Annotated in this window: 42 protein-coding genes (1 of these 42 running past the window's edge); 15 read left to right on the top strand and 27 right to left on the bottom strand. The window is 49.0% G+C overall.

All coding sequences use genetic code 11. The features are described 5' to 3' along the window. The first annotated feature begins 220 nt into the window (after positions 1-220). Together CSR04_RS19040 and CSR04_RS19035 are read left to right on the top strand one after the other, a co-directional pair. Complete coding sequence (locus tag CSR04_RS19040) at positions 221-751, top strand: TIGR02594 family protein (RefSeq protein WP_102797909.1); 531 nt, start codon at positions 221-223, stop codon at positions 749-751. 1 nt (position 752) lies between these two features. Next, the gene (locus CSR04_RS19035) at positions 753-1,232 is read left to right on the top strand and encodes a hypothetical protein (protein WP_102797908.1); all 480 of its coding nucleotides are present in this window, start codon (positions 753-755) and stop codon (positions 1,230-1,232) included. A gap of 312 nt (positions 1,233-1,544) precedes the next feature. Here CSR04_RS19035 and CSR04_RS19030 read toward each other — a convergent pair whose 3' ends face one another. Then, positions 1,545-2,699 carry a winged helix-turn-helix domain-containing protein gene (locus CSR04_RS19030; protein ID WP_245921748.1) on the bottom strand — a complete coding sequence of 385 codons (1,155 nt, stop codon included), beginning with the start codon at positions 2,697-2,699 and terminating at the stop codon, positions 1,545-1,547. Between the two features lie 50 nt (positions 2,700-2,749). Then, the gene (locus CSR04_RS19025; protein WP_102797906.1) at positions 2,750-3,961 is read right to left on the bottom strand and encodes an acyltransferase family protein; all 1,212 of its coding nucleotides are present in this window, start codon (positions 3,959-3,961) and stop codon (positions 2,750-2,752) included. Between the two features lie 133 nt (positions 3,962-4,094). Between CSR04_RS19025 and CSR04_RS19020 the strand changes: the two genes are divergently transcribed. The 3 genes from CSR04_RS19020 to srmB all read left to right on the top strand — a co-directional run bounded on the left by CSR04_RS19020 (position 4,095) and on the right by srmB (position 7,232). Then, positions 4,095-4,940 (top strand): LytR/AlgR family response regulator transcription factor, encoded by an 846-nt coding sequence (locus tag CSR04_RS19020; RefSeq protein ID WP_102797905.1) that lies wholly within the window; start codon positions 4,095-4,097, stop codon positions 4,938-4,940. Beyond that, complete coding sequence (locus CSR04_RS19015) at positions 4,937-5,665, top strand: sulfite exporter TauE/SafE family protein (protein ID WP_102797904.1); 729 nt, start codon at positions 4,937-4,939, stop codon at positions 5,663-5,665. The genes CSR04_RS19020 and CSR04_RS19015 overlap by 4 nt, the downstream gene beginning before the upstream one ends. Positions 5,666-6,020: 355 nt before the next feature. Then, positions 6,021-7,232, top strand: a complete 1,212-nt coding sequence (gene srmB, locus CSR04_RS19010; protein WP_102797903.1) for an ATP-dependent RNA helicase SrmB — start codon at positions 6,021-6,023, stop codon at positions 7,230-7,232. Between the two features lie 33 nt (positions 7,233-7,265). On the opposite strand, the gene CSR04_RS19005 is transcribed toward srmB, so the two are convergent. Next, positions 7,266-8,699 (bottom strand): fibronectin type III domain-containing protein, encoded by a 1,434-nt coding sequence (locus CSR04_RS19005; protein WP_102797902.1) that lies wholly within the window; start codon positions 8,697-8,699, stop codon positions 7,266-7,268. 360 nt (positions 8,700-9,059) lie between these two features. Here CSR04_RS19005 and CSR04_RS19000 point away from each other — a divergent pair, with 360 nt between their 5' ends. After that, positions 9,060-9,497, top strand: a complete 438-nt coding sequence (locus CSR04_RS19000) for a hypothetical protein (RefSeq protein ID WP_146027206.1) — start codon at positions 9,060-9,062, stop codon at positions 9,495-9,497. A gap of 7 nt (positions 9,498-9,504) precedes the next feature. On the opposite strand, the gene CSR04_RS18995 is transcribed toward CSR04_RS19000, so the two are convergent. Next, on the bottom strand, positions 9,505-10,422 hold the full coding sequence (locus tag CSR04_RS18995) for a histone deacetylase family protein (protein ID WP_102797900.1): 918 nt from the start codon (positions 10,420-10,422) through the stop codon (positions 9,505-9,507). An 18-nt stretch (positions 10,423-10,440) separates the two neighbouring features. Then, on the bottom strand, positions 10,441-11,496 hold the full coding sequence (locus CSR04_RS18990; RefSeq protein WP_102797899.1) for an energy transducer TonB: 1,056 nt from the start codon (positions 11,494-11,496) through the stop codon (positions 10,441-10,443). Positions 11,497-11,585: 89 nt separating this feature from the next. On the opposite strand from CSR04_RS18990, the gene rdgB reads away from it, so the two are divergent. Beyond that, positions 11,586-12,188, top strand: coding sequence for an RdgB/HAM1 family non-canonical purine NTP pyrophosphatase (gene rdgB, locus CSR04_RS18985; RefSeq protein WP_102797898.1), 603 nt, complete (start codon positions 11,586-11,588; stop codon positions 12,186-12,188). Continuing rightward, a complete protein-coding gene (gene hemW / locus CSR04_RS18980; RefSeq protein WP_102797897.1) occupies positions 12,181-13,338 on the top strand; it encodes a radical SAM family heme chaperone HemW in 1,158 nt (385 codons plus the stop codon). The genes rdgB and hemW overlap by 8 nt, the downstream gene beginning before the upstream one ends. Before the next feature lie 27 nt (positions 13,339-13,365). On the opposite strand, the gene CSR04_RS18975 is transcribed toward hemW, so the two are convergent. From CSR04_RS18975 to CSR04_RS18935, 9 genes are all read right to left on the bottom strand, one after another. Further along, the gene (locus CSR04_RS18975) at positions 13,366-14,043 is read right to left on the bottom strand and encodes a M15 family metallopeptidase (RefSeq protein WP_102797896.1); all 678 of its coding nucleotides are present in this window, start codon (positions 14,041-14,043) and stop codon (positions 13,366-13,368) included. After that, positions 14,040-15,434: a Na+/H+ antiporter NhaC family protein gene (locus CSR04_RS18970; protein WP_102797895.1), complete on the bottom strand. Its 1,395-nt coding sequence runs from the start codon at positions 15,432-15,434 to the stop codon at positions 14,040-14,042. The genes CSR04_RS18975 and CSR04_RS18970 overlap by 4 nt, the downstream gene beginning before the upstream one ends. Before the next feature lie 175 nt (positions 15,435-15,609). Next, positions 15,610-16,965 carry a PEP-CTERM-box response regulator transcription factor gene (gene prsR / locus CSR04_RS18965; RefSeq protein ID WP_102797894.1) on the bottom strand — a complete coding sequence of 452 codons (1,356 nt, stop codon included), beginning with the start codon at positions 16,963-16,965 and terminating at the stop codon, positions 15,610-15,612. 15 nt (positions 16,966-16,980) lie between these two features. Beyond that, the gene (gene prsK / locus CSR04_RS18960; RefSeq protein ID WP_245921747.1) at positions 16,981-19,035 is read right to left on the bottom strand and encodes an XrtA/PEP-CTERM system histidine kinase PrsK; all 2,055 of its coding nucleotides are present in this window, start codon (positions 19,033-19,035) and stop codon (positions 16,981-16,983) included. Positions 19,036-19,053: 18 nt separating this feature from the next. Further along, positions 19,054-20,208 (bottom strand): nucleotidyltransferase domain-containing protein, encoded by a 1,155-nt coding sequence (locus tag CSR04_RS18955; RefSeq protein ID WP_172449427.1) that lies wholly within the window; start codon positions 20,206-20,208, stop codon positions 19,054-19,056. Continuing rightward, positions 20,150-21,010, bottom strand: a complete 861-nt coding sequence (locus CSR04_RS18950; RefSeq protein ID WP_102797892.1) for an HprK-related kinase A — start codon at positions 21,008-21,010, stop codon at positions 20,150-20,152. The genes CSR04_RS18955 and CSR04_RS18950 overlap by 59 nt, the downstream gene beginning before the upstream one ends. A gap of 9 nt (positions 21,011-21,019) precedes the next feature. After that, positions 21,020-21,223 (bottom strand): hypothetical protein, encoded by a 204-nt coding sequence (locus CSR04_RS18945; RefSeq protein WP_102797891.1) that lies wholly within the window; start codon positions 21,221-21,223, stop codon positions 21,020-21,022. A gap of 81 nt (positions 21,224-21,304) precedes the next feature. Continuing rightward, positions 21,305-22,024 carry a hypothetical protein gene (locus tag CSR04_RS24790; protein WP_146027204.1) on the bottom strand — a complete coding sequence of 240 codons (720 nt, stop codon included), beginning with the start codon at positions 22,022-22,024 and terminating at the stop codon, positions 21,305-21,307. Between the two features lie 132 nt (positions 22,025-22,156). Beyond that, the gene (locus CSR04_RS18935; protein ID WP_245921745.1) at positions 22,157-22,912 is read right to left on the bottom strand and encodes a S1 family peptidase; all 756 of its coding nucleotides are present in this window, start codon (positions 22,910-22,912) and stop codon (positions 22,157-22,159) included. A 306-nt stretch (positions 22,913-23,218) separates the two neighbouring features. On the opposite strand from CSR04_RS18935, the gene CSR04_RS18930 reads away from it, so the two are divergent. The 3 genes from CSR04_RS18930 (at position 23,219) to CSR04_RS18920 (ending at position 26,116) form a co-directional block, all read left to right on the top strand. Then, positions 23,219-24,043 carry a PEP-CTERM/exosortase system-associated acyltransferase gene (locus CSR04_RS18930; protein WP_102797888.1) on the top strand — a complete coding sequence of 275 codons (825 nt, stop codon included), beginning with the start codon at positions 23,219-23,221 and terminating at the stop codon, positions 24,041-24,043. Between the two features lie 230 nt (positions 24,044-24,273). Then, positions 24,274-25,038 (top strand): PEP-CTERM sorting domain-containing protein, encoded by a 765-nt coding sequence (locus CSR04_RS18925; RefSeq protein WP_102797887.1) that lies wholly within the window; start codon positions 24,274-24,276, stop codon positions 25,036-25,038. 304 nt (positions 25,039-25,342) lie between these two features. Then, positions 25,343-26,116: a PEP-CTERM sorting domain-containing protein gene (locus CSR04_RS18920; protein ID WP_102797886.1), complete on the top strand. Its 774-nt coding sequence runs from the start codon at positions 25,343-25,345 to the stop codon at positions 26,114-26,116. Positions 26,117-26,226: 110 nt separating this feature from the next. On the opposite strand, the gene CSR04_RS18915 is transcribed toward CSR04_RS18920, so the two are convergent. From CSR04_RS18915 to CSR04_RS18895, 5 genes are all read right to left on the bottom strand, one after another. Then, positions 26,227-27,852, bottom strand: coding sequence for an FAD-binding oxidoreductase (locus CSR04_RS18915; RefSeq protein WP_102797885.1), 1,626 nt, complete (start codon positions 27,850-27,852; stop codon positions 26,227-26,229). A 169-nt stretch (positions 27,853-28,021) separates the two neighbouring features. Beyond that, complete coding sequence (gene prsT / locus CSR04_RS18910; protein WP_102797884.1) at positions 28,022-30,754, bottom strand: XrtA/PEP-CTERM system TPR-repeat protein PrsT; 2,733 nt, start codon at positions 30,752-30,754, stop codon at positions 28,022-28,024. A 35-nt stretch (positions 30,755-30,789) separates the two neighbouring features. Continuing rightward, positions 30,790-32,037, bottom strand: a complete 1,248-nt coding sequence (wecC, locus tag CSR04_RS18905) for a UDP-N-acetyl-D-mannosamine dehydrogenase (RefSeq protein WP_102797883.1) — start codon at positions 32,035-32,037, stop codon at positions 30,790-30,792. Between the two features lie 6 nt (positions 32,038-32,043). Then, positions 32,044-33,165: a non-hydrolyzing UDP-N-acetylglucosamine 2-epimerase gene (gene wecB, locus CSR04_RS18900; RefSeq protein WP_102797882.1), complete on the bottom strand. Its 1,122-nt coding sequence runs from the start codon at positions 33,163-33,165 to the stop codon at positions 32,044-32,046. Between the two features lie 16 nt (positions 33,166-33,181). Then, a complete protein-coding gene (locus CSR04_RS18895; protein WP_102797881.1) occupies positions 33,182-33,421 on the bottom strand; it encodes an acyl carrier protein in 240 nt (79 codons plus the stop codon). Between the two features lie 142 nt (positions 33,422-33,563). Between CSR04_RS18895 and CSR04_RS18890 the strand changes: the two genes are divergently transcribed. Both CSR04_RS18890 and CSR04_RS18885 read left to right on the top strand, forming a co-directional pair. Then, on the top strand, positions 33,564-35,141 hold the full coding sequence (locus CSR04_RS18890; RefSeq protein WP_102797880.1) for an acyl-CoA ligase (AMP-forming), exosortase A system-associated: 1,578 nt from the start codon (positions 33,564-33,566) through the stop codon (positions 35,139-35,141). Then, a complete protein-coding gene (locus CSR04_RS18885) occupies positions 35,138-36,373 on the top strand; it encodes a pyridoxal-dependent decarboxylase, exosortase A system-associated (RefSeq protein WP_102797879.1) in 1,236 nt (411 codons plus the stop codon). The genes CSR04_RS18890 and CSR04_RS18885 overlap by 4 nt, the downstream gene beginning before the upstream one ends. A 19-nt stretch (positions 36,374-36,392) precedes the next feature. On the opposite strand, the gene CSR04_RS18880 is transcribed toward CSR04_RS18885, so the two are convergent. After that, complete coding sequence (locus CSR04_RS18880) at positions 36,393-38,642, bottom strand: hypothetical protein (protein WP_102797878.1); 2,250 nt, start codon at positions 38,640-38,642, stop codon at positions 36,393-36,395. A gap of 249 nt (positions 38,643-38,891) precedes the next feature. Between CSR04_RS18880 and CSR04_RS18875 the strand changes: the two genes are divergently transcribed. Further along, the gene (locus CSR04_RS18875) at positions 38,892-40,625 is read left to right on the top strand and encodes a heparinase II/III family protein (RefSeq protein ID WP_172449426.1); all 1,734 of its coding nucleotides are present in this window, start codon (positions 38,892-38,894) and stop codon (positions 40,623-40,625) included. Here CSR04_RS18875 and CSR04_RS18870 read toward each other — a convergent pair. The 7 genes from CSR04_RS18870 to CSR04_RS18840 form a co-directional block, all read right to left on the bottom strand. Further along, on the bottom strand, positions 40,607-41,440 hold the full coding sequence (locus tag CSR04_RS18870) for a hydrolase 1, exosortase A system-associated (protein ID WP_102797876.1): 834 nt from the start codon (positions 41,438-41,440) through the stop codon (positions 40,607-40,609). The genes CSR04_RS18875 and CSR04_RS18870 overlap by 19 nt on opposite strands. Further along, the gene (locus tag CSR04_RS18865; protein ID WP_102797875.1) at positions 41,433-42,218 is read right to left on the bottom strand and encodes an alpha/beta hydrolase family protein; all 786 of its coding nucleotides are present in this window, start codon (positions 42,216-42,218) and stop codon (positions 41,433-41,435) included. The genes CSR04_RS18870 and CSR04_RS18865 overlap by 8 nt, the downstream gene beginning before the upstream one ends. 37 nt (positions 42,219-42,255) lie before the next feature. After that, on the bottom strand, positions 42,256-43,176 hold the full coding sequence (locus CSR04_RS18860; RefSeq protein ID WP_172449425.1) for a GNAT family N-acetyltransferase: 921 nt from the start codon (positions 43,174-43,176) through the stop codon (positions 42,256-42,258). A gap of 89 nt (positions 43,177-43,265) precedes the next feature. After that, a complete protein-coding gene (locus CSR04_RS18855) occupies positions 43,266-44,381 on the bottom strand; it encodes a DegT/DnrJ/EryC1/StrS family aminotransferase (protein WP_102797873.1) in 1,116 nt (371 codons plus the stop codon). Further along, positions 44,381-45,307 (bottom strand): polysaccharide deacetylase family protein, encoded by a 927-nt coding sequence (locus CSR04_RS18850; protein WP_102797872.1) that lies wholly within the window; start codon positions 45,305-45,307, stop codon positions 44,381-44,383. The genes CSR04_RS18855 and CSR04_RS18850 overlap by 1 nt, the downstream gene beginning before the upstream one ends. 2 nt (positions 45,308-45,309) lie before the next feature. Continuing rightward, positions 45,310-47,076 (bottom strand): asparagine synthetase B family protein, encoded by a 1,767-nt coding sequence (locus CSR04_RS18845; protein ID WP_245921742.1) that lies wholly within the window; start codon positions 47,074-47,076, stop codon positions 45,310-45,312. A 35-nt stretch (positions 47,077-47,111) separates the two neighbouring features. Beyond that, positions 47,112-48,356, bottom strand: coding sequence for a glycosyltransferase (locus tag CSR04_RS18840; RefSeq protein ID WP_102797920.1), 1,245 nt, complete (start codon positions 48,354-48,356; stop codon positions 47,112-47,114). 183 nt (positions 48,357-48,539) lie between these two features. Here CSR04_RS18840 and CSR04_RS18835 point away from each other — a divergent pair, with 183 nt between their 5' ends. Then, positions 48,540-48,873, top strand: partial view of a tetratricopeptide repeat protein gene (locus CSR04_RS18835; RefSeq protein WP_102797871.1) — the 5' portion only. It continues 335 nt past the right edge of the window; 334 of the gene's 669 nt are visible here — the first part of the coding sequence; it begins with the start codon at positions 48,540-48,542; its stop codon lies beyond the right edge, outside the window.

The raw sequence follows: 48,873 nt of genomic DNA, 5'->3' as shown, positions 1-48,873 counted from the left end.
TCCTGATAGTGTAAAAGCGTGCGTGCTTATTACGTGTATCCCTCTTGGGGGAGGGAGTCCATACATCTCTGTGGTGATAATTTTCGTGTGGTTAGTGGTCCCTTCGATTCGTCAACCACGAAATGCACTAAGATGCAGACGATTTAACAGTCAAATCTGGCTATCTATTCCCCTTTTGCTTAACTAAGTTATACATTGGAATGGCGACAAGGACAGAGCAATGACCGAAAAACAGGCAGCAATACCAGTGATGGCTAATACTGTGCCATGGATGAAAACAGCCTTAGCTGAAATAGGTCAGAAGGAAGTTCCAGGGAAAAAGGCAAACCCGAGAATTCTTGATTACTTTAATGCTTCCAAATTCTGGGGCAAGGACGATTCCGGGGGCGCTAACGCATGGTGTGGTTCTTTCGTTGCCTGGGTGATGAAGGAGAATGGCTATACACCGGTCAGCGAAGCCTATAGAGCCAAATCGTGGACAAATTTTGGCAATGAGATAGCAAAACCTGTGTACGGTGCCATTGGCATTAAAAGCAGAAAAGGCGGAGGACATGTTGCCTTTGTGGTAGGTAAAAGTGCAGATGACAAGGCACTCTTTATGTTGGGCGGTAATCAAAGCAATAGTGTTAACATCGCTCGCTATAAGGCCGATGTATGGGATACCTTTGTCGTTCCCAAAGAGTTCGATGCAAGCCACATCAGTTTGCCCATATATACGGAAATCGCGGTAGCAGCAGGAAGTGAAGCTTAGTATGAAAATAACCCCAATCCTCTATACAACCTTATTATTAAGTCAAACGTCCTGTAGCATGGCTGGTCAGCTTCCCTCCACAACAGCGTTAACGGAGCAGCAACAATTTTTACTCAAAAGTGTGCAACAAACTCCCTTTAGCGCCGTGGTTAACATTACCGATGTCAGTATCCGTCCTGTCGATGATGATCCAGATATGGTTTGGCATATCTTTAGTGCCACTGTAATTAGTCCGGTCAGAGGTAGTTCACCGAATACGCTGCGCTTCGCCATGGTAGTTGAAAAAGAGGAAGAGGCCATTATCCCTGACAAGCCAGTGTTACTGACATTATGCACAGCCAGGAACCTGGCTGTGGATACTGATTTTTATTGGCCCGGCACAGGGGCTATGTTTGAAGCACGTCCTGAATTGGTTGAGCAGGCTATAAAGGCCGCTAAAGGTCTGGCGTCAGAACAAACCGACTTTGCTCAGTGTGATTAGAGGATAAACAACACAGCGTTTTCAATACGTTAATCTAAAACTTCTCTTGCACTTCTCAGTGCCCTCCGTGTCTCTGTGGTGAAATTGATCTGAACAAAGTCATAAAAACCACAGAGGCACAGAGAACACAGAGTGAATCAAGGTGTTATGTCTCTGAGGGCTTTGCTCAGCGTCCTCTGCGTCTCCGCGAGAAGCCTTAATTTATTTGCCGCTGGGACGAAGAGAACCCAGAGTTTTCAAAAGCTTAAACCGGAAGTTCTCCTGCTTTTCTCTGAGATCTCGGCGGCTCTGCGGTGAACTTCATCTCGTATCTTAAGCTTTATTTAACGGTCGCAATAGGCCGCGGCGGTTGATCGCCTTCACCTGATATTTTTTACAGCCGTTAAACTGGGCATAGTCTTTGAGCTTGTTACGCAGGGCCTGAATAAAGGCCTCTTCCATCACAAAGTCCGCTTCCAGATTCAACTGCAGCACCTGCAATACCGCCACTTTGCGTTCGGCTTTTACATCCATACGCCCGACAAATTGCTGGTTCCATAATATCGGCAGACAAAAGTAGCCGTGCTGGCGTTTGTGTTTGGGTACATAGCATTCAATCTGGTAGTCAAAACCAAACAGCGTTTTCAGCCGCTCGCGCTGGATCACGCTATTGTCAAACGGCGACAGCAAATGCAACTGTGCAGCGGGCGCGGCCAGCGCCTTATCCCGCTCGGCACGGTGCATATAGTAGGTGTTGCCATGTAGCTTAACACTGTGCAATTCACCGGCTTCGAGCATCTGCTTCAGGCATTGCTGCAGGGTTTTCTGCACCGCGCCTTTGCGCAAATACCCCATTTGTTTGGCAGTACCAATACCATGGGCGTGCAGATAACGGTTAATCAGATAGCGGGCAAACTCTTCATCGCTGGGCAAGCGGGTATCGACGTTGGCCGGTAGCACCCGTTCGGTCAAATCATAAACCTTCTGGAAGTTGCGCCGCTCGCTGACCATCAGCTCGCCTTCCATAAACAACTGCTCGAGGGCTTTTTTAGCCGGCTTCCAGTTCCACCAGCCGCTTGAGTTGCCGCTATGTTCGAAATCGGCGGCACTGAGCGGCCCTTCAGCGCGAATTCGCGCCAGCACTTCATTGGCCAGTTGCGCGTTTTTTTCAAACCAGTGTTTCTCGCCTTCAGCGATGCGGCGCATGCGCCACAGGCCAAAACGAAAGTCCTGCATCGGTAAAAACGCCGCCGCGTGGGACCAATATTCAAAGATTTGCCGCTTCCTCAGCAATGCGTCCAGCATAGCTGGCTGGTAATCCTGTACCCGGCTCCACAGGCAGTGATGGTGCGCGCGCTCCACCACATTAATGGAGTCGATCTGTACATAGCCCAGTTGCTCAATGGCCTGCAGGGTACCCTGTTCGCCCTGCCAGCTGTGGCTACCCGTCAGGCCCTGACGTTGCAGGGCCAGCTGTTTAAATTGCATGCTATCTGAATCTGTCATACTGCCAGAATATGTGACTTGCCAGCCCTCTTTTAAGCTAAAGGCGCTTGTGGGGCAAGTGCCGTTTTCGCAATGGCAGGGCGGGATGTTAACCCACATAGCCAGCGCAGCAGGGCCACGCGGCGGATGATTTCATAGCCAATATAACAGCCTAAACAGGTTAGCGTTAATATCAGCAGCGCCTCGATACCAGGGGAAAGTTGCCAGGACTTCAGATTGGCGGCCGCCACAATAATCAGGGTTTGATGCAGCATATACCAGGGTAAAATCGCTTTGTCGGTGTAGCGCAGCAGTCTGCTGGGGCGGTTCAGATAATGTCCGGCCAGCCCCACCACCGCCAGGATCCAGGCCCAGTATTCGGTTGCGCCGATAGCTCCGTACAGCAGTTTCACCGCCAGGTTGGTGTCAAACAACGCGGCCAGGGCCGAAAATGCGTCATGTCTGTCCAGCACCAGAAACCCATAACCAGCTACCGCCATACCCAGAAATATATAGCGCCAGGCAATCACCTGCTGCCACCAGCTGCCCTGACGGGCAAACAGGTAGCCGCCGATAAACACCAGCAGATACTTGGCATGGTTATACCAGTCGGTCACGACATCATGGCTGCTGGGATACGCCTTTTTCAGAAAATACCAGGCGCACAACTGTATGCTTATTACTGCCAGCAAGGCCCAGCGGCCATTCAGGCGACGTAACCAGCCACTTTGCCCCATGTGGTTTAGCAGCGGCAGCAGGCCAATCACCAGCAGGCTGTACAACCATAGGTAAGGCAAAAACCACAGGTGGTTCCAGGTCAGCAAGCCAATGGCACTGTGGTGTTCCACCAGCAAGCTAGTCCAGGGGTTAGTATAATCCAGCCAGAAGGCCCAGAAACCCGGCTGGATCAGGTTCTGATCCAGCGCCTCGAAATAGGGCTGCGGAGCCACAACCACAAACATGCCAAATAACAGCGGGATCAGCAATCTGGCACTACGCAGCCTGAGCAGTTGCCCCGGCGGGTAGCGATCTGCTACCAGCGCCAGGGCAATGGCGCTGATAAAAAACAGTAATGACATGCGCCAGGGATTAGTCAGGATCATCAGGTCCTGTAACCAGACAAATTCTGCCTGAAACGGGCTTTTAATATGCCAGCCCCAATCGGCCACGTAATACATACCAAGGTGATAAACAATCAGCAGGCCAAAGGCCAGGGTGCGCAACCAGTCAATATCATAGCGACGTGGTTTTGTTGTTTGAGTCATATGCCGTCCTTAAGGTAAAGTCAGGCACTTATCATGGCCCTGCCCCGTCCTTACTCAATACCGACAAAGGTTGAATTGAATGGGCCTGGGGACAAGCGGTGGAATACTGGGATGAAATTAGGGAGTACTTTCAGTGAGCTGGTTTGCACGGTTTGACCGCCATCCTAGGCGTTATGTGGCCCTAGCGTTAACGGCCTATTTGTTTATCAATAACAGCATTAATGCCACCTCAGACTGGATGGAAACCAACCGCGACGGCAGCCCGGATTTTGCCCTGTGGGAGCCCTTCGCCTGGGAATACACCAGCGCCCTGGCCTTTTTGCTGCTGGCACCGCTGTTATTTGCCTGGTTTGCCCGTATGCCGGTGCGACTCAGCGCGCCCGGTCGCCAGTTGCTGCTGCATCTGGTTGCCACCCTGATATTTGCCATTTTGCATGTGGGGCTGATGGTGGGGCTTCGCGAGCTAATCTACCATTTGGCCGGTGGCAACTATGATTTTGGCCCCTGGCTGCGGGAATTTTTCTATGAATACCGCAAGGACGCCTGGGGCTATCTGTTCTGGTTTCTGATCTATCAACTCTATCACTTTGTTTACAGCCGCCTCAAAGGCGAAGCGCGGCCGGTGGACGAGCGGGAAGACAGCCCCACTCAGGTCCCCGAGCATTTTCTGGTGCGCAAACTGGACAGGGAATTTCTGGTCAGGGTGGCAGATATTGACTATCTGGAGTCGGCGGGCAATTACGTGAATTTGTATAGCCAGGGGCGCATCTATCCGTTGCGCAGTACCTTAAATGAGCTGAGCGAACGTTTGCAAAGCAAAGGCTTCAGCCGCATTCACCGCAGCTATGCGGTCAATCACCAGGCCATTGACAATATCAGTTACCAAAGCAGCGGCGATGGCGAAATTCAATTGAAGTCCGGGCATAAGCTAAACCTGTCGCGCCGCTATAAAGACAACCTGAAACAGGCCTTGTCATGAACCCGGATTATCTGTGGCTGGGGCTGGCTATCTGGCTGGGCTTTACCGTACAGGCCATGATCGGTTTTGGCAGCATGGTGATTGCGGTGTCGATTGGCAGCTTAATGTTTGCTATTCCCGAGCTGTTGCCGGTACTGGTGCCGCTAAATATTTTTGCCACCGGTGCCATGGCCTGGAAGCTGCGCCGTGAACTGGACGCCACCTTACTGCTAAAAGGTGTGCTGCCAATTATGATCCTGGGTCTGGGGCTGGGTATTGTGCTGCTGGCACAATTACCCGGGGTATGGCTGAAACGCGGCTTTGCCCTGTTGGTGCTGTGGTTTGCTGCCCGAGAATGGTACAAGCTTTATCACCAGTTACCGGTTACCCCGCGCCCCGCCTGGTGGCAGCAAAGCTGGACCTTATTAGCCGGGGTTTGCCAGGGGCTGTATGGTTCCGGCGGGCCGCTGCTGGTATATGCCATCAGCAGTCGCCAGCTCGACAAGGGCCAGTTTCGCACCTTGCTGCTGTATGTGTGGTTCTGTCTGAACAGCCTGTACAGCGTGGTGATGCTGATGCAGGGCAAGATCCAGCCGGTGGCGCTGACCATACTGGCATATGTGCCGGTATTGTATCTGGCCATTTATATTGGCAATAAGCTGCACCATAAGGTGGACGAGCGCCAGTTTAAGCAGTGGGTATGCCTGATGCTGATCCTCTGCGCCCTGGCTATGTTGTTTGGCTAAGTAATCAGCCCGCTTTTGTTTCTCACCGCAAAGCACAACCTCAGAACGATGATGCCAGAATAGGATGACTTCATCCCTTCGAGCGCTTCGTGGTTGTTTTTAGATTACTTCTCACCACGAAGAACACAGAGAACACGAAGTAAACAACGGCTCCGAAATAGGATGACTTTAGCCCTTCGTGTACTTCGTGCGCTTCGTGGTTGATTGGGCTTTATTTTTTCATTGGTAGGTCAGACAAGAGCCAGGCTTAAAAGACAAGGCGTGGCCGAAGTTTCCATAGTCAATTATTTAGGCAGCCAAGCGAAAACTCACTTATAATCCCGGCCTGTTTGATGGTGGCCATAAGGGGCGGATAATGTTTGATGAGTTGGATTTAGATGATGCGCTGGTAAGTGCCTGTAAAGAAATGGGTTTTAAAAAACCCACCGGCATCCAGCAACAAGTCATTCCGGCTGCCATGGACATGAAGGACATTCTGGCCTCGGCCCCCACCGGCACAGGTAAAACGGCGGCCTTCTTACTGCCCGCTCTGCAGTTTTTACTGGACAATCCGCGCCGCGATCCCGGTGCCTGCCGGGTACTGATCCTAACCCCCACCCGCGAGCTGGCCCTGCAGGTCTATGAACAGGCCAAAGCCCTCAGCCAGTTTACCCGCTTTAATTGCGGTGTGATCACCGGTGGCATCAACTATGGCACCGACAAAGATTTACTGGAACAGAATCTGGATATTCTGGTCGCCACCCCTGGCCGTTTGTTTGAGCATATTGAAAAAGAAAGCTTTGACTGCCGGGAAATCGAGATTTTTATTCTTGATGAGGCCGACCGTATGCTGGATATGGGCTTTGGCGGCATTGTTAACCAGATTGCCGCCGAGGCACGCTGGCGCAAGCAAACTTACCTGTTTTCTGCCACCCTGGAAGGCGGCGGTGTAGCCCGCTTTGCCCGCGATATTCTGAATGACCCGGTGGAAGTACAGGCCAGCGCTACCCGCAGCGAACAGGGCAAGATCCTGCAATGGATCCACCTGTGTGACGACGCCGCCCATAAATACGCCCTGCTCAGCCATATTCTGAAGAATCAGGTACAAACCGCCATTGTGTTTGTTAAAACCCGCGACCGTTTAATGGAACTGCGCGGCAAGCTGGATTCAGAAGGCATTGCCAACTGTTACCTGCAGGGCGAAATGCCACAGGACAAACGTAATCTGGCCATTGCCCGCTTTAAGGCTGGCGAAGTTAAACTGCTGATCGCCACCGATGTGGCCGCCCGTGGCATTGATGTGCCGGATGTCAGCCATGTCATTAACTACGATATGCCACGTACCGCCGATGTGTATTTGCACCGCATTGGTCGTACTGGTCGCGCCGGCAAAAAAGGCACCGCCATTTCTCTGGTGGAAGCGCATGATATTGCCATGGTGCCCAAGGTGGAACGTTATACCGGTGAAGTACTCAAACGCCGGGTGATTGAAGGCTTAAAACCCAAACATAAGGCCCCCAACCTGCCGGCCAAGAAGAAAAAGGCCGCTAATAAAAAAGCAGGCAAAAAGAAAACCACCAAGAAATAAAAAAACAGCGGCCCTTAAAGCCGCTGTTTTTCTTTAGGGGTATACCACCTCGGGGGCGCTGACCGTTTCGCTCAGCGCAGACTGATTGTCATGCTGATCCACAGCCTGGATCTGGTACTGGTTCACCCCGGCCGGTGGCCAGTAATCAACAAACTCAGGTGCAGCCACATGGGTGTAAGCCTGGCCATTGCGATAAATCTTATATAGCGCCACGGCGTTATCATCGCTGGCGGGCTGCCAGCTCAAACTCAGGCCATATTCCCCCGAACGGCTGACGCTAAGCCCCTGCGGTTGTGTAGGTGCCTGATAATCACCGGCATAACTGCTGATTTGGGCCTGGGCCACCAACTGGTGGGAAAAGTCGTAGGCTTGCAGACGAATCTGATGTTCGGTTCGCTGCTCAAGCCATGCCAGTTCATAGCTTTGGGCATCACCAGGTAAGGCAGTGATCACTTCACCGTTAAGCACCAGCTTATAATATTGCAAGGGTACGGCAGGCGGTGCCCAGGTCAGGTCGATTCCCCAGGTTTGCGCATTGGCGCTGGCGTGCATGTTGGTGATAGCTGGTTGGTCGCTGCCCAGTTGCAGATAATCAGACACCACCTGCCAGGCCAGTGATTGCAGAACCTGTGCCTGTGCAGCCGGTAAATCCACCAAAACATCGCCCCAATGCCCATCCATGCGGGCACTGGCTCCCTCGGGTGACTGGCCAAACACTGCCGAGTACACTACCGAGGCCACATAGTAATTCCCTATGCCATTCATATGGACCTGATCAACAAACAGGTCGGTGCGGCTGGTCAGTCCCGGCACCAAGCCCTGCTCTATATCCATAATCAGTCGTTTAAGGGCCAGATTCACCGGGATCACCTGAATCTCGGCATGTCGCCCGCGCTGGGCCGACAGGGCCTCTGCTTCGGCGGCAATCTGCTCGTACTCGGCCAGTTCCGCATCAATGGCATCCAGCCAATCACCGTTGTGGTAGTGCAGCTCTTCCCAACTGGTAAACAAAAAGCTTCTGGCCTGCACATTATGACTTAACAGCAGCTCGGTAAACTGCTCCAGATACACCTGGGTTTGATTCCAGACGTGGTTACTGTTGATGGAGTTATTCGCGTCGGTGGCAATCAACACATCGAAAGGCTGGCTTGCGGCGTTCTCAATTTCATCGCAGGCAAAGTATTGCGGTGGCCAGGGCCCTTCAAAATCGGCCTGATGGCAGGTTTCCCAATTGATTTTCAGTGGTGTGCCGTTATTCACCTGCACGGCGTTTTCCAGGCTAAGGCCCTGACTGTGCGCCATCTGCCTGAGCATATGTGGCATGTCATAGTTGATCAGACTATGACCGACAAATACGGCTTTGGCCTGGCTTAGCGGCGCTGCAGCCACAGGTAGCGTCAGTAAGGGTGAAAACAAGGCCGAACTTAACAACGTGGCACGCAGGCCATAAGAGACAAACTTGTTCATTGCGGAACATTCCTTCTGTTGCGGGAATGGCCACTATGGCAGGCGCTGGCGCCTAGGCAAAGGGCTGGCAAGCAAGGTGCGGGCCCCAAGATATAAAATGCGCAGTCTGTGCCAAAGCGAGATTACTCAGCCAGCAACTAGCGCCAATTCCCTTGCACTTCCATACAACAGCCATCTAATCGTTGCACTTCTGCAGGCAGAATACGCGCAGTTGATGATAGAGCCTCAGCCTCAGTTACCGCAGAGTAACAAGCGGACAGTAATAGTATTCCCTCGCCTGCCATTGGGCATCTTCAGAAAGTGAGGGGCTGTCTATATGGAGATGCCAGATATTCAATACATTAGAAAAGGATGATCAAAATGAAATATCGTTATCTTTGCGCCCTGAGTGCCGGATTATTCAGCCTTGGAGCCAGTGCTTCCGGATACTGGGATTTTCGCACGGTATGCGACTATGAAACCGTTGAAATTCAGCACCCTGTTACGCATTGTGCTTACGCAGGGCAAATCTATTCCAACAGTCGCCCCAGACAAGCTATGCAGGCCACGGCGCAAAGTCGCTTAGACGGCCATACAAGCTGTCCGGCCAGCCATTATGTTGCCAGGCGCAGTAAAATCTGGAATGACAACGAAGGCAGCTGGGAATTTGTCACCTTTGAAGGGCAATTACCCTTGACCAGTCAAAGTCATGACTATGACATCACCACAGAACGGCGTCAGGTGGAAGGTTCATGTCGTGAGGAAGCGGTATGGATCCCCTGTGAAATGGACACCGAAGGCAATAGGTTCTGCGACTAAAATGCCGTTATGGCAGCCTGCTTGACAGGCTGCCTATCCCCGCCGCGCTGAATAGCTGTAAATGCACCTGCGTGAGGGCCGCAATATCACGCTGATAACCACCACCAATGACCGCGGCGATGGGCAGGCTTTTATCAGCGCAGGTATCAAACACCAGTTTGTCTCGCTGGTAGACCCCTTGCGTACTAAGGTGCAGATGTCCCAGGTCATCATCAATATGCACATCCACCCCGGCATCGTAAATCACCGCATCGGGCCGGTACAGATTAATTGCCAGGGTCAGCGCGGTGTCCAGGGTGTCCAGATAGGCCTTATCCTCCGTACCTTTTGGCAAAGGAAAGTCCATATCTGATAGCTGCTTACGGTGCGGGAAGTTTTTCTCGCCATGCAATGACACCGTAACGATACGGTTATCGCCCTGGGCCAGCTTAGCGGTACCGTCCCCCTGATGCACATCACAATCAAACACCAGCACCCTGTCAATGCCAGGGGCGCTAAGCATCGCCAGTGCCGCCAGATATAAATCATTGAGCATACAAAAACCCGAACCAAAATCGGCAAAAGCATGATGGTAACCACCGGTAAGATTAATCGCCTTGCCATACTGCAGGGCCAATTGCGCTGTCAGCACGGTGCCGCCCGCCGCCGTCAGGGTGCGGCGAATAAGCTGCTGTGACCAGGGGAAGCCGATACGACGCATGGCCTTTACATCCAGGCTGCCACTGCAAAGCTGCTGCAAATAGTCTGCATCAAAAACGTGGGTGAGCTGTCGAGGGTCGAGAGCTTCAGGCAGAAAAAACCAGCTATCCGGCACACCCTGCTGTTGCAGGGCATCGCGGATTGCCTGATATTTTTCAATGGGAAAACGATGCCTGTAGGGTAACGCCAGTTGACTATAAATTGGGTGAAAAACCAGCGGTATCAAGACAGCTCCGATGCAGTATTAGTCATCAGACAGATATTCCTGCATTTCAGCCGGGATTTCATCCGGTAATTCAACCAGGGTAAAGCTGGCATCTTGTTCGCCATAAACATAAAGATGGCATTGCCCCCAGCGCGATGGCACATGCCATACCGTGTCAGATTCAATGCTGAATGTAGTGCGGCGCAATTGACAACGCACATCCAGTTTATCCAACTGGCCCTGTATATTAGCTAGTGAGAACTTGGTGCGTGACAGCAAATGATGCCAGGGCTTGTCGCTGTGAATGTTACCCTCTATGGCCAACAACTCGTCACCAGCGATCATGGCCTTAAGCTTTTGCATATAGGGCGTAAACTTTTGCACTGCCGCTTCGCTGCCGGTAAGTGACTGCAGAAGGGTAAAACTCTGCTGGGCATCTGAGGCTTTGCCCAATTGCAGTTCCAGGCTCAACTTTTGCTGAACCGATGTCAACTGTAAGGTGTCAGGCAGCAGGTCGCCATTCAAGGCTCGGGTCAGTGCGGTGAGTTGCAGTTTGGGCTTACCCTTAGCAGCATAGTATTCGGCTTTTAGTACATTGAACCAGGCATCTTCATACAGGTTCCATTGGGGCGTATCCTCAATGTCATCCAGCACTTGCCTGGCTTCCTCAAGCTTACCGGCATTGATTAGCGTAAATCCCTCATTAACCCGGCGCTTAAATTTGCGCGTAACGCCCTGCTCGTTTCCCTGCAGACGAAAATTCATGCGCACTTTTGCTTCACATTGCTGCACCGGCTGACCGTTTTCGGTGGCTGGCCGGTACGTCCACTTTTGTACCGCATTGAGGGCGCTACGCTCAAAACTGGCATAGCCAGAGGAGTCCTCCACTATGGCATTGCTGACCGTGCCGTCGGGCTCAATCACAAAACTGACCACCGCCCAGCCTTCGCGGCGCATACGGGCTTCCTTTTCTGGATATTCCGGGCTTATACGCTGCAAAGGCATGGCTTCCACTACCTCACTGAGTAACCTGGCGGTGTCCTGGGCAACAGCAGAGAGAGTAAAAAAGACTAAAGTCAGCAGAAGCTTGTGCATAAGAATTCCCTTGCATACAGAGGATATGTTTCCAGCCGATGATTGTAGTCTGGTAAACTAACCCATTTCCAGCCTTTTGATCTGAGTCTATGCAACAACAATGGGTTATGGCCACGGGCAATCCGGGCAAGGTAAAAGAACTGGCCAACATGCTGGCACCACTGAATGTGGATATTCGTGTGCAAAGTGAGTTTGGTGTCGCCGATGCCGAAGAAACCGGCCTGAGTTTTGTAGAGAATGCCATTCTTAAAGCCCGCCACGCCGCGCGTATCACAGGGTTGCCTGCTATTGCCGACGATTCTGGTCTGGCCGTGGACGCGCTGGACGGTGCTCCGGGGATTTATTCTGCCCGTTATGCCGGTACAGGAGCCAACGACCAGGCCAATGTGACCAAGCTGCTTAGCGCCATGCAAGACGTGCCAATGGCGAAACGCTCAGCCCGTTTTATTTGCGTTTTGGTTTGGCTGCGCCACGCCGACGATCCAACCCCCATTATCTGCCAGGGGCAGTGGCACGGCAGTATTACCCAGGCGCCAGTTGGTCGCGGTGGGTTTGGCTACGACCCGGTATTCTGGGTGCCACAGCAGGCTTGTACCAGTGCTGAATTAGCCCCTGAGGTAAAAAACCAGCTCAGTCACCGTGCTCAGGCACTGAAGCAGTTGCTGCCACAACTGGAAGCTGCCCTTGTCTGATTTTAGCCTCGAAGCGCCGCCCCTTTCGCTGTATATCCACATTCCCTGGTGTGTGCAGAAATGTCCATACTGTGATTTCAACAGTCACGGACAAAAACAAAAACTGCCGGAAGCCGAATATATCAGCCATCTGCTGGATGACTTGGCCACAGATGCTCTATTGGTGGATGACAGGCAGGTCGTCAGCATCTTTTTTGGCGGCGGCACCCCCAGCCTGTTCAGCCCTGATGGCATCCATCGTATTCTGGATGGTGTGCGTGCCAGAGTGAACCTTGCGCCGGACGCTGAAATCACCCTGGAAGCCAACCCCGGCACAGTGGAAAGTGAAAAGTTTATCGGCTTTCGCCAGGCCGGTGTGAACCGTATTTCCATCGGCGTGCAGAGCTTTCAGGCCGACAAACTGCAAGCGCTGGGGCGTATTCATGACAGTGCACAGGCCCGCAATGCCGCAGGTTTTGCCCATCAGGCCGGGCTGCGCAGTTTTAATCTGGATTTAATGCACGGCTTGCCGGACCAGGGCCTAGATGATGCCTTGTCAGACCTGCAAACCGCCATTGCCCAAAAACCCCCACATCTGTCCTGGTATCAACTGACTATTGAACCCAACACCCAGTTTGCCTCAAAACCCCCACAGCTGCCGGAAGATGACATTCTCTGGGACATTCAGCAGCAAGGTCACGCGCTACTTGAAGCAGCGGGCTACCAACAGTATGAAATTTCCGGCTACAGCCTGGCCGGCCACCAATGCCAGCATAATCTGAACTACTGGCGTTTTGGTGACTACCTGGGGATTGGTTGTGGTGCCCATGGCAAAATTACCGACACCAGGACAGGTAGCATTCAGCGCAGGGTAAAAATCAAACATCCTAAAGGCTATATGGATATCACGCGCCCCTATCTGGATAAGCAGAATCTGGTGGATGAAGAAGACCGGCCGTTCGAGTTTTTTATGAATCGCCTGCGCCTGGTTGAGCCCTGTCCCAAACAGGACTATGACCGGTTTACCGGCCTGGCATTGTCACAATTCAGCCTGGCAGACAAGCTGGCACGGGCTGTGGATATGGGGTTACTGGCTGAAACATCACAAAGCTGGCAGGTTACCGACCAGGGCCGGCGTTACCTCAACAGTTTGTTAGAAATGTTGGTGTAGGCCATTGAATAACCGACAATTTGCCGGTTATTCAATGGGAAAATCAAAGTAGGTGTCAGGGTAAGGTTGTGGGACTAAAGAATAATGCCACCATTCCATGGCATAGTTGGCAAAACCCTGCGCCTCCATCAGTTCCTTAAGTTTGTAGCGATTGGCCCGCTGCGTTTCACTGATGGCGGGATGATCGGTATTAGACAAGGTGTCAAACATATCAAACGCCGAGCCCATATCCAGTTCCTGCCACTGGCCCTGTCCGTCCTGTTTAACCAACGTCAGGTCAATGGTGGCACCTCGGCTGTGGCCGGAACGTTCGGCGATGTACTCACCCACCAGCTTGTCTTTGCCCAGGTTCGGATAGTACTCGGCTTTGGTGGTGGTATCAGACAAATCCTGCGCCCAGCGCATAAAATGCGCCACGGCCGTGGCAGGTCGGTAGCAATCGAAGATTTTTAACTTCAGCCCCTCGACTGCCGCTGCCTCTGCTACCTTCAGCAATGCTTTGGCTGCTTTTCCCTGCAAAATACATTTGGCGGCCAAGTAGCCTTCTACCGGCTCACCGACAAAATTATTGCTGCCGTGATAACGAATATCATAGATAGCGCCCGGCAACAGCACCGTCATATCAGCAAAATCGTCCGGCATTGACTGGGCATTAACCAGTGGGGAAGCCAATAAGGCTGCCGTCAGAATCAGGGATATTTTCATAGTCCAATCCAGAACAAGCCTGCCATCAGGTAGGCAACCAGCGTCAACACACCACAGAACAGGGCATAAGGGATTTGCGTACGCACATGCTCCAGCAGGTCGCAGCCGGAAGCCAGGCTGCTCACCGCTGTGGTATCAGAAATGGGCGAACAGTGATCGCCAAACACCCCACCGCCCAGGATTGCCGCCAGCACCAGCTCGGGAGGCAAGCCCAGATTCAGGACCATGGGCATACCAATGGGGATAAGAATAGCAAAAGTGCCCCAGGACGTACCTGTGGTAAAAGAAATTAAGGCGCCGGCCAAAAACAATAGCGCCGGGATCACAAACAGCGGCAGGGATTCGGCCACAATGCCGGCAATAAAGTCACCGGTTCCTAATTGCTTCAGGCTGCTGCCCAGGGCCAGCGATAAGAGCACGATACTAACCAGTGGTAATAGCTCGCCCATGCCCTTAAAGCCAATATCCACCAGTTCCTTGTGCTTAAAGCGCCCGGAAATCAGCATCAAAGCATAGGCCACCATACAAGCCAGGGTGGTGGAATAAAGCACGGATTTAGAACCATCACCCTGGGTAATCTGGCCATCGCCGGTCCAGTACATAAAACCGAGCATGCCCAGTACCATGGTCAGCAATGGGACCAGCATAAAGCGCGCCTTGGTAGCCTTAAAATCAATTTCACTGTGGGCCTGATTCTGGTTAAGGCGCTTTTCTGACTCCCGCATAGGGCCAAAGACCTTGCCGGTAAAAATGGTAAATAGCACCACCACCAAGGTGAACAATGCATAGAAGTTGAGGGGGATGGTACCGATCAGAATAGAAACAGCGGTTTGTTCGGTGGGATAATTGCCCAACAGGCCCAACACATATGCGCCCCAGCCATTTAGCAGGATCAGAATACAGATTGGCGCACTGGTACTGTCGATAATATAGGCTAGCCTGGCCCGGCTCATCTTGAACCGGTCGAACAGGCCCCTGGACAGGATCCCGGCGGTCAGCACGCTTAAATTGGATTCAATAAACACCACCACGCCGGTAAAGAACGACAGCAAACCGACCTGACGCTGACTTTTTGCCACCCCTTTGTTGATCAGCTTTTCCACCAACGCGGTCACACCACCGGAATAGCGCATATAGGCCAGCAATGCCCCCACCATCAGGGAAAACACCAGAATGCGGGTGTTGCCGGGGGAGTCAAAAACAGAGACGACCCGCTCCAGGGTTTGAAAGGGACCCATCAGGCCTGCCTGGCCCAGATTGTCCCCGGCCATGGCCATTAGCAGCAATTCGGAACAGAACAACGAGACGATCAGCGCCAGAATCACTTCTTTACGCCAGAACACCACTAGAATGGCAAGCAGAGGGGGAATTATCGTTAACCAGTCAGACAAATGAACACCTATATTTTTATTGGCCCCATATCGGGCGCTTTGTTAACAGAGGGTAACTGATTTTATATTCCACACAAAGAAACGAATTACAATACTTTATTCCTGACCAATGCATAAAACCAGTCGCAGATTTTTGCAAAGAACCGGGTACATACCCGGCTCTTTGGCGTGACAATCAGCTACTGGGCTTAATATCGTCCATGCGGTACTTGTCGATCAGCGAGTATAGTGTAGGGCGGGTAATCCCCAGCAATTCAGCAGTTCTGGACATATTCTGCTCAGCCAGATGCCAGGCCTGCCGTATAGCTCGACTCTCGGCTTCTTCCCTGACTTCACGCAAATTCAGATTTTGCATGCCCCCTACGGCATCCGGTGACAACCCCAAATCATCCGCCTGAATCAAATTCCCTTCGGCCAAAATCACCGCGGATTTCAATTTATTCTGCAGCTCACGGATATTGCCCGGCCAGCGGTGCTTCATCATGGCCTCGATCGCCGACTCGCTGAAGCCTTTGACCTTGGATCCATACTCATCCTTATAGGCAGCCAGGAAAGTACGTGCCAGCAGTACTACGTCACTGTCGCGATCACGCAGCGGCGGAATGCGAATGGTAATTTCACTGACCCGGTAGAATAAATCTTCACGGAAACTTTGCTCTGCTACCATGGCCTGAAGATCTCTGTGGGTGGCACACACCACCCGAATATCCACCGGGATTTCCTGACGGCCGCCAACCCGTTCAATTACCCGCTCCTGCAAAAAGCGCAGCATTTTGGCCTGCAGACCAATGGGCATGTCGCCTATTTCATCCAGAAACAGGGTGCCGCCCTGAGCCGTTTCTATTTTGCCTGGGGTGGTCTTGTTAGCGCCGGTGAACGCGCCTTTTTCATAGCCGAACAATTCACTTTCCAACAGGTTTTCCGGAATGGATGCGCAGTTGATTGCCACAAAGGGCTTATTGCGCCTGGCGCTCAGATCATGAATCGAACGGGCAAACACTTCTTTGCCTGTACCACTCTCCCCTAGCAACAGAGTACTGATATCGGTCTGAGCTATTTTCTCTGCCCGGCGGCTGGCCTGCTGGATGGATTCGCTGCTACCAATAATTTTGCCCATGGCAGGCTGAGACTGACTGAGCTGGCGATTTTCCTGCTCCAGATCAAACAAGGTCATAGCGCGACTGACCAAAATGCGAATGGTGTCGGAGTCGATGGGCTTTTGATAAAAATCATAGGCGCCAAGTTGAATGGCCTTAAGGGCGTTTTCTTTGTCGTTGTTGCCGGTAACCACTATCACTTTGGTCTGAGGCGCCAAATTAAGAATCTCGGCCAGGGCCTCTAACCCTTCAGATGCATTCGCTGGATCAGGTGGTAAACCAAGATCCAGGGTGACCACTTTGGGTTCAAAGCGACGCAGCTGCGCAATGGCAGACTGTCTGTCGTCAGCAAAAATGACATCGTAATCACTAAAGCTCCATTTAAGCTGCTTCTGGATCCCCAGATCATCATCAACAACCAGCAGTGTATCCATGTTTACTGTCTTCCTCTATTCTTCAATGGCGGCAGTCTCGGGCAGATATAAACTAAATCTGCTCCCCTGCCCAACTTGGCTGGCTACCGCTATACGCCCGCCGATTTTTTCTATGTAGTTTTTGGCGTCATAGGCACCGATGCCCATACCAGCATTGCCTTTGGTGGTATCAAAGGGCTTGAATAAACGGGTGGCAATAAAGTCTTCCGTCATACCACAGCCGTTATCAATAATTTCCACAAATGCGCCTGGCTCTGTTTCCGCCGCACTGATTTTAACCTGCACCTCTCCAGCATCGTCAGTGGCCTGTTGCGCATTACTAATCAGGTGATACAAAACATTGCTGAACTTTTCTTCATCGATACTCAGCTCTAAGTCGTCCTGCACCTCAACCAATGGAATCGGCAACAAACTCTGGCACCGCTCTTCCACGACTTTTTGCACCAGCTTGCCTAGGTTAAGGGTGCGATTGCTACTGGGCAAGGCTTCTTTCTTCTCAGTCAGTTGTCTGAGCATTCGTTCCATACGTGTTTTAGTGTGCTCCAGCGTTTCAAAAGTATCTTCGATAAATTCAGGGTTATGTTTATGCTGCTGGGCATTGCACAGGATCAGGTCGATTTGCGCCAGTACATTTTTTAGGTCATGCAGTACAAAAGCCGACATACGGTTGAATGCGGCAAACTGGGCGTTCTCGGCTAATTCCTTGGCGGCTTCGTAATGAAACAAATAGTTGGCCACCTGAGCAATCACCGCGTTCAGGTAGTCGCGCAGCTCCCAGTCCAGGCGAATTCGCTGCTCCTTATCGGCGTACAAAAGCGCCAGCCCCCATAAATGGCTATCCTGATAAATCGGCAGAGCCAGTTGAAAGTGGCATTGATTAAGTGTGGCGTGATTTATCTTCAACCCCTCATAATTAAAGGGTTTTACACGCAGTTCCTCAATGTCCACCAGCCAGCGTTTATTTTGCATAAACTCGGCTAACTGTTCGATAACATTCCTTTCAACGTCATTTAGTGAAGCGCTGCCCAGCACGCTGACCTGTTCAAATCGTTTGCCCTGTAACTTGTGTAACATACCACCAGAATAATCAATGGCATGTATCAGGCTACGCAGACCATCATCATAAACTTGCTGCAGATTCTTGTCTGACGCATTCAAGGCCTGCGACAGCTTTAGCCACTCTTCTCGATAGTCGTACTGGTTGGCGAAGAAGTGCTTGGTAATAAACACCCGGACCCGGGTTCGAAAACTATTGGACAGCAGCAACGTCAGTAACAGGGTTAATGACAAAAAGGCCAGGGCAACCTGCACGGCCCCGCTCCAGTCACCGCCAATGTAACGTACGGCGTAGCCAGCTAATGCCATTATAAACAGATAGCCACCGGCAACCATCAGTAAGGAGCTGTGTAAGACAATGTCACGGGAGATAAAAATCTCGATCCCCCAGTGCCGAATGCGTTTTACCGCAACAACTAATGCCGGCAGCAACAGCGCATAGATGTAGCCACGGGCAGACCAAAACACCGGATCCAACTGATTGACCATAGTGGCATCGGCATACATGACAAAATCAAACAGGCTGGTTGCACCAAGATAGATAACCAGCGGCTTGTAGTTCCATCTGTCCTCGCCTGCCTGACGATACATGGTTTCCAGCAACACCAGCACTTCCAGAGCCAGAATGGTTTGTAGTAAAAACAACCATTTGTCATTGGACAAACCGGACAAACACAATCCGATATACAGCAGAGCAGGACATAAGGCCAATAACGTGGAGGGACGGGTAATCAGGTGACGAAAGTCAGGCAAGGTCTTACCCATCACTGAGCAGATGAATAACAGCCATAGTAATGTCTTGATGCCTTCGGTCAGCATCACCTGATGCAGGCTGACTCTCTCTAGTGCCAACCCAAGCTGCATAACCGCCCAGACCAGGCACCCCAGCACTCCAAACATTAAAAGTCGTTTAGCAATACCCGGCTTTCTGACAGTTAGCAGCAAAAGAAACAGCAGGCCGTTCCCGATAACCGCCAGAGCGTATCCAGACAAGCCAACCAGCGCCATACTCATGTTATTTTCTCTCTTTAATCAGGCGTTAGCTTGATGACGACTTTTATACCAGTCAAGTAAAGGCTTGATCCAGGCTTTGCGGGTCAAATGTAGCAGCAGAGTGCTAACAGGCATCTTCATCCAATGACTGCGCAAAAACAATATAAACACCGCCCAATCAGACCAACTATCCGTACAGCTAGGATGCGCAGGTTGTAGTGCCCGGGTATGCAAAAACTTCATCAGGTTTCTTAGCCTGGCATTCGGTGAATTGGGGCTTTGGCTCAAATTGGCCAGCACCTCAGCAGGAACACTAAGGGCAAACTGGTCGATCAACACATCCAGGCAATACAACAATATCCGGTTCAGTCCAAGCTCAATGGCACGCTGACTGAGCTGTGACCAGAAGTCCGTGCTCTGGTGCTGGATAATCAGCAGGTAGATGTCGCTGATATCCCGAAACCCATGTTCAAACTCACCGTTAAGCAGCAAATGGGCTGCGCTGTGCAGCACCCTATCTTGTACCGCCAGCACTTTGTAGTCACTGGATATCCTTTGTGCACCCTGGTGAAGTAAATCAGCATTTAACTTTATTCTACCGATCAACGGCAGCAAATTATGGTGCACATCCAGCGCCGTGCCACGCTCAGCATGGATCATAGGGGGTAATTCATGCATCCATTGCCGATAGTATTTATCGTCGTACTCATCCTTTTCGGCAAATTGCCATCCATGCCAACCCAGCAGTTGTTCGATATTCGCCAGCGCTTCTTTGGGTACGAAAATATCAACATCACTAAATACCCGGCCATGGTAGCTGTCGTCTTGGCAAAGAATATAAGCCGCACCTTTTAGAAACACCGGTGCCACGCCACTCATTTTCAATGCCTGACAGATATATTGCACTTCACGCAGTACCCCTTTCTGATGCGTTTGTGCAAAGCACCAAGCTGATTGAAAATGCCATTGTAATTGCTGTGGAACCTGACTGATTAGATTGCTACGCTCCAGTAACCAGTACAAACGTGCCAGAACCCCAGCACTGTATGCCTGTTGCAGCAGCAGATCCCAGTCTCCTTTAGTAAAGCTTTGTGCGGATTCTGGCTTGCGAATCAACTGGGCGACCAGGCTACGATTAAACATTGGCCACCAGTTCATCGCACTGACCAATGGCGTGTTCCAGATTGCCATCATACACATAATCAAAACAGCGCACCTTGTCCATCAGACCCGCCATCGCCCGGAATCCAGCCGCTCCGAGAATATGATAATTGAAACTGTTTTCAACCAGTCGCATGAAAGCGGCGCCAGCACTCACCGGTTGCAAGTTACTTTTTACCCCTTGCTGATACTTGGGGAATATTATTAAGGCCGGTTCCGCTCCTTGCTGCCACTGCGATGTCGCATTTTGTGGCGGGCACATATGGGCAACGGTGCCTTTGAGGGTATCTTTCACCGATTCAGTAAAGATCTGGCCGCAACTGAACTCTTTGATGATATCGATGGAGCGATTTTTAAGACTAATCGGGCGTGGATTGGGCTCCAACCAGGGGGTATCCAGTGCCACCAAAGCTAATTCATCGGAAAACAAACGCCATCCACCAGCAGACACTAATGCCGCACACAAAGTGCTTTTCCCTGATCCCGGCGAACCAGGCAAAATCAGGGCTTTGCCGGCTTTTTCTACCACTGCGGCATGCATGACTAATGCCTGATGATAATGCTGGGTAACGCACCAATTTAGCCCCCACTCCAATAATGGTAAGGCTTGCCCATAAGGTAAAGGTGAAAATGGCTGCCGATTGTTTAAGCTAAACAAGACCTGAGGGGAATACCAGCGCCTTTTCTTTAGAGCAATATGAAAATCAGCAAAATCATCCTGCCGATTTGATATTGGGTAAAGCTGCTTTATGCCCGCCAACACAGATGGAATAGACGTTGTGAGACTAGCGGTAAAACGCCCGGCCCGAAAAAATACTGCGGACTCCCTGCTCACATCGCCTCCCTAGTCACTTAACAAGCCTAATTCAAACAATCTATCCAGGCTTTGCTGTATTTCACTCAGCTCCACAACCTCGACGTCCGCTTCTGCTAAGGCAGATATGAACGCCTCTCTGTTAACAGGTGTGGCATCTCTGTAGCGTTGAACCAGCTCGACGGAAGACGAATCAAGGAAAATAGTGGCATCAGAGGCTGTGCTATACAACACCCAGCCTCCATCACTTGAATGGTAGGTAAGAAACCCAGGATTTAACTCTGTATCGATAGCAGACACGGAGGGAGTATAAAATTACACGTAATGCTGTAAATTTTCGAAGAAGTTCTTCAACTCACCATCTCCAGGTCTAACAACCTGGCTTCCTGAAGTTGTTCTAACATAGGCACCCGGCAGCGCATCATACAAAGCGACAACGTCAAGGGGGTGAATTTTGTTTAATTCTGTGACACCCCAACCAAAATATGACGCATTAAGAAAGGCTGTAGCCGCAAATTTAGCTAATTTGCTGCCATCACCATTCAGAATGTCATATAAGCTCATATTCAGGTAGCTACCTGTACTGAATATGTCACCGAACATGGTTTCTGGCTTGTAAGTCTTAGGGCGACTACTCAAACCAAAGTAGCTGAAATACTGGTCTCTGAGGTAATTAATATTACTACTGTTTACACCAGACATACTTTCTGAGGGCTTGGGGGGAACAACGCCTACAGCAGCCCAATACTGATAACCACCATCAGAATTACCTGAATAGGGATTTCTCCAGGCACCAGGACTCAATCCACCACAACCCGATGTTGTATGTCGAGCCACCCCAGAAGGATTAACCGACGTAAACCCAGAAATAGTACAGACCCTACCAGTAGCCATAACAGGCTTACTGATAACGCTTAAAACAACCGGAGCAGCGGCACCAAGTATAAACCGACGTCTGGAATTGCCAGTGTGGGCCCCATTATTAGTCGGAGTTTGTTGCGTTACTTCATTTTGTGAAGACTGCTTATCGCTCATACTCAGTTGCTCGTTAAGTTATTGCAATACCGTTAGCCAAATAAAATGCACATTTCATGCCACCATGCAATGCACTGATAATTAAGGCTAAATATGAAATTACACTATGTCACTGTAAAAAAAACCGACGCTCTACAGACTCGCTTCAGCCAACAAATCGCGCAGGTATTTTACTGGAATAGCATAAGTGATTCCACTGGGGGCAGACAAGGCCGATTCTTTGCTTTCTTTTACAAAAACTTTGTTAATGATGGCCACAACCTCACCCGTTTTAACGTCATATACCGGACTACCACTATTACCTGGGTATGCAGTGGCATCTAACTGATACACCATAAATGGCTCTCGCAATCTTTTCAGCACTTCCAAACTCAATTGCTGTGCGTTGGCGCTGGGAATAACCACCGGGGTTGTCGCTGCCACCATCCCTTTATGAGTAGCCGGATACAAACCTAACACTGCACCAATAGGATAACCGGTAAACGCCACTTCCCTGCCGTCTGGCAGGCTACCGCCAGTGGATAACGAAAGTACATTAGCCACTTTTTGCTCTATGCGAAGTATCGCCAAATCATGTGCAGGATCCGTTTTAACAATTTCTGCCTGACTAATTTGTGGGTTGTTGCCGGTACCAATAAAGACCACCCGCCGCTGCTGGCTACCTTCCTCCAACGCACGCTCTACAACATGGAAGTTAGTCGCCACTAATGTACCATCACCAATGGCAAACCCGGTCCCTTGCAGTTGACTACGAGGTGAGCCCAAAGGGTCAAATATGCCAACCCCTACCACCGCCGATTTATTGTTCTTAACCAGATTCTCAAAGTCGGTAGCACTGACATAAGCACTGGACAACAAAAATAAGACAATTGTCAGTATGTTCTTCACATATATCCCCAGATTTGAAATAAGATTGATAGACTAATGATGACATTGCCAATGTTTCAAACGTTTGAAGTCAACAACGCCAACAACTACTTTCAATTTATTCTGTTCTGATACATTTTAGTTGTAAAGCTTGCTAGAGTTTCAATGCGGGTAGTGAATACGCTAGTTGTTGTTTATTTCTTTGTTAAATGATGAAGTAACCGGATCGAGAGAAGTTGAAGATCGATTACAGCATTATCAATATCGGCTCAGGCACTGCTATCGGCTCAGGCACTGCTAAATGGATCATTTATTGAGAGGTCAAAAGTGAAGAAACTCCGCTGGTTGGCAGAACGTCCAGTTATAGGCCCAATCGTTAAAAGAGCAATGGGGTATATGGTAAACCGCGAGGCAACCAATATAACCAAGCACTTTTCTGAGTTTCTCACCCCCACGCTGGCACTAGACGAAGCAGCAAGGGCAGAAGCATTTAGCATAAGACATCAAGTCTACTGCAAAGAATTGAAGTTTGAGGACGAGAATCCGGATGGAATCGAAATGGATGACTTTGACGCATACTCAATCCTCTGCATGATAAAACATATCAGAACAGGTAACTTTGCTGGGACTGTACGTATAGTTAGACCTACAGAGGAATCTCAGTTGCTCCCAATTGAGAAGTATTGCTCTAATGCAATAGGAAGCGACAAGATAAACCCCTCCAATTTTGCTCGTAGTGAAATTTGTGAAATCTCGAGATTAGCCGTACCAGCGCAGTTCAGAAGGCGGCAAACCGATAAGTTCAAGGGTGCTGAAACAGGTGTAATCAACGAATACACATACTCAGAAAAGGAACTTCGTTGCTTCCCATTTATCGCCATCGGGCTTTACTTAACAGCGGCATCCGTAGTCATTCAAGCAGGAATAAAACATACTTTCGTAATGATGGAGCCGAGACTGGCCAGAAGTATGAAATTTGTTGGTATAGAGTTCGACCAAATTGGTCCAGCGGTCGAATATCATGGAATTAGAGCTCCATACTATATCAATCCAGAACTACTGCTAAGGAATCTCACGCCAGGCTTCAAACATATGCTGACTTCAATCACCCAATCTGTAGATGCACAACTAAAGAATGTAGACTCTATTTAGGCGGAGGCAGATTGTACTTCGCAATACACTTGTCATTTTCACAAACAATGATGTCAGCTTAGTTTACACCTTCATATTTCCCCCGCCCCCACAAACAACAAAAACGCAATAAAATCAATCGCATAAAAAACTTGGCCCGATAATAGCTTAGGAGGAGTTGTAGTTAGGAAGCAAAGGTCATGTCCGACACGGAGCACCTAATAGTCGTAACTTTAGTTTGGAGTTGATGTATGAAGAAGTTTATTTTAGGTGCTCTGGTAGCACTGGTTTCAACTGTCAGCATTCCGACTTTTGCTGCAGTGATTAATGTAGGCGGAGTTAGTTGGGATCCTGAAGCACCATCCGATTTCTCAGGTGTATCTGCAGTATTGCACCAAGATATCGATCCTGTAACTGGTGTTGTTTCCGGTTATGGTCGTGTTACCACTCTGAACGGAATGGGCTTCAGCACTTTCTGCTCTGGATGTGAGTTGACACTGCAATTTGGCGGTTTTACTCCGATTGGTGGTGCAGCTCTGCCCTCCCCAGCTGGCAGTGTAATTACTTATGCCGGTGGATGGTTGAATCTGTACGTAGATTTCACACCTGAAACAGACCCATTCGATCACGCAAGTTTAAGCCAGGCAAACACTGGTGATGAAGCCGGTAGCAACGCCCTTTGGTTAAGCCTTGCTGGTCATGAGACTTCAGGCATCTCCTTTACAGGTACTGCTAATGGTGATGGATTTGGAAATTTCCTGAGTTTAGGCGGTTCAGGTTTCTTTGATGTTGTTGGCGGACTGGCTGCAGCTAATCTTGACACTAACACTATCGCACGGCCTGACGGCACGTTTGCAGACCTGAGATTCTTCAGTTCTTTTACTATCAATGTTGGTCAAACTTCTTCTGATGGTTCAGCAAACTTCTCTGGTAGCTCAATCCCAGAACCAGGTACACTTGCAGTATTCGCTCTTGGTGTATTGGGTCTGAGTTTCGCATCCAGACGCAAAAGCTAATAACAGCTATAATGCTCATAAAAGGCCGCTATATAGCGGCCTTTTTGTTTAATCTGAAAGATTCATTACAATTCAACGGCACTAGATGAGCTAGATATATAGTAGTTTTGATGTCGGGTTCATTTACACATTTTCCTTTCTATGCCACTCAATCATTTCACCTTTCTGAAAAAGCTCTTTAAAAACATAAAGTTGAGCAGACCATGAAAATTGGCTCAAATTTCGCATTACGATATGGGGAGAGCCAAGTAGTTGCAGTTAGAAATTGGCAAACTAATCAACTATCGAAATATGGGGAATTGATATGAACAAATGGCTCAAAGTTCTTGCTGCTGGTAGTGTTGCTCTTGCAGCCTCCTTCAGCTCTTATGCAGGGATGATAAATGTTGGTGGTGTAATGTGGGATCCCAGTGCTCCATCAGATTTCTCCGGTGTTACAGCAGTTACTCACCAAGACATTAACCCTGTCACAGGTGAGATTAGTGGGTATGGCCGAGTTACCACACTGAACAGTGCGGGTTTCTCTTCATTTTGTCCTGGCTGTGAGCTTACTTTCCAATTTGGCGGCTTTTCGCCAGTAGGTGGTGGCGTCCTGCCTTCTCCAGCCGGAAGCGTTATCAGTTATTCTGGCGGCTGGTTGAATCTGTATGTTGACTTCACTCCAGAGACTGACCCGTTCGACCATGGCTCATTGAGCATGGCTAATACTGGAGATGAAGGCGGTGCCAACGCACTGTGGCTAAGCCTCGTTGGGCATGAGACTGCCGGTATATCCTTCGTAGGTACTGCAAATGGTGATGGCTCAGGCAATTTCTTGAGCTTGGGCGGTGCGGGATTCTTCGATGTTATAGGTGGCCTAGCTGCTTCGAACATTGATACCAACACAAGACTACGCCCTGATGGTACATACGCAGACCTGAGTTTCTTTAGTTCATTCACAATTAATGTGACTCAGTTGTCAGCAGACGGTTCGGCCAACTTTTCTGGTGATTCCATTCCAGAACCTACTACCATCGCAGTATTTGCTTTGGGTTTGTTAAGTCTGTCGACACTTTCCAGAAGAAAGTCTAACAAGTAGGTTGAAGTATAACTGAATGTAAAAGCCGTCTCACAGACGGCTTTTTTGTTGATGGATATGCTTTATCTTCACTACCATCTTCTTTATTGGTAACAAACGGAAAGTCTGCATTAATATCGGCTTGAGTATCTCCCAGGCGCGAGAACATTATTTGGGTCGAATGCCATTTTCAATTTTCCAGACAATTCTTCAGAAATTTGCCCTGCCAGCAATTTACGCTGTTGTTCAACATTTAATCTGTAAGGAACATAACCTTTCCTTAACCCGATCTCTACCAATTCATCCAGGCAGGCATGGGCTGCTTGCAATGCATCAGGATCTTTTAGATTAAAAACAATCGGCACTGTTGAATCAACACAATCGTAACGCAAATTAGTAAATGTAATGAGCGGCTCAATGCCATATTTTGGCGTGGTTTTCCTAACAAACTCGACAAAGTTTGCCATCGCTTCTGGTTCCATAGGTATTAATGGTGCATACCATAACAAGCCACAGGCATCCTGATCGGGAAGTAATGCCTTACTTTTATCCGCTTTCTTATAAGGGTTGCGCCAGTATGCAAGGGGTAAAGCGACTTGATTTGGTTTTCCCTGCATTATGTCAATACCTTCTTGCAAAGATTGCAATTGACTCCTAACATTTTTCAACGGCCCCACAGGTACAAGATTACTGAGAAAAGTACCGGCCTTGATAGCTATACCGTCAGAGAAGATCAATTTACCTAGCCCTTTACATAATCTGGACACTATTTTTTTTGCGCTTCTTACAATCTCGGGTTCGCCATAGATAGAGCCAACTACCATCCACTCAGGAAGATGATTTTTGTTACCTAAAGAAATGACTTGCTGGGCATTCATAACGGCATGCACACCGGGTCCTTGTGGGTTATCCGCCACCATAGCAATGAGTCTCCGCTTATCCATCAAGTTTATTGAGCCAACAATTCCCTCTAGGCTGCGCATTACCTCTCGGATAAGTAGCACTAGTTGTCCAAACTTACTTTCGTCAAAACATTGAATATAAAATGCACAAAAGCCCTTTGGTTTTGGCGCTAACCTTATTGTCGCTTCTGTGACGATACCGAAGTTACTTTGTGTGAAAAGCCCTTCGATGTAGGGGCCTACTCCCCACTTGAAAGTTTTGTCGACAAAATCAACACCTGATGTATCCAGACTACTAGTAGCTGATATGTATTCTGATTCACACAAGTCCGGATTAGGTAAATAAGCTTTTAATGATGTAACGGCCGAAAAGTGATCTGTATAAGGAGTAATGCCATAACCGCGTTCCAATGCATTACTTAAAATACTGCAATTAGGACCAGCCCCGGTTACTGGTGTCATAAACTGCCAGTCCTGCTTTTCCAGATAGTCGGCAAGTATCTGTTGTGTCACTCCGGGTTCAACCGTCAATATTCCTAACTCTTTGCTAACAGGGTAAATCCGATTCATTGGGCTGAGATCCAAAACAATTCGGCTACCACATTCATCAACATTATTGACCGAACCATATCCCCAATTTTTACATGAGCTGACAGGATAGAGTTGCCAACTTTGACTATTGGCTAACTTGATAATTGTCGGAATAATTGATTTTTCTTTAACTTGAAGAGCTGCATGAACCGTGACTGGCTCTGAAAAAGTGGTCTTACCATAAAGACTGGTAGCTAGCTCTGTGTCTATGATCTCTACCGATGACACCCCATTAAAGTGAGTTTTTAGAACATCAATCAGCATAATACCCATCCAAATTAATATACGTATCTAGATACGAGAGTCTTATAAAAAATCAGCATAGATTGAATATAACTACTTACCACTTCGTAGTCCGTTGAAGAGGTGGATTTTACAACTGATGGAGTAATAAATTGCGCCTCACGATGTAATGAGGCGCTGACGACTTAGATCACATTTTTGCCCTGAGCTGGGCCAATGCCGCTCTCTCTTTATCACTTACAGCATTGATTTTGTTTAGTAACATTCTGGCTTTGATATGCTCTGACCTAGATATTAAGACTTCAGCCAGGTGCAACTGAATGGCCGTGTTATTTGGTGAAACAGATAGCGCTTCCTCAAGGCGATTTTGCGCTGCAGGAAATTCTCCACTCTTGTACAGACTCCATCCTAATGTATCTAATATCTCCGGCATTTTGGGAGCAACTTCGTGCGCCTTTTCCGCATATACTAAGGCATCCGTATATTGACCCAACTCAACCTGAATATTAGCCATATTGTTTAATGCAACTAAGTGCTTTGGATACTCCGCCAATACTTCTCTATAGTGCTTCGCGGCATCTTCATAACGATTGTTATGCAAATAAAACTCCGCCAATATATGGCGCTCAACACCTGATTTTTCAGATCTGTCAAATGCATCTTCAAGCAAAGTTGCTGCTTCATCAACCTTACCTGTTCCTTCCAAAGCCTTCGCTAGCAAGACGGCAGAAGAAAAACTCGGTTTATCTTGATAGAAAGTAGACAAAAGCTCTTCTGCATTCTCGTAAGACTTGCTTGCAATAGCCAATTCTCCTGCATACTTGTTTAAATAGACAGATTTAATATCTGCCCTTCTGAGGCTGCTTAGCAAGTCATTGGCATCCTTAAGTCTGTTCATCTGTGTAAGAAAATTCAACTTTAGCAGTTGTAAAGATGATGCATTGGGAAAGTAAGATAATGCTTCATCTGTCAGACGAGTCGCTGCATCGAGTTTTCTATCGATTTCTTCAACACCGATACTTCTTAGCCACGACTGAATGTTGGTCTTCTCATTACTGCGCCACTTGCTATATATCTCTCTAGCTTCATCTAAATCTCTTAGCTGAAGGTTCGCATCTCCCAGAATCATGTATCCATATTCGTTCAGATTTGCTAGCTGTGGTTTAAGTAGCTCAACAGCTTTCTCGGGTGTATTAAGGGCACGATAAGCAAGCGCAGCGCCATACTTTATATTCATGATATCGGGATGTTCAGCCATTCGCTGTTCAAAGTAGGGTGCTAGCTTGTCTTTTTGGCCAGCCAGGTAGAAAAGACGAACCAGATTGGCCATTTGTAACAAGTTGTCGGGATGCGCAGTAAGTATTTTCTTTCCTACGGCCAAGGCTTCAGCATAGCGTTCATCTCTTTCGTATAGATTTAGCAGGTACTGTCCTGCACCTAAATGCGTTTCATCGTGCTCTAGCGCTTCCTTGAACTCTCGCTCTGCTGTCTGTTTCTCTCCTTGCCGCCAATAAACCAATCCCTTCAATGCCTTCCCACTTGCAGGGTCAGTCTTAATCCACTCTTCCGCCACTTTCAGAGCAGCCTGGGGATCATTATTTTGCAAATGAGCTTCAACTAAGAACAACCTGGCTTCCTGTACATTTTGGTCCTTCTCTAAGGATGCTTCAATGTCAGCTATTCCATTCATGTCGTTGGTTGCAACCTTCAGCATACCCGCTCGTAGCAAGTTCAATGCATTGTTCTGGTCGATGGCATTTGCCTTACCCATGAATGACTTAGCTGCATCTACATCACCTTCAAGTGCCAACTGTACGCCAGTTTGTGAAAACAAATTAGCATCATACAGCTCGTACTTTTTAAATTGCTCCAATGCATGTTTAGCTTCTTCGGTATATCCCAAGGATAATTGGACTTCTGCTAATAATTTTCTCGCAATATGTTCCAGAGGCAATGATTTGACTGCTCGACCGAGATACCTATATGCATGTTCCATTTGTCCACTCTTGTATGCACTCACTCCGGCAATAAGATTAGCTAAGTCAGTATTCATACCATTTTGAATGGCTTTAGAAGCAAAAGGTAATGCCTCTTTATATTCAGCGTTTTGAAATAAAGCTCTTGCGTTCAATAAGTTAACATAAGGGTTTGAAGCGTTAACCTTTAGGAGTTTCGCAACATTTTCCTGCGCATCCTTTGATGCACCAAGAGCAAGCTGGCTCTCAATTAATAAGAAACGAACATAATGTAAACTTGGCATGGAGCTAAGAATAGTCTTAAACAGAGATTCGGCTTCCTGAAAATTATTCATTCGATAATGAATTGCCCCAAGAATGAACTGTTTCTCTATTTGCTCATGAGGATCTTGTTGATAACTAGCGGTCAGTTCTAATGCTTGCTCGAGTTCACCTTTGGCATAAGCATGATTCACCTCGGCAATGACAAGATCATCCCCCAGAAGCTTGCCCTTATATTCTTCAAGACCAATATCACTATCACTTAAACGCAGTTTCGACAGGTACGAGAATAAAGCTACGCTACTGGTTGCCTGCGCACCTAGTTCACCATATTTTTTGATGACTGTATCAAGCTCTTCATACGCTCCCTGATAATAGTTTGCCTTTACCAGAATAGGTACAGCGATATCTCGATCTGCGCCAATATCTAAAGCCCTATATAACTCCTTACTTGCTGCACTGAAGTCACTTTGGTTTAGGTATATTTGCCCCAGCATCAAGCGCGCGTTTGCCAGATTCGGTGAGGAGGAAATTGCATTCTTCAACTGGATGATGGCAGCATCCTGATTCCCTTCCTTGATATATTTTTCTGCGTCACTAACTAGTTCTTCTGGTGACTTATTATTTGAACACCCGTTTACTAAGAGCACTATAGATACTGCAAAAAAGTAGCGAAGCAATTTCATACTTTATCCTTTTGTTTGTAACACTACGAATATCGCTATTGACGACTAAACAGCCCACGGGTATCCACCACCACTTTGGTATTGATATCGTTACTGTGCAGTGCCTTAAAGGGCTTGTGATCCACCAGAACTACCAGTACGTTGGCTAATTCGAGCGCCTGCTGTAAATTGACCAGCTCCACGCCCTGCCCCTGCAGCTTGGCGGGCAATTCATGAATATTCGGCTCTACGGCCAGAATCTGGCCAATATTGGCTTTAGCCAATTCACAGGTAATATCCAGCGCCGGGCTTTCACGTAAATCATCAATGTCAGCCTTAAATGCCAAACCTAAACACGCCACTACGGGGCGCTTAAATTGATCAGCTGCGGCTTTAACCTTGTCGATCACATACTCAGGTTTATGGTCATTAATTTCCCGCGCGGTACGGATAATCCGCGCTTCTTCCGGCGCAGAATCGACAATAAACCAGGGATCCACTGCGATACAATGCCCGCCAACCCCTGGTCCAGGGCTGAGAATGTTGACCCTTGGGTGACGATTAGCCAGCGCAATCAATTCCCACACATTGATTTTTAACTTGTCACAAATGATGGAAAGTTCATTAGCAAAAGCAATATTCACATCGCGGAAAGAGTTTTCGGTGAGCTTGGCCATTTCTGCCGTACGGGCATTGGTGGAAATACACTCGCCACGAACAAATGTTTTATACAGTTCAGTGGCCTTTTCACAGCATTTATTAGTCATGCCACCAATGATTCTGTCATTGGATACCAGTTCTTCCAGCACTCTTCCCGGCAGCACACGCTCCGGGCAGTGGGCAACATACATATTGGGTTCAGCAGTAGAGGCACCAGGGAAATGTAAGTCTGGACGCTGTTCCTGTAACCATGCAGCCAACTTCTCTGTGGCACCGACCGGAGAGGTAGACTCCAGGATCACCAGGTTGCCCTTTTCCAGCACTGGCGCAATGGCCTTAGCGGCAGCTTCGATATAGGAAAGATCCGGCTGATGGCCTTCCTTAAAGGGTGTCGGTACGGCAATCATAAAGGCATCTGCGGGCTCGGGAGTCATGGACGCGCGCAATTTGCCCATCGTCACCGCAGCTTGCACCACCATATCCAAATCAGGTTCGACGATATGAACCTTACCCTGGTTAATGGTTTCCACCGCTTTTTGCGATACATCAATACCAATAACTTCAATGCCCCGGGAAGCTATGACTGCAGCGGTTGGTAAACCTATATAGCCCAGTCCCACCACTGATACTTTCTTAAATGCCATTTTTGATTATCCTAAAATAATATTAGCTATGCGCTCACAGGCCTTGCCGTCCCCATAGGGGTTGTGAGCCACACTCATTTGATTATACGCTGCCGTATCGTCCAGAAGTTTTGTCACTTCGGCAACGATAAGCTTGTCATCTGTGCCAACCAGTTTAACCGTACCGGCTTCCACCGCCTCTGGGCGTTCTGTGGTATCACGCATCACCAGCACCGGCTTGCCTAAAGAAGGCGCCTCTTCCTGAATGCCACCAGAGTCAGTAAGAATCAGATGCGCCCGGCTCATTAAATAAACAAAAGGTAAGTAATCCTGAGGAGCAATCAGCTGTACATGCTTAGCCCCGCCTAAAATACGTTCGACCGGCTCTTTAACGTTAGGATTTAAATGCACAGGATAGCAAATCTGCACATCGTCACGGTCAGCCAGCACTTTTAATGCCTGGCAAATGCGCTCGAAGCCACCGCCAAAGCTTTCACGGCGATGACCAGTGACCAGAATAAGTTTTTTACTGGCATCCAGAAAATCAAATTGATCAGCAAAGTTTTGACTAAGCGCAGTATCGGATTCAATCTTTTTCACCACTTGCAACAGCGCATCAATCACGGTATTGCCGGTAACATGAATATTCTGCTCGGCAACATTTTCAGCCAGCAGATTGGCTCTGGAGCCTGGCGTGGGGGCAAAATGCAGTGTGGTCAGGGCGCCAGTAAGCTTGCGATTAATTTCTTCAGGCCAGGGACTGTAGATATCGCCGGTACGCAGGCCGGCTTCCACATGCCCGACCGGAATGCGTTGGTAAAAGGCGGCTAGTGAAGCAGAAAATGTAGTGGTGGTATCACCATGCACCAGCACCAGGTCTGGTTTAGCTTGCTGCAACACCGATTTAAGACCCAGCAAGGCGCGACTGGTAATATCGTAGAGGTCCTGGCCCGGCTGCATTAAGTCCAGGTCGTAGTCTGGTTCAAGGCCAAACAAGGCCAGCACCTGGTCAAGCATTTGCCTGTGCTGAGCTGTCACACAGACTTGCACTTGCAGTTGCGGATGTTTTTTTAACTCCAGCACCAATGGCGCCATTTTGATGGCTTCAGGACGGGTACCAAAAACCAGCAGGATCTTTTTATATGCCATTGCTATTCCCTCAAGCTTAAATTTTTGCCTCAACAAAATTTACCAGGCTACCAAAAGTTTCGAACACATCAGCACTAATTTCATCGTCATCTACCGTAAAATCAAAGCTTTCTTCCAGAGACGTTAGTACTGTCACAATCGCCATAGAGTCAAATTCTGCAATGGCGCCAAGTAACGGGCTGTCTTGTTCAAATTGGGTATCCTCATCCAATTGCAGGGTACTGATGATGATATTTCTGACGTGTTCGGCAACCATGGATATTCCTGTCTGGTAAAAATAAATAACGATTAAATGAGCCTATCCGTGGACAACGGGCAAGGGCTTGTTCAATATACGCATTGTTTCATTATTTTATGTGTTTAGGAACCATTTGCCCGCTAAGGAATTTGTTTCTCCCATGGCCCGCTTTGTTCATCAATTAATTACTCAGTCCAGGATGGTTTGTGCAGAAAAACCGGCCCTGATCTTTAAACAGCATGCTCTGACCTATCCGCAACTCTGCGAAACGCTATATTCATACGCCGGGTGTTTCGCAGGATTAGGGCTGCAACGCCATGAGCGGATTGCGGTGTATCTACCCAAGAGTCCTGAAGCGGTGTTGTCCTTATTCGCCACCAGCGCTGCTGGCGGCGTATTTGTGCCGGTCAATCATGTGCTGAAAGCTCCGCAGGTGCAGCATATACTGGGCGACTGCGACGTTAGCATTTTGATCACAAGCTCTGATCGCGCTAAAGCCTTGCGAGAAGTGTTGTCTGCATGTCCCAAACTACGGCACGTGATACTTGTCGATAAAATGCTCGAGTTGGATATTCCGCAACAGGTTCACCTGCTGGCGGACTTGCAAAGCCAAACAAATACTGTACCGGTGCCGCCAGTAACAGACGCCGATATGGCTGCCATTCTCTATACCTCGGGTAGCACGGGTAAGCCCAAAGGTGTGGTTTTGTCACATCGTAATATTATTGCCGGTGCCCAAAGCGTGGCTGAATACCTGCAAAATGATGACAATGATGTCATTCTGGCACTGCTGCCCATGAGCTTTGACTATGGGTTAAACCAAATCACCACCGCTTTTTTGGTTGGCGCTACTTGTGTGATTATGGACTACCTGCTGCCCGGTGACGTGGTTAAAACCGTAGAAAAACATGGCGTTACCGGGCTTGCCGCGGTTCCTCCGCTTTGGCAGCAACTGATTAAGGCGAACTGGACGGAACAGGCTTCGGCTTCGTTGCGCTACTTCACCAACTCAGGGGGTGCCATGCCGCAGCCGGTATTGGCGCAATTACGCAGTATTTTCCATCAAGCCAGGCCTTATTTAATGTATGGCCTAACAGAAGCCTTCCGCAGCACTTATCTGCCGCCGGAACTTGTAGATGAACGCCCCGGTTCGATGGGCAAGGCGATTCCCAATGCCGAAATTCTGGTAGTACGTGAAGATGGCAGCGAATGCGCAGTGAATGAACCGGGCGAACTGGTACATCGCGGGCCGCATGTCAGTCTGGGCTACTGGAATGCGCCGGAAAAAACCGCAGAACGATTTAAGCCTGTACCTAAAGCCGTTAATGGGTTGATGCTGACCGAAATGGCGGTGTGGTCAGGGGATACCGTTAAGAAAGATCAGGATGGTTTTTTGTATTTTGTCGGCCGCCGGGACGAGATGATCAAAACCTCCGGCTACCGCGTCAGCCCGATGGAAGTAGAAGATGCCTGTTATGCTGCCAGCGAACACATTGATGAAGCAGTGGCTTGTGGTGTAAACGACAGTGAACTGGGTCAGGCCATTGCCCTTCGTCTGGTATTAAAAAAAGCAGCGTCTTTGAGCTTGGATGACATCAGCAAATTGATTAAGAAAGACACCCCCAATTTCATGCACCCAAAATATATTGAATTGGTCGACAACCTGCCACGCAACCCCAATGGCAAGGTAGACAGAAGCTTGATCAGCCAGGAACTGAAAACGAGGTATGGACAATGAGCAAAGCAGCCCCTGTGCATGTCCCCATGGATCAGTTTGATATAGACGGGCAACAATTGTTAATTGGTGGCCAATCCCTGGAACAAATCGCCGCGCTGTTGGATAAAGAGGTATTTTATGCTTACGACAGCAAGGTAATTAAGAAACAGATTGATGTATTTCATCAGCATATTCCTGCCGCCATTAAGCTGCATTATGCCATTAAGGCCAATCCGTATCCGGCCCTGATTAATAAGATGCGGCCCTGGGTTGAGGGCTTCGATGTCGCATCACACAAAGAGATGTTACTGGCGCTGCAAAGTGGTATGCCAAGTCAAGATATCAGCTTTGCCGGCCCGGCCAAACAGTTGGCCGAAATTCGGGCAGCAATTGTGGCAGGCGTCACCCTGCATATCGAATCCGAAACAGAACTGGCGCGCGCCGTTGAAATAGGGCAATCGCTGGGCATTCAGCCCATTGTCGCATTCAGGGTAAACCCTGCCTTTGAGCTGAAAGCCTCGGGCATGAAAATGGGCGGTGGTCCTAAGCAGTTTGGTATTGACGAAGAGCGTTTGTTCGAATTGCTGCCTGACCTGGATTACAGGCAATTCCAGTTTCGTGGCTTCCATATCTTCTGGGGATCACAGAATCTGAAGCAGGAAGCCATTATCGAAGCCCATATCAATACCTTTGCGCTGGCTCAGAAATTATTGGATGTGACACCAGTGCCTACCCAAACCATTAATTTAGGGGGTGGCTTTGGTATCCCCTACTTCGCTGGTGAGCAGCGGCTGGATTTGGCTCCTATTGGCGATAACCTGAAGCAGCTATTAAATCAGTATCCACAGTTGGGTGAGGTTGAACTGGTCATCGAACTGGGACGTTTTCTGGTAGCCGAAGCCGGTATATATGCCAGTAGAATCACAGATATTAAAACTTCTCGTGGTCAGACTTTTGTGATGACCAATGGCGGCCTGCATCACCATTTGTCCAATTCCGGTAATTTCGGGCAGGTGATTCGCAAGAACTATCCTGTGGCGATTGGCAACAAAATGACGTCACCTGCTACAGAAGACAAGATCATGGCCGTCGGTCCGCTTTGCACACCACTGGATACCCTGGCAGATAAAATGCTGCTGCCACAAGCGGAAATTGGTGACTGGTTAGTGGTATTCCAGTCTGGGGCCTACGGACCAACCGCCAGCCCGCAGGACTTTTTGGGCCACCCACATGTGGCAGAAATCATACTGTAATCAAGCGGATTTGAAGCGCTCAGACAGCCTTCAAATCCTGCTCATCTGCGTCCCGGTTTGTGACCAGCAAAGCATACAGCCCCAGATAAAACCACAGTGATACCCTGGCAGAATCAAGTGGCGTGCCGAATAAACCAATAACGGCAAATCCACATACACCCGCCACCATCGCAGGGTAGTAGCGGTTATTACCCTGGCGACCACGTAAGGCCGCAACGAACATCAATACCAGTAACGTCACACCCGCCACACCCAGTTCATAATACCAATGCAAATAGGTATTTTTGATATGCCAGGGCAAGTGCGCAAAATCATTATAAAAATACCAATGGTCGCTGCCCTTTGAAAAATCGCTGTTGTGCAGAAGGGCCTTACCGTTCTGCCATAGCTGTAAAGAATGCACTTCCACCAACGCGCCAGCCGTGTAGTTTTTAATATGGAAAAAATGCGGCCAATGAACTGGCAAAGTCTGATTAGCCCAACCATCGAGGGGTATAGTCAAACTGAGCTCTTCGGCGAATGCCGACTGAGGCGCATCAAAAAAAGTACCGCTGCATTTTCTTTGTGTATTGCTGGCAAAGATCACATTGCGCTCACACAAGTAAACACCCAACCTCGCTTGTGCAGGATTGGTCACCCTGGCCGTTACCTTGAGCGGAGCACCGCCTTGTACACTGACTCTTTGCCCTACGGCCATATCTTCACTGCCACCCAACAGCAAAGTTTCACCCTGTGCATCCTGGCGAATATCAAAGCTGCCGGTGTGGCTTATCGAATCAGGATGTGCCAATAAGTAATTGCGGGGAAAACTGCCAACACCATTGCCGAATAAAAGACTCAACACATCAGTATTGCCACTTTGTATTACGCTTTGCCAGTGATCGAATCGGGTTTGCAGATCGGCCTGCACAGCTTCCAGGCGATTACCAATCTGATAGCCCCCGGCCATTTGCCGGGTTAATACCAGGGCAGGTACCAGCATTATCAGTACCCAGGCCAGTTGAGATGTTCGCAATGGCTTTAATCTGCTGGCCAATAACAGTAGAGCGAATGGCATGAGCACAGCAGCCAAAATCAGTAGCCCTATACTAAGTTGGTCCACGACAATCCACTTATGCGAGAAGTGATTGATAGCCAACTGATAAATGGCAAAACCTATTCCAATGGCCAATAACACGTTCTGCACCGCGCTATTTAATGTCTTTATTTTTAAGACCAGAACAGCTCCAAGTAAAGTTCCGACGACAATTACACCACCAATACTGCCGGTTAGTTTCAGCGCCAAAGCGCAAAGCGCAACGAACAAAAGCAGGGGTAAAAGCCAGTCGCGCACCGATATAGCGGATTGCTTTTTCCGGGCATACAGATGCATTAGCAGGAAAATAAAAACGGCGGTAAGCACTGCCACATAGGTGGTGCGGGTAAAGCCGACAAAGGTGACATATAGCAAAGCCAGCAACGCCATGCCACTAAGCGCTTTAAGCCATTGCTTTTCCTGTATCAATCCAGCCAGTGCGAATGGCAGCAGTAAAACTATCACACCATCAATGACTTCCCCTCCTGTATGCATTTCACTGAAAAGCCCGGTGGTACGATAGGAAGAACTGGCATCAAGTAGGCTGTTTAAAAAACCATATCCCAGGCCTTGCTCGGCCAATACGGCCAACACCCCGCGTTCCCACAGCACAGTAACAAGCAATAACAGGGCAGCCGAGGTGGTGCCCAGAACAAGCCAATGCACAAATGCCTTCTTGTCTTTTAGTCCCCAAAACAACATGGGCAGTAACATCAGCGCCCAAATAGCGGTTTTTGCCAGCTTGGCCGCATAAGCATCCTGATAATAAGGGTTATGCCAAATAGGCTCGACCAGGTACTGCATTAACAACCAAACCTTGCCTGAGACTGCCAACATCATGATCAACAATACCAGCAAGCCCATCTTCCGATACCCTATGCCTGGCCATGCCACCTTGCCGGACAGAAAACCAGCGGCGATAGTCAACCACAATAAAAAATCCCATTCGTTAATGATAAAGCGGCCACTGCTTTGGGTTAAATCCACCCCGACACAAAACAAAGGCACAGCAATCAGCCAACTCATGGGGAACAAAAACATCAGCAGCAAATAAACAAGCGCACAGCCAATCAGCACTGATTGAAAGACAGGGAAACCCGAGATGCCGTAAAAAGCGAGGATTAAAAACAGCAGACCGGTGGCTCTTGTCATCCACTCGGCGATGCCCCACGAGCCAAATTGTGGGATTCTCATTCTCCCTATCTCCCTGTAAGCTATTGACTAATATGAATTACATTTGAGCTTATGCGTATCTCTACACTTTGCATAGTGTCGCTTCTTTCCTGGTTGATTGCTATCTCCATTGCCCTTGTCACAAATAGGTTGGGACTGGCTCAACTGCCTATCTCCGGGGCATTCACCGCGCCAATAATGCAACGAGAGTCGCTAAGATTAAGTCCCTTGTATCCACGGTTAATGGCCCCGGTCAGACTCGGCTCAGAGATGTCGACCTACCTAGCTAGCATGGATACTTCTGCACAGCGCTTATGTGCTTCGCAAAACTTCAACAACCAGCTGGCTTGCCTTGCCTTAACGCCAAACCGCCAGGTTGCCGATAGGGTCAAATCCCTTGCCGAAGCATCTGCCTCCGTCCCTTGCACAGCGGCAGGCAATCGCAATCAGGACTGGCGTCTGGCTTTGGCTCTGGATCAGCTCAGATATGTTGCTCCGGAATTGGATTACCAGTTACTGGAAGCAAAGTTAAGCGCTTCTCTTGAACAATGCCTGTCAGTGCTGGATGACGGTAATGCCTCGCTGTGGCACGGCAGATTCTCATTAGGGGCAGAAGCCTTTATTGTGGCTGCCAGCCTGTATTCTGAGGGAGAGTTATTAGAGCGCGCTTTCTACCATTTTAAGCAAAGCGTTATGGCGTTGAGCCTCACCGAAGGCTGGCCCGGTGGGTATAACTACTGGATCCAAAATCGCGGCTTGACCTTCTTTCTGGCTTTGCAGGCCTACCTCACCAGTGGTCAAGATAGTGGCCTGAAAAATGAACTGCTTAATCTGGCCAGACGCAATACGTTGTGGCATATCTATATGACCCGTCCCGACGGCCAGATCCAGGCAACTGGCGATGAGGGCAGCAGGGTCGATCTGAAAGACGAAAGCAAAAAGGTTATCGACCTACTGGCCAAACTGACCAAAGCGCCCGAAGCTATTGCCTTTGCTGGCTATATCCAGCATCGCCACGGCCGTGCCAGCTACCACCGCACAAACCATTGGTTAATTCCCTTTGTTTATGACCCCAAACTTGACTACCAGGTCAACGCAGATCAAGGTCTGGCGGTATTTGATGGTTGGTTACCCAATCAGGCCATCTTTGGTCGTAATTATTTAAACCAAATAGTGCTGCGCACCGGCTGGAGAGCGGACGACAGCTATGTACTGATCAACGGCGGCCAGCAATTCAGTCATCACCAGCATGCCGACGCAGGGCATTTCATTTACTTTGCCCAGGGTAAGCCCGTGGCGGTAGATGGAGCAGTGTACGGCAGCATCTTAGCTGATTTTCGTCTGTATTACGGAATTCGCAGTAATGCCAAGAATCTGCTGAATCTGTCGGTCGCCGACACTAACTATCAGCCGACCCATATCTTTAAAAAACGTCAGGAAGACGGCTCCCAGCATATGTCTATGCCCCATGGCAGCGCTATTCGTTCGGTCGAACATTGGCTGCAGGAAAATGCTCAGAACCGTACCTACATCAGGTCAGAGCTATTGGCCTATCAACCGGGGCCACAAAGCCATATCAGTCTGGACTTAACCCCAGCCTATTTGCGCAATGCTCAACCCGGGTTGGTTAGCCGCCGCTTTACCTTTGCCAAAGACGGCAGCCTGGCAGTGACAGACAGTGTCCAACAGCTTGACGTCACACTATTCAGTCACCTGAATCTGCCGGATTTACCTCAATGGCGCTGCATAGATGCAACGCCACAACAAAGCATCAGATTAACGCCACAAATGCAGCTGACTGTCAGTATGCAAGGGCTGCCAGCCTGTCAGTCACCGTTCAGCTTACAATTCACTCAACAGCTTGAACAGCCGTTACGCCAACAACCTAAGCTGGCCAAAGGTAAAGCCTGGTCGGACGGACCTTTTCAGGTACTGGGCGGCGCAGTCAAAACCGACCACGGCAAGGCGTCAATCACCTGGACCTTTCAGCCGGTAACCGACTGAACAAAATCGGCAGTGATTCGTTCAACCTGCTGCTTCCAGGATCGGCTGGAAAAAGTGTGATCCGCGTCTTTGATGGCATGAATCACGGCCTTATTTTTTAACGCCTTTTTCCATTGTTTGTGATTGAATGCAACCTGCTCAAACTCCCTGGCAGTCAGGTCATTACCACTTAAAATCAGGCAAATAGGGGCAGAGCCTTGCTGTATGCCATTGAGCATACGCATCTGATAACTGTCACTGGTGGTTGAATCCTGTGCGGTTGCATCTTTAGCAAAGCCTTTAGCGTCCTGAACACTGGCTTTAAGGTTTACCCCGCCGCGTAACAGTTTCTTCCAGAACGCCCGGCTCAGCAGTCGCTGCAAATAATAGTGCTTTAGCATAGTTTGCCCCTGAGCAGCCTGACTTTTTAGCCAGGGATTCATCAGCACCAATCCTGCCACCCGGTTGTCCTGATGAGCGTAGATCAAAGCCGCCGATGCAGCATCACACAGCCCCCAAATCACAAACCGATTGAGGCCGCTGGCAGCAGCAAAGGCATCCAGTGCAGCATGAATGTCTTCATCTATCTGGTCGAAGGATTGTTTTTGCCCGTGGCTGTCGCCCATACCTCGGTAATCAATGCGCAAGGAGGCAATTCCTTCGTTCGCCAGCGCGCGGGACAGCTGGATAAACTGGCGGTGGCTGCCAACACGGTACTGGGGACCGCCCACCACAATCAGCACACCGGTATGAAAATTTGCTGGTTTGCCCTGGTGATAAATACCCAGGCATTGTTGTCCCGACACCGGGAAAACCACTGCGGCTTCCTTATTCATAGCGACTGATTATCTCTTTATGTATCTGATACAGCGCGGGCTCTGCATAGATATCTGGACTTTGCCAGAACGTCTGGCCAGCGATGGGAGAAAAACGTACCTGTGGCCAACCTTGCTGAAATTTGCCAAGTGCTGGCGACAGCATTTTTGTCCCCAGCTCCAACCAGTCCAGCGCAGAAAGCGGTGCCAGCTCAGGACTTAATGCCAGGGCTTCAATACTGCTTAACAGGCGCTCGTTGATGGGGTATCCCGCCACTTCGATAGTTTCACCCTGTTGAATCCGCCCCCGCCAGTCAACTTTTTCACCACCGGCCAGTACATGATTAGTGTGTTTAAGGCGCAGCAACTGATTTGACAGGTTTTTGCCACTGGTCAGCGGTTTCCAGACAATCTGAGCTTTGATATTGAAGGCGTTATGCAATGACTGCTGAAAATGCAGTTGTAACAACGCGCCAAATCTAACCCCTAGCAGGATTATCTGGTCAACCCCTTGCTGGCTTAACCAGTGCCCTACATCCAGGGTGTTCTGCAGCCACAGTTCGCTATCCACCTCATCGATTTCACCTTCGCTGTCGCCAGTACCGGCGTAATCCATCATATATACCGCTGTGCCACTGGCAGCAATATGTTGCGCCACTTTAGCCAGCACGGCTCTGGACAGATTCATTTCCTCGAACAGCGGCGGCAGGATCAACACGCCGGTATGGCTGTGCTGTTCACCGAAGCGACTGACAAACACTTTGCCCTGCTGACTTTGTACAAAATGCCCACTAATCAAAATATGTCCCCACAGCTCATGCCAACAATGCCCTTCGCTATCTTAAGCGGCGCACAAGACCGATTAAACCTTCAACCCAACCCGCTTTGTACCAGGTTTGGTGATTGATCCATCTAAGCTCAGAGTTCAACCTCTTATGCCAGTCCATTGCCTTCCCATAAAACTCAATCCGCTTAATACTGGCTGGGGTTTGCTCGGCATAGTATCTGAGCATATCCACTTTTAATTGCAGCGCGGGGGACAACTTGGAAAACGCTTCTTTATAGGTGGTTTTCAGAATAATCAGGGTACCCTGATTGTGTACGCATAGGTCAACGGCGGCCACTTCGTCATTAATCTTGTAAAGCCAAACGACAGCCTGACCTCGTTCGGCCAGTTCACGCATCATCCGGGTATAAAAGATCCCTTGCTGATTGGTTGGGCTGATAGCGGTATTATGCTCGGCCTTCCAACTGGCACTCTCAATTTCGCCATACAGCCTCACGCCTTCCTCAACTTGCTCAGGGCTGGTCCAAGGTTCAATGCTCAGATTTAAATTGTCTTTGCTGGCGCGGTTAACCACCTTGTTATAGTTTTGTCGTAAGTTTTTCCCCAAGGAAGCGAAGTATGCAGGAAAATCTGCAGGTACATCCAGGGCGCCTGTTTCTATATATGGCATGGCTTTTAAGTTAGCCGCAGGAGACAAGATAACATTGTCCACCTGCAACAGATCAATTTGCAAAACCACCCCAGGTAACGCCTTAGCAATAGCCCTGAGGCTAATATCATCAATCACACCATCTTCACTAAGGTACAGGCAAACTGGCTCCTGCGATGGCATAAAGCTGGACCAACGGGCAAAACCCACTTTTTGCATAAATGCCATCAAGACGACTTTTCCAGCCCGTTGTCCTACCACCAGCCTGACCGAATCATCAGCAAAGCTAGCCAGCAGCGCAGCAATAAATACATCAGACAAAATCGGCAGTACGTGCTTTGCGGCTAGCGCGTTCCAATTCTGTTTATAGTCTTGAAACTCTGAGCAGCTATGTATCGATATGTCGACCTTCATTGGCCATTAAAAGCACGTGCGATCATGCTTATCTCCTGTTGGTTGAGATACTGGTGGCAAGGTATCTGAATAAGGTGGGTGCGGTAATGCTGACTCACCTGGCAATCAGACTCGGCCACCTCTTCCCATCTGAGGATCTGAATACCTTGCTTTCTTATGGTCTCGAAGCTGGATGCATCGTAGAGTAAAAACGGCAGCACATACGGAATGGCATCGGAAAGTTCAGGGTAGAGAGGGCGGCCAAGCCCCGAATCACGCAACGCCTCAAGTAGCTTTACATAGTTAAGGCGTCTTTTCTTTGATACCCAGTCTAAATTACAGTGAGTCACCAACAGCTTGGTAGAATTGAACCCGGATTGCGTCAATTCGTTTTCGTCGAAATAGCGCAATGTGCCACAAGCTTCCGTTGTTGTTGTCGCCGCGTTTACATCGCGCTTTACCCGGAACCTGTTTAACTTTTCAGTGATGCCAAGTAAATACAGCCAGGCCTTTAATTCTTCTATGCCGCTGCGGGGCGCAAATCGACATGCTGGTAATTGGCGCATCTTCAGCAAACCACCATCAATGGAAGGCAGGATCTTGTTTACACTGCAAATCCGCGCAGCCACTGCTGGGTGTAAATCTTTATGGCTAAAAAATGCCGGCAAGCCATGAGCATAGTCTTCAATGACCTGGATACCTGCCGACGCTAACTGCTCGAGTATCACGCCATCAGGTTTTCTGCAGCCGAAAAAGTTGACGACAACGCAATGGGTTGCTCCCTCTTTCAGCAAATTTCCAAGGGTTGTGGCACAAACAGACAAATCTTTTTCCAGAGGATAAAACACTATGTCGTAGCCAGCCCATATGAAAGGTTCAACCAAAGCGGGGCAATGATAAGCAGGAACCAGCACCTTGTTCCTGTCGGGTCGTTTTAGCGCTGTTGCCGCAAATCCCAAAGCGCTTCGGCCATGCTTTGTCAGTAATAAATCATCACCCAGTTTCTGACGGCGGAAAAAGCTAAACCCAGCGCTTGAAAAGCCCGGTACTGCTTTTATTGATGCACTGGGAAACTGACTGGCATTGGCGAGCGGTGCCGGAAATACTATTGGTGCATGTATCTGTTTATGCATTAGCCGCCCCTGACCAGTCGAGTTTGGAACATAACCGACTGTCTGTCCCAAGGAGTGAATCTCGGTAGCATATGGAAATCGGTATTCCCAGTGGCCTTACCCCAGTTGGTAATCACCGCAGTCTTAAATCCGGCCTGTTTAGCCAAGCTTACCGTGGTCTCGTCCAGATCCTGCTGCCATACCCCATTAGGATACGCAAAATGCTCCACCGGCTTGTCGAGCCAGGATTCCAGTTGCTGTTTACTGGTTTCAATTTCCCATTGCTGGGTTGGTTCGTCATGCACTTTTAAAATGGGATGGTTTACTGTATGCGCGCCGATGGTGATTCCCAACTGCGCCAATTCTCTGACCTCGGCTGGCGTCATCATTAAAGGGGCTTGCTCATTGGCAAGGTTCTGCTGATACCACTGCGATACTTTGCCTAAACGCGATTGCATATCCAGATGTTTCAACTGCTTAAGGCGCTTGTATGCCTCAGCTCGGCGCTGCTCCATATCTGCCAGTACCACCTTGTCTTCATCCAATAACAGCGAGTCCCGGTTTGGGTCGGCAAACAAATGCATTACTCTGTCATTCCACATGTTGACACCGTCACTAAAGGCGGTGGCAATATAAACCGTGGCGGGAATGTTGTATTTGGCCAGAATGGGTTGAGCCAATGTCAGGTTATTCAGATAACCATCGTCGAACGTCACGCATACGGCATTGGCGGGCAGGTTATCCTGCGCCAATCCTTTAATAGCCTGATCCAGCGACAATGGTGTGAAATATTTAGCCAGCAAGGCCATTTGCCAGTCAAACACTTGCACAGTTGGCTCATTGGGCCGCATAGGATCAAATTCGGCCAACACTTGGTGATAAATCAGAATACTCAGCTTGCCTCTGTTCAGCAGCCTTCCTGCCAGAGATAATCCCCAATGCAACATAATTAAAGACCCCGGCTCTGCAGCCACAACTCCAGAACCACGAGGATCCAGATCAGTTCACCATAGTAATTGGCATGACCAGAGTCATATACTTGCAGCGCCTGTTCAATAAAGCTTGGTTGGAAGATATTGCGCTTCTTCAGCCCGGCCAGAGCACTATTGGTTAGTTCCCTTAGGACGGGCTGTTCCTTCATCCAAACCCCGAAGGGTAAGCCGAAGCCGTGTTTAGACTTTTCCAGTGTCTCGTCAGCTAAAAAGCCGCGAAAGCTTTCTTTATAAAAGTGCCTTAACTTGTCTCCAGGCAGCTTTATCTCAGCAGGTACCGTACAACTGAAATCCACCACTTCTTTTTCAAACAAGGGATAGCGAACTTCGACTCCGGCCTTTTGGCACATGCGTGATACCTTAACCAGATCGTTGTCGGCCAGGGTGAACTTCCAATCCAGGTACATCATGCGCTCTACCGGATGGTCAGCCTGACATTGTTGATAGCGCTGCCGTTTGGCTTGTTTTGGCAGCTCGACGTCTACAGTGTTGAGAAACTCGCCACTGAAAATGCTCTCCAGGTTGAAGCGGTTAAGGAAATTGTAGGTATCCAAGCGGTCAGGTAAAGGGATACTGGCCTGCTGCACATAACTCAGACCTTTCTTGAAACCAGGCAGTTTACCAAGCGGACTGTTCAGCAGTACTTCCAGCATACTTCTCAATGGTGATGGTACATAGTCATAACGTTCAAACACTTTCTGCTTTGCATAACGCTCGTTACCACCGAAGATCTCATCACCGCCGTCCCCTGCCAGCATCACATCAAAGCCGTTTTCTTTGGCTATCTTGGCGCAAACATAGGCCGCCATTGCTGAGGAGTTACCGAATGGCTGATCAAAATAGCCAGCCACCTCAACAAAGTTGTCGACGATTTCCTGCGGCTGTAAATAGTGCACATAATGCTGCGTTGAGAACCGCTTAGCAGTAATTTGCGCATAGTGGGTTTCATCATACCCTTTAGCATCAAAACCAATAGAAAAGGTTGGGGCGTTGGGCTGATACTTGGCAAACATGCCCGCCACGGTTGAACTGTCCAGACCACCACTTAAAAATGCCGCTGACTTAGGTGCAATATTGCGCCTTACTGCGTCGTCAATCACCTGCTTACATTGGGCTTTTAATTCTGATTCACTGGCCTGACTATAACGATACGCCGGACTGTAGCAGTTTTTCTCTGCAACCTTACCTTGTGAGTCGATCAACAATTCTGCGCCGGGATTGATTCTGCTTACTTGTGTAAACAAAGTACGGGGGGAAGGAATACAGTGAAAAAAGCAATAATCAAACAAGGCCTGATGACTCAGTTGGCCCTGTTGCTGACCCCACCTGGGCTCCAACAACTTTAGAGAATCACTAATCACGCATTCTCCATGGTGCTGCATTAAATACAGCGGAACACTGCCGACATGATCACTAATCAGGCGGATATGCCCCTGCTTTTTGTCCAGCACTATCAGGGCAAAAAAGCCAGCCAGTTGCGAGTAATAATCGGCGTTATTCAGACAGCCAGGCAACCAAGATAAATCCGTTGCATAGTCCTGGCCATAGGAGCGAACTCTGCCTAATACGCAAATTTGCATACCCTCGCTTTCCAGCACTGTCTGCGCATGCTCAGTTACAATACTGACCATGCTAATTGAACCCGACAGGCCATCCTCCCAATGCAATGTATGGGGGGCATTAAGTGGTTTTTGGGGTTGCGTATGCGGCTGCACTTGCGTCATATCTGTTTATTCTCCCTGCCTGGCTGCAAGTAATGCTATTGCTGGACAATGTTATCCAACAGTTGGGTGAATGTCTTGGCCTGGTGTTGGCGCGAAAACTGTTCGATGTTGGCATCACTTAGATACGTAAAACGACTTTCCTGCAGCCCGACTATAAAATCACGCAACGCCTGCTTTATGGCGTGCTTATCGTCAAGAGGAGCCACCAGTGCCACGCCGGATTCTAATATGACTTTGGCCGTGTCGCCGCAGGGATCGGTCAATGCCAACACAGGTCGTTTGGCACGAATATACTCATAAGCCTTGGCTGGCGTTTGATAGTTGCAATTGCTGGCTTGCATTAACAACAAGGCGTCCACTTGCAACATTTCCTGCAATGCAGACAGGTAGTCGATACCCGGCGCCAACTCAACCAGATCCTCAATATCATATTCTTTCAACATTGGTGCAAACAGCGGGTCGTGCCCGGTTGCACGCAAAACCAGCCGCAATTGTGCTGCTAATCGCGGCTCTTCATGCTTGAGTTCAGATAAAGCCTGGAACAGGGGGCGGGGATCGCGCTCTTCAGGGTAAATGGTGCCGCTATGCAACAATGTCACTCGGCCAGATATGTGCGTATCGCTTTGCGGCTCGGGTACTGCTTCAAACATTTTACTGTCGAAACCATTAGGAATAAGTTGCCAACGCCTATCTTCAACATCTGGAAACCTTTGCCGGTAAAGGTCGACGGCACCAGGACTGGTAAAAATAATGTGCTTGCAATGTTTAACGGCTTTTTTTTCAATCCAGGCAAAGGCGCGTCGAATAGCCGGCTGGCTGGGGTACCCATCTTGCAGCATAGGGTCGCGAAAATCCGCTACCCAGGGCACGCCAGTCAGCTTGTGCAGGAAATAGCCTATAAAATGTGCCGACGCAATAGGATAGGTCGAAACAATCACATCCGGTCGCAGACGCCAGATTTGCTTTAATCCGGCCCATACCCCGCCGAATATCCAGCTTTGCCAACGATCAGGTACCGCCATACTGGCGAGATACCGGCCTTTAAATGAAAAATGCCGGGCCGTGTCTCTGGCGAATGCTCTGACCACAGATACATTGTCCGGAATAAATTTCAGTTGGGTTTCATTTTGCTGCTCATACGCTTGGTTATCCACCGTCAGCACCCGGACATGCCAATCTTGTTCAGCCAGATGACGACTAAATGCCAGGGTCCGATGAACACCACTGCTGGTTTGAATTGGTGGAAAATGAAAAGCAATATACAGGACGCGCTTAGACACCAAATAAAATCCCCATTCCAAGAGGCCTCTATTTAAGCTTTATTAATATTTCTATTCAACTTGTTATCCATAAAATATTGTTAGTACATCGACTATTTACCCTAATCGATGCGATATGCTTAGTGAAGTTGCTGGTTAATCCCCCTATAATGTCCAAAACTAAAGGTATAATTATTGGAACCTATGTCTTTATTCAGATTTCTAATTCTCAACCTTACCTTACTTAGCTGCTTTCAGGTGTTTGCCGCAGCGGACCGCAATAATCAAAGTTGTGGCATAGAACCTGGTAAGCCGCTCAGTAATGCTTATGGCCCCTGGGATTTCACTAACCCGGCGCATCAGGACAGGTTGCCCATTGTGTTGGGGGCCCACTTTACAACATCTGTTGAAAACCATATTGCAGGTAGCAGAAACACCATTATCGGAGATCTGGACTACACGCTTAGAGCCATTCCTAATTATCATCGGGCACTGGCGTCTATGGCGAAATATCAGCGCCAGAAGAAGATGAATTTTA

The organism is Bowmanella denitrificans, from assembly GCF_002887595.1.
GTDB lineage: Bacteria > Pseudomonadota > Gammaproteobacteria > Enterobacterales > Alteromonadaceae > Bowmanella > Bowmanella denitrificans.
Note: the sequence above shows the minus strand (reverse complement) of the source record. Positions and strands in the feature narration are given on the sequence as shown.

Bases quoted from the DNA above. Each gene is read 5' to 3' on its own strand.
- CSR04_RS19040 (WP_102797909.1), top strand. From the start codon at position 221: ATGACCGAAAAACAGGCAGCAATACCAGTGATGGCTAATACTGTGCCA.
- CSR04_RS19035 (WP_102797908.1), top strand. From the start codon at position 753: ATGAAAATAACCCCAATCCTCTATACAACCTTATTATTAAGTCAAACG.
- CSR04_RS19030 (WP_245921748.1), bottom strand. From the start codon at position 2,699: ATGCAATTTAAACAGCTGGCCCTGCAACGTCAGGGCCTGACGGGTAGC.
- CSR04_RS19025 (WP_102797906.1), bottom strand. From the start codon at position 3,961: ATGACTCAAACAACAAAACCACGTCGCTATGATATTGACTGGTTGCGC.
- CSR04_RS19015 (WP_102797904.1), top strand. From the start codon at position 4,937: ATGAACCCGGATTATCTGTGGCTGGGGCTGGCTATCTGGCTGGGCTTT.
- srmB (WP_102797903.1), top strand. From the start codon at position 6,021: ATGTTTGATGAGTTGGATTTAGATGATGCGCTGGTAAGTGCCTGTAAA.
- CSR04_RS19005 (WP_102797902.1), bottom strand. From the start codon at position 8,699: ATGAACAAGTTTGTCTCTTATGGCCTGCGTGCCACGTTGTTAAGTTCG.
- CSR04_RS19000 (WP_146027206.1), top strand. From the start codon at position 9,060: ATGAAATATCGTTATCTTTGCGCCCTGAGTGCCGGATTATTCAGCCTT.
- CSR04_RS18990 (WP_102797899.1), bottom strand. From the start codon at position 11,496: ATGCACAAGCTTCTGCTGACTTTAGTCTTTTTTACTCTCTCTGCTGTT.
- rdgB (WP_102797898.1), top strand. From the start codon at position 11,586: ATGCAACAACAATGGGTTATGGCCACGGGCAATCCGGGCAAGGTAAAA.
- CSR04_RS18975 (WP_102797896.1), bottom strand. From the start codon at position 14,043: ATGAAAATATCCCTGATTCTGACGGCAGCCTTATTGGCTTCCCCACTG.
- prsR (WP_102797894.1), bottom strand. From the start codon at position 16,965: ATGGATACACTGCTGGTTGTTGATGATGATCTGGGGATCCAGAAGCAG.
- prsK (WP_245921747.1), bottom strand. From the start codon at position 19,035: ATGAGTATGGCGCTGGTTGGCTTGTCTGGATACGCTCTGGCGGTTATC.
- CSR04_RS18955 (WP_172449427.1), bottom strand. From the start codon at position 20,208: ATGATGGCAATCTGGAACACGCCATTGGTCAGTGCGATGAACTGGTGG.
- CSR04_RS24790 (WP_146027204.1), bottom strand. From the start codon at position 22,024: ATGAGCGATAAGCAGTCTTCACAAAATGAAGTAACGCAACAAACTCCG.
- CSR04_RS18925 (WP_102797887.1), top strand. From the start codon at position 24,274: ATGAAGAAGTTTATTTTAGGTGCTCTGGTAGCACTGGTTTCAACTGTC.
- CSR04_RS18920 (WP_102797886.1), top strand. From the start codon at position 25,343: ATGAACAAATGGCTCAAAGTTCTTGCTGCTGGTAGTGTTGCTCTTGCA.
- CSR04_RS18915 (WP_102797885.1), bottom strand. From the start codon at position 27,852: ATGCTGATTGATGTTCTAAAAACTCACTTTAATGGGGTGTCATCGGTA.
- prsT (WP_102797884.1), bottom strand. From the start codon at position 30,754: ATGAAATTGCTTCGCTACTTTTTTGCAGTATCTATAGTGCTCTTAGTA.
- wecC (WP_102797883.1), bottom strand. From the start codon at position 32,037: ATGGCATTTAAGAAAGTATCAGTGGTGGGACTGGGCTATATAGGTTTA.
- wecB (WP_102797882.1), bottom strand. From the start codon at position 33,165: ATGGCATATAAAAAGATCCTGCTGGTTTTTGGTACCCGTCCTGAAGCC.
- CSR04_RS18895 (WP_102797881.1), bottom strand. From the start codon at position 33,421: ATGGTTGCCGAACACGTCAGAAATATCATCATCAGTACCCTGCAATTG.
- CSR04_RS18890 (WP_102797880.1), top strand. From the start codon at position 33,564: ATGGCCCGCTTTGTTCATCAATTAATTACTCAGTCCAGGATGGTTTGT.
- CSR04_RS18885 (WP_102797879.1), top strand. From the start codon at position 35,138: ATGAGCAAAGCAGCCCCTGTGCATGTCCCCATGGATCAGTTTGATATA.
- CSR04_RS18880 (WP_102797878.1), bottom strand. From the start codon at position 38,642: ATGAGAATCCCACAATTTGGCTCGTGGGGCATCGCCGAGTGGATGACA.
- CSR04_RS18875 (WP_172449426.1), top strand. From the start codon at position 38,892: ATGTCGACCTACCTAGCTAGCATGGATACTTCTGCACAGCGCTTATGT.
- CSR04_RS18870 (WP_102797876.1), bottom strand. From the start codon at position 41,440: ATGAATAAGGAAGCCGCAGTGGTTTTCCCGGTGTCGGGACAACAATGC.
- CSR04_RS18855 (WP_102797873.1), bottom strand. From the start codon at position 44,381: ATGCATAAACAGATACATGCACCAATAGTATTTCCGGCACCGCTCGCC.
- CSR04_RS18850 (WP_102797872.1), bottom strand. From the start codon at position 45,307: ATGTTGCATTGGGGATTATCTCTGGCAGGAAGGCTGCTGAACAGAGGC.
- CSR04_RS18845 (WP_245921742.1), bottom strand. From the start codon at position 47,076: ATGACGCAAGTGCAGCCGCATACGCAACCCCAAAAACCACTTAATGCC.